Origin of the sequence: Pontibacter harenae (assembly GCF_020907245.1) — a bacterium.
GTDB lineage: Bacteria > Bacteroidota > Bacteroidia > Cytophagales > Hymenobacteraceae > Pontibacter > Pontibacter harenae.
The window spans coordinates 1-43,418 of sequence record NZ_JAJJWH010000037.1; the positions used below are offsets into that span (position 1 = coordinate 1).

The 43,418-nt window shown below is 42.4% G+C and carries 37 protein-coding genes and 1 tRNA gene; 18 read left to right on the forward strand and 20 right to left on the reverse strand.

Annotated features, from left to right (window positions below; all coding sequences use genetic code 11):
- Positions 1–289 precede the first annotated feature (289 nt).
- Positions 290–363 (reverse strand) — tRNA-Asp (locus LN893_RS15705).
- Positions 364–680: 317 nt separating this feature from the next.
- On the opposite strand from LN893_RS15705, the gene LN893_RS15710 reads away from it, so the two are divergent.
- From LN893_RS15710 to LN893_RS15730, 6 genes are all read left to right on the forward strand, one after another.
- Positions 681–1,631, forward strand: a complete 951-nt coding sequence (locus tag LN893_RS15710; protein ID WP_229971708.1) for an acetyl-CoA carboxylase carboxyltransferase subunit alpha — start codon at positions 681–683, stop codon at positions 1,629–1,631.
- A 178-nt stretch (positions 1,632–1,809) separates the two neighbouring features.
- Entirely contained in the window at positions 1,810–2,652 is an 843-nt protein-coding gene (locus LN893_RS15715) for an MBL fold metallo-hydrolase (protein ID WP_229971710.1), read from the forward strand.
- Positions 2,652–3,416 (forward strand): patatin-like phospholipase family protein, encoded by a 765-nt coding sequence (locus LN893_RS15720; RefSeq protein ID WP_229971712.1) that lies wholly within the window; start codon positions 2,652–2,654, stop codon positions 3,414–3,416. Before LN893_RS15715 ends, LN893_RS15720 begins: the two co-directional genes overlap by 1 nt.
- Positions 3,417–3,673: 257 nt before the next feature.
- Positions 3,674–3,916 (forward strand): hypothetical protein, encoded by a 243-nt coding sequence (locus LN893_RS15725; protein ID WP_229971714.1) that lies wholly within the window; start codon positions 3,674–3,676, stop codon positions 3,914–3,916.
- A 247-nt stretch (positions 3,917–4,163) separates the two neighbouring features.
- On the forward strand, positions 4,164–4,295 hold the full coding sequence (locus tag LN893_RS20590; RefSeq protein ID WP_255710086.1) for a hypothetical protein: 132 nt from the start codon (positions 4,164–4,166) through the stop codon (positions 4,293–4,295).
- Positions 4,296–4,364: 69 nt separating this feature from the next.
- Positions 4,365–4,916: a 1-acyl-sn-glycerol-3-phosphate acyltransferase gene (locus tag LN893_RS15730; protein WP_229971716.1), complete on the forward strand. Its 552-nt coding sequence runs from the start codon at positions 4,365–4,367 to the stop codon at positions 4,914–4,916.
- Positions 4,917–5,142: 226 nt separating this feature from the next.
- Here LN893_RS15730 and smc read toward each other — a convergent pair whose 3' ends face one another.
- On the reverse strand, positions 5,143–8,685 hold the full coding sequence (gene smc, locus LN893_RS15735) for a chromosome segregation protein SMC (protein WP_229971719.1): 3,543 nt from the start codon (positions 8,683–8,685) through the stop codon (positions 5,143–5,145).
- 142 nt (positions 8,686–8,827) lie between these two features.
- Here smc and LN893_RS15740 point away from each other — a divergent pair, with 142 nt between their 5' ends.
- Positions 8,828–9,364 carry a hypothetical protein gene (locus tag LN893_RS15740; RefSeq protein ID WP_229971721.1) on the forward strand — a complete coding sequence of 179 codons (537 nt, stop codon included), beginning with the start codon at positions 8,828–8,830 and terminating at the stop codon, positions 9,362–9,364.
- Between the two features lie 194 nt (positions 9,365–9,558).
- Here the strand turns inward: LN893_RS15740 and LN893_RS15745 are convergent, their stop codons facing one another.
- Positions 9,559–10,239, reverse strand: a complete 681-nt coding sequence (locus LN893_RS15745; protein ID WP_229971723.1) for a DUF4159 domain-containing protein — start codon at positions 10,237–10,239, stop codon at positions 9,559–9,561.
- Between the two features lie 27 nt (positions 10,240–10,266).
- Complete coding sequence (locus LN893_RS15750; RefSeq protein ID WP_229971725.1) at positions 10,267–10,983, reverse strand: 16S rRNA (uracil(1498)-N(3))-methyltransferase; 717 nt, start codon at positions 10,981–10,983, stop codon at positions 10,267–10,269.
- A gap of 359 nt (positions 10,984–11,342) precedes the next feature.
- Between LN893_RS15750 and LN893_RS15755 the strand changes: the two genes are divergently transcribed.
- Together LN893_RS15755 and LN893_RS15760 are read left to right on the forward strand one after the other, a co-directional pair.
- Positions 11,343–12,737 (forward strand): peptide MFS transporter, encoded by a 1,395-nt coding sequence (locus tag LN893_RS15755; protein WP_229971727.1) that lies wholly within the window; start codon positions 11,343–11,345, stop codon positions 12,735–12,737.
- A gap of 157 nt (positions 12,738–12,894) precedes the next feature.
- Positions 12,895–13,488, forward strand: a complete 594-nt coding sequence (locus LN893_RS15760; RefSeq protein WP_229971729.1) for a hypothetical protein — start codon at positions 12,895–12,897, stop codon at positions 13,486–13,488.
- A 202-nt stretch (positions 13,489–13,690) separates the two neighbouring features.
- Here LN893_RS15760 and groL read toward each other — a convergent pair whose 3' ends face one another.
- The 11 genes from groL to LN893_RS15815 all read right to left on the reverse strand — a co-directional run bounded on the left by groL (position 13,691) and on the right by LN893_RS15815 (position 26,011).
- Positions 13,691–15,325, reverse strand: a complete 1,635-nt coding sequence (groL, locus tag LN893_RS15765; protein ID WP_229971731.1) for a chaperonin GroEL — start codon at positions 15,323–15,325, stop codon at positions 13,691–13,693.
- Between the two features lie 42 nt (positions 15,326–15,367).
- On the reverse strand, positions 15,368–15,658 hold the full coding sequence (groES, locus tag LN893_RS15770) for a co-chaperone GroES (protein WP_229971733.1): 291 nt from the start codon (positions 15,656–15,658) through the stop codon (positions 15,368–15,370).
- 262 nt (positions 15,659–15,920) lie between these two features.
- The gene (gene secG / locus LN893_RS15775) at positions 15,921–16,310 is read right to left on the reverse strand and encodes a preprotein translocase subunit SecG (RefSeq protein ID WP_229971735.1); all 390 of its coding nucleotides are present in this window, start codon (positions 16,308–16,310) and stop codon (positions 15,921–15,923) included.
- Between the two features lies 1 nt (position 16,311).
- Positions 16,312–17,691 carry a DUF8458 domain-containing protein gene (locus LN893_RS15780; protein WP_229971737.1) on the reverse strand — a complete coding sequence of 460 codons (1,380 nt, stop codon included), beginning with the start codon at positions 17,689–17,691 and terminating at the stop codon, positions 16,312–16,314.
- Between the two features lie 34 nt (positions 17,692–17,725).
- On the reverse strand, positions 17,726–18,250 hold the full coding sequence (locus tag LN893_RS15785; protein WP_229971739.1) for an LptE family protein: 525 nt from the start codon (positions 18,248–18,250) through the stop codon (positions 17,726–17,728).
- Positions 18,234–19,514, reverse strand: coding sequence for a sigma-54 interaction domain-containing protein (locus tag LN893_RS15790; protein ID WP_229971741.1), 1,281 nt, complete (start codon positions 19,512–19,514; stop codon positions 18,234–18,236). Before LN893_RS15790 ends, LN893_RS15785 begins: the two co-directional genes overlap by 17 nt.
- Before the next feature lie 98 nt (positions 19,515–19,612).
- Positions 19,613–21,049 (reverse strand): tRNA (N6-isopentenyl adenosine(37)-C2)-methylthiotransferase MiaB, encoded by a 1,437-nt coding sequence (gene miaB, locus LN893_RS15795; RefSeq protein WP_229971743.1) that lies wholly within the window; start codon positions 21,047–21,049, stop codon positions 19,613–19,615.
- Positions 21,050–21,337: 288 nt separating this feature from the next.
- Positions 21,338–22,636 carry an anthranilate synthase component I family protein gene (locus LN893_RS15800; protein WP_229971746.1) on the reverse strand — a complete coding sequence of 433 codons (1,299 nt, stop codon included), beginning with the start codon at positions 22,634–22,636 and terminating at the stop codon, positions 21,338–21,340.
- Between the two features lie 3 nt (positions 22,637–22,639).
- Complete coding sequence (locus tag LN893_RS15805; RefSeq protein WP_229971747.1) at positions 22,640–24,124, reverse strand: tetratricopeptide repeat protein; 1,485 nt, start codon at positions 24,122–24,124, stop codon at positions 22,640–22,642.
- A 49-nt stretch (positions 24,125–24,173) separates the two neighbouring features.
- Positions 24,174–24,905, reverse strand: coding sequence for a zinc ribbon domain-containing protein (locus LN893_RS15810; protein WP_229971749.1), 732 nt, complete (start codon positions 24,903–24,905; stop codon positions 24,174–24,176).
- Positions 24,906–24,910: 5 nt separating this feature from the next.
- Positions 24,911–26,011, reverse strand: coding sequence for a Nif3-like dinuclear metal center hexameric protein (locus tag LN893_RS15815; RefSeq protein WP_229971751.1), 1,101 nt, complete (start codon positions 26,009–26,011; stop codon positions 24,911–24,913).
- Between the two features lie 72 nt (positions 26,012–26,083).
- Between LN893_RS15815 and lpxK the strand changes: the two genes are divergently transcribed.
- From lpxK to LN893_RS15830, 3 genes are all read left to right on the forward strand, one after another.
- Positions 26,084–27,145 carry a tetraacyldisaccharide 4'-kinase gene (gene lpxK, locus LN893_RS15820; RefSeq protein ID WP_229971752.1) on the forward strand — a complete coding sequence of 354 codons (1,062 nt, stop codon included), beginning with the start codon at positions 26,084–26,086 and terminating at the stop codon, positions 27,143–27,145.
- A 64-nt stretch (positions 27,146–27,209) separates the two neighbouring features.
- Entirely contained in the window at positions 27,210–29,210 is a 2,001-nt protein-coding gene (locus LN893_RS15825) for a putative porin (RefSeq protein WP_229971753.1), read from the forward strand.
- Positions 29,211–29,293: 83 nt separating this feature from the next.
- A complete protein-coding gene (locus LN893_RS15830) occupies positions 29,294–29,902 on the forward strand; it encodes a MiaE family protein (RefSeq protein ID WP_229971754.1) in 609 nt (202 codons plus the stop codon).
- A 73-nt stretch (positions 29,903–29,975) separates the two neighbouring features.
- Here LN893_RS15830 and LN893_RS15835 read toward each other — a convergent pair whose 3' ends face one another.
- Entirely contained in the window at positions 29,976–31,241 is a 1,266-nt protein-coding gene (locus LN893_RS15835; RefSeq protein ID WP_229971755.1) for an asparagine synthetase B, read from the reverse strand.
- A 126-nt stretch (positions 31,242–31,367) separates the two neighbouring features.
- On the opposite strand from LN893_RS15835, the gene LN893_RS15840 reads away from it, so the two are divergent.
- Positions 31,368–32,612 (forward strand): ABC transporter permease, encoded by a 1,245-nt coding sequence (locus tag LN893_RS15840; RefSeq protein WP_229971756.1) that lies wholly within the window; start codon positions 31,368–31,370, stop codon positions 32,610–32,612.
- Between the two features lie 90 nt (positions 32,613–32,702).
- On the opposite strand, the gene LN893_RS15845 is transcribed toward LN893_RS15840, so the two are convergent.
- From LN893_RS15845 to LN893_RS20800, 3 genes are all read right to left on the reverse strand, one after another.
- Entirely contained in the window at positions 32,703–33,323 is a 621-nt protein-coding gene (locus LN893_RS15845) for an OmpH/Skp family outer membrane protein (protein WP_229971757.1), read from the reverse strand.
- Positions 33,324–33,410: 87 nt separating this feature from the next.
- Positions 33,411–34,730 (reverse strand): tRNA (N(6)-L-threonylcarbamoyladenosine(37)-C(2))-methylthiotransferase MtaB, encoded by a 1,320-nt coding sequence (gene mtaB / locus LN893_RS15850; RefSeq protein ID WP_229971758.1) that lies wholly within the window; start codon positions 34,728–34,730, stop codon positions 33,411–33,413.
- Positions 34,731–34,896: 166 nt separating this feature from the next.
- Positions 34,897–36,735, reverse strand: coding sequence for an LTA synthase family protein (locus LN893_RS20800; protein ID WP_229971760.1), 1,839 nt, complete (start codon positions 36,733–36,735; stop codon positions 34,897–34,899).
- A 252-nt stretch (positions 36,736–36,987) separates the two neighbouring features.
- Between LN893_RS20800 and LN893_RS15860 the strand changes: the two genes are divergently transcribed.
- On the forward strand, positions 36,988–39,180 hold the full coding sequence (locus tag LN893_RS15860; RefSeq protein ID WP_229971762.1) for a glutamine synthetase III family protein: 2,193 nt from the start codon (positions 36,988–36,990) through the stop codon (positions 39,178–39,180).
- A gap of 78 nt (positions 39,181–39,258) precedes the next feature.
- Here the strand turns inward: LN893_RS15860 and LN893_RS15865 are convergent, their stop codons facing one another.
- Positions 39,259–39,639, reverse strand: a complete 381-nt coding sequence (locus tag LN893_RS15865) for a hypothetical protein (RefSeq protein ID WP_229971764.1) — start codon at positions 39,637–39,639, stop codon at positions 39,259–39,261.
- 392 nt (positions 39,640–40,031) lie between these two features.
- On the opposite strand from LN893_RS15865, the gene ispG reads away from it, so the two are divergent.
- The 4 genes from ispG (at position 40,032) to LN893_RS15885 (ending at position 43,304) form a co-directional block, all read left to right on the forward strand.
- On the forward strand, positions 40,032–42,005 hold the full coding sequence (gene ispG / locus LN893_RS15870) for a (E)-4-hydroxy-3-methylbut-2-enyl-diphosphate synthase (protein ID WP_229971766.1): 1,974 nt from the start codon (positions 40,032–40,034) through the stop codon (positions 42,003–42,005).
- Positions 42,006–42,111: 106 nt separating this feature from the next.
- Positions 42,112–42,276: a DUF6728 family protein gene (locus LN893_RS15875; RefSeq protein ID WP_229971768.1), complete on the forward strand. Its 165-nt coding sequence runs from the start codon at positions 42,112–42,114 to the stop codon at positions 42,274–42,276.
- Positions 42,277–42,285: 9 nt separating this feature from the next.
- Positions 42,286–42,642, forward strand: a complete 357-nt coding sequence (locus tag LN893_RS15880) for an MmcQ/YjbR family DNA-binding protein (RefSeq protein ID WP_229971770.1) — start codon at positions 42,286–42,288, stop codon at positions 42,640–42,642.
- 158 nt (positions 42,643–42,800) lie between these two features.
- Positions 42,801–43,304 carry a MarR family winged helix-turn-helix transcriptional regulator gene (locus LN893_RS15885; RefSeq protein ID WP_229971772.1) on the forward strand — a complete coding sequence of 168 codons (504 nt, stop codon included), beginning with the start codon at positions 42,801–42,803 and terminating at the stop codon, positions 43,302–43,304.
- Positions 43,305–43,418 lie beyond the last annotated feature (114 nt).

The following is a 43,418-nucleotide window of genomic DNA, read 5'->3' on the forward strand; positions in this document are numbered from 1 at the left end:
AACTCGCTTTGCAGAAAAGTTATGAAACAGGATAAGGCTTGTAGCTCGTACCTCTACTTTTATGCAGGTTCAGTACATATTATGCCACCAACTCTAAAGTGGGAAACACAAACAGAGGTGGCAGAATGCTCTCAGGCATGATAAAGTACGAGCTGCAAGCTCGCACCAGCGCTGGAACCAAACTCTATTCGTTTGCAGTGGCTTCTAATTTTTGCTAAAAGATGAGCCTATAGGAGGGAGAAACTGGATGTAAAACAAAAAAGCCTGAGATAAATATCTCAGGCTTTCGCGGTCTGGACGGGACTCGAACCCGCGACCTCCGCCGTGACAGGGCGGCATTCTAACCAACTGAACTACCAGACCAAAAATTTAATAAATCAGAGACTTTTTCTCTGTTGCGCTTACCGCAGTTTTACCTGCGGTCTGGACGGGACTCGAACCCGCGACCTCCGCCGNGTTTGTTTCTGTTTTCTCTAACTCTGTGTGTTAAAGTGATGCAAAGGTATGTGCTTAAATTTAATTCTGCAATACACAAGCATCTTTTTTCACCTATATTTTGATGCTTCATTTGTAAATGCTTCATTTACAATCTGATTAATTTTAAGTACTGCATATTTTTTTTTCTACAGTACATGCTTTTCCAGAAACTGTTAAATTTGTAGCCAAACCACCGATTAGATATGCTTTTAGATTTCGAACAGCCAATTGCTGCCTTAGAGGGCAAACTGCAGGAAATGAAAAATCTGGCCAATGAAAGCCAGGTAGATGTGTCGGAGGCAGTAAAGGCACTAGAGGAAAAAATAAAGAACCTGAAAAAGGAGACCTATGCTAACCTTACCCGTTGGCAGCGTGTGCAGCTATCTCGCCACCCGCAAAGGCCTTATACCTTAGACTACATTGAAAACATTGCTGAGAAGTTTGTTGAACTGCATGGCGATCGTACAGTAAGCGATGATAAAGCCATGGTTGGTGGCTTTGGTGAGATTGAAGGACGCAGCATCATGTTTATTGGTCAGCAGAAAGGTCGTAATACAAAACAGCGCCAGGTGCGCAATTTTGGTATGGCAAACCCAGAAGGTTACCGTAAGGCGCTTCGCCTGATGAAAATGGCTGACAAGTTCGGAAAACCCATTGTTACATTTATTGACACTCCAGGAGCTTTTCCAGGCTTAGAGGCAGAAGAACGAGGGCAGGGTGAAGCCATTGCCCGTAACCTTAAAGAAATGTTCATGCTGAAGGTCCCTGTTATCTGCATTATCATAGGAGAGGGAGCGTCAGGAGGAGCTTTGGGTATTGCCATTGGAGACCGTGTGATGATGCTGGAGAACACCTGGTATTCCGTTATTTCGCCTGAATCTTGCTCATCCATATTATGGCGCAGCTGGGACTACAAAGAACAGGCAGCGGAAGCATTAAAATTAACTGCAAAAGATATGTTGCAGAACAAACTGATTGATGGGATCATCAAAGAACCACTTGGTGGAGCGCACACAGAGCCTCAGAAAATGATGAGCATCATGAAAAAGGAAATCATTAAGCTACTAGACGAACTGGAAGGTATAGATGCCGAAGAGCGCATCATGCAGCGCATCGACAAGTTCTCTAACATGGGAGTCGTGCTTGAAAGTTAAAAAGTTATAAATTTAGAAAGTTACAAAGTGACGGGGGAGACAGTATAGCGCAGGCTTTGCTGTCTCTTTTCGTTTATCATTATAAGAAGCTTTGAAAAAGCTTAAACCCCAAACTTCAAATAAAGTATAACTCTCTAAATCTTTAACTCTTAAACTCTAAAATTCTCAAACTCAGAACATGCAGCTACACGTAATAGACACAGGATTTTTTAAATTAGACGGTGGGGCTATGTTTGGTGTAGTGCCGAAAGCGCTTTGGCAACGAACAAATCCCGCCGATGAGAATAATCTGTGCACGTGGGCCATGCGCTGTTTATTAGTAGAAGACGGAGATAGGCTGATCTTGATTGACAATGGCATTGGTGATAAGCAGGATGCAAAGTTTTTCAGCCACTATTACCTTCATGGCGATGCCACTTTGATTGGCTCGCTGCGTAAGGCAGGTTTTGCCCCTGAAGATATAACAGATGTTTTCCTGACTCACCTGCATTTTGATCATTGCGGCGGTGGTGTTAAGTACAAAAATAGTGACGGTGCACTTGAACTGGTATTCCCCAATGCTACCTATTGGTCTAATGCCGATCATTGGAAATGGGCCACGGAGCCTAATGCCAGAGAAAAGGCTTCTTTCTTAAAAGAAAATATTTTGCCGATGCAGGAGAGTGGGCATCTAAAATTTGTAGATCCGACAAAACCGTCGCCATTTCCGCAGTTTGATATATTTTATGCGGATGGCCATACAGATAAAATGATGGTGCCGCTTATTCCTTACAAAGGAAAAAAACTAGCTTATATGGCAGATTTGCTGCCTTCTGTGGGCCACATACCCTTGCCTTATGTAATGGGATATGACACGCGCCCCTTATTAACGCTTGAGGAAAAGGCAAAATTTTTGACTACGGCTGCCGATGATGAATATGTTCTTTTTCTGGAGCACGACGCAGCCAACGAATGTTGTACGCTACAACAGACAGAAAAAGGCGTGCGTTTAGCAGACACCTTTAGCCTTAGTGAACTCTAATGAGGTTAGGTTTAGCGCTTTCTGGAGGCGGTGCCAGGGGAATAGCACATTTGGGTGTATTGAAGGCACTAGGTGAGATTGGTATTGAAATAGACGTTATATCAGGAGTTAGTTCGGGTGCCATAGCTGGAGTGTTTTACGCTGCGGGTTATTCACCAGATGATATCCTGAAGCTTATAAAGGAGTTAAGTGTTTTCCAGATTTTGCGGCCAGCATTAGGAAAGCGAGGGCTACTTCATCTTGACGAGGTAGAAAAGTTATTTAACAAATATCTAGGTGCAAATCTGCTGTTCGAAGATCTTCGGATACCTGTTGTAGTAAATGCCACTGCCATGAACGAGGGTATAACGGTATACTTTTCATCAGGTAAAGTTATCAAACCTCTTCTTGCCACAACAGCTGTGCCCATCCTTTATAAACCTATTGCCTATGAGGGGAAGTTGCTAAACGATGGAGGCCTGCTTAACAACCTCCCTATTGACCCCATCCAGCACGATTGTGACGCTATCATAGGTGTGCATGTTAACCCTATAGATCACCAGGCAAACGTTACCACCCTCCGAGGGATGATCGAACGCACCGTTATGCTAGCTATCAACAACAATGTGAAGCTGCGTCTGCATTTATGCGATATATTATTAGAGCCTCAAGAACTGAAGGGATATCGCCTCACCAGTTTCCGAAAAGCAGACGAAATTTTTGATATTGGTTACCGCTACACATTGCAAATGAAAAAACACCTGCTCAAGTTAACAGAACGGTAAGGAGAGAAGAACTTAAGTAAAGGGACATAAGACTTTTTATTGAAGATGGAGCTGATTTTCAGCATATTTAAAAGCACGATGCGCTTGCCTCTAAGTAGAAATAATATTGTCTCCTTACTTACCACTTTTTAAACAGCTCATTTTTGTCGTTACTCTTTTTCATTGCCTAATTTCGGTTGTTACCTGTGTCTCTAGAAATAAAGGATAACATTCCGCTTGCGCCTTCACGTATGCTAAAGGAAAAATTTTATTTTTCTATGAAGTATATTTTTCTTGTTATATTACTTTTACCAACAATTCTTTTTGCACAGGAAAACACCAGTCATCTTATAAATGCCAAAGTAAAGCAGGGCTCCATTTTAGTAGGAGGTAACGTTAGTGGTTCTTTGTATAAGTACCGCGATGAAATCAGTTCTGCTGATGAAACATTTGAAGGCACAAACATAGTAGCTCTAGCTCGAGCCAAAGGAGGCTATTTTTTTTCCATGATTTTGCCGTAGGCTTAGATATTTCTTTAAGCCATGAAAGTAACAGAAACAGAACAGTAGAAGACTTATCTCCTAGAAGGGAAACCTATCTGCTTGCTGGGCCCTTTGCACGGTACTATTTAGACAATGGCATATTCGGAGAGGTTTCAGTGGGTTTAGGCTTACTAGACTTCTCTATGGGCTCTAACAGTAATTTATGGGAGACTTCTTTCGGTGTGGGCTATGCGCTTTTCATCAATGAAAAATTGCTATAGAACCGATGCTTAATTTTAGATATTACAGCGAAGTAAGCGGAGATGACAAATATTCTTCATTTGGACCTACGCTTGGTATTGGTGTACAGGCATACCTACTGCGTAAGAAGGCTAAAGTCATAAAAGTAGGTTTATAAACAGCAGAATTTATCTAATATTTCCTTTATTTTGCTGAAGCAAATTAACTCTTGATACAAGTCTGACTAATGCTCGGAAAAATTTTAGCAAAACTAATTTTTAAAGCTGCTGGCTGGAAGTTAGTAGGAAACTTAACACCAGAAAACCGCCGCTGCGTAATGACAGCTGCTCCTCACACTAGTAACTGGGACTTCATTTATGCCCGTGCTGCTTTTTATCTAATGGACGCTCCTATACGGTTTACGATCAAGAAGGAGTTTATGGGCTTTCCCTTTGGAGGACTTCTTAAAAAGATGGGTGCATTACCGATAGACCGTTCTAGGAATACAAAGATGGTAGATGCTATGGTTAGAATTTTTAAAGAACACCCTGAAGATATTTGTGTCATGGTGACTCCAGAGGGTACTAGAAAATACCAACCCAGGTGGCGCAAAGGATTCTACTACGTTGCTTTAGGAGCAGGCGTCCCTATCGTGCTTGGCTACCTTGACTATAAAAAGAAGGAGGCTGGTGTAGGCCCAACTATCTACCCAACAGGAGACGTAGAAGCTGACATCGAAAAAATTAAAGCCTTTTACCGTACTAAAACTGCCAAGTTCCCTGAGAACGGGGTGAGGTAAAGAAGTTTTTAAAAGAATTACGAATTACGAATTACGAATTACGAATTACGAATTACGAATTTTCAGCCTTAGATACTTTACACTAGCTTTAGCGATGTATCAATGGCTCAGGGAGTACCATAAAAATTGAGAGGCCGCAGCTATACTTGATAGCAGCGGCCTCTTTGTTTTATACTTTTTAAATTTCTAACTTTTTAACTCTCAAAACCTCTAACTCCTCAACTTTCTACGCAATTTGCCTTAAATCAACTGGTATCACTCTCGAAATACCAGCTTCAATCATAGTGATGCCATACATCACGTCGGTGGAGGCCATAGTGCGTTTGTTGTGCGTAACCACGATGAACTGCGAACCACTAGAGAAGGTGCGGATAATGTTGTTGAATTTGTCGATGTTGGCATCGTCCAACGGGGCATCCACCTCATCGAAAATACAGAACGGCGCTGGCTTGAGCAGGTATATAGCGAACAGCAAAGAAATAGCCGTTAACGTTTTCTCGCCACCAGAAAGCTGGTTGATCGTTAACGGACGCTTGCCTTTTGGTTGCGCCATAATTTCAATCTTAGAGTCCAGCGGGTTCTTCGGGTCAGAGATAACTAGATCGCAATTATCTTCGTCTGTGAACAGGCTGCGGAACACACGCTTGAAGTTGTCTTTTATCTGGTTGAAGGCATCCGTAAATTTCTCCTTAGCCACCGTATCAATTTCAATGATGGTGTCGATGAGTGAATTTTTGGCATTTACCAGGTCGTCGCGCTGCTCGGTGATGAACTTGTTGCGTTCTTCAATTTCTGTATAAGCCTCAGCGGCCATAGCATTAACAGGGCCCATTTTATCTAAAGCCGATTTAGCTTCAGCTATACGCTTCGACAATTCCTCGTTAGAAAGTTCAATTAAAAGCGGCTCGTTCTCCACAGGAGGGGCAGAGGCAAAATCCTCTTCAGAGATATTGAACTCAGCAGCCAAACGTTCCTGCACCGACACAAGCTTGATATGAATATCATTTTTTGTCTGCTGCATGCGCATGAGCAGTTCATCAGAGTTCTGGCGCTTACGCTGTAGCTCCCGTATTGTCTTTTCTTTCTCGTCCAAATCGCCGCGCAACGTGAAGTACTGCTTCTCAAAGTCCTCCAGCTCATAGCCAAACTCCTTACGAGCTTCGGTCATAGACTCCACTATAGCTTCGTGCTCTTCTATAAAAGTATTGGCTTGGGTAATTTCCTCATCAGCTTTAGTCAGTTCCTGCTTCAGTCCTTCGATGCGCTCCTGGTTTGTCTCAACTGTTTTCTGCTTATAGCTGATTTCCTGCTGTAAACTGGCGAAGCGGTTCTTGAGTTGGTGAAACTGTATGTTCTCCTGGTTATACCTACCCGAGATAACAGCAATCTGCTCCTGCTGCTGTTCTATTTGCGAAACATACACCTGCAATTCTTCTTCCAACCGTTTCAATTCCTTTTGGTCAGCTTCTGCCTGCGGCGATACTTCCAGGCTCTGCTCGCGCAGTTCCTGCAAACGCTCCTGCAGTTCTTCCTTCTTCTGGTCGAAGTTGCGCAGGTTTTGCTGGTGCTGCTCATGCTTGATGCGCACCGTCAATAAATCCTGCTGTTGCTTGGCTACTTCTTTCTCCAGTTGCTTTATAACATCTTTCTGAGATTCGGCTTTATAGTTGAGCAGGATCTGGTTTTGTGTATTGATGCGACTCTGCAGCAGATCTGCCTGGTGCGTCAGTTCTTCCACTTCTTTCTCCAACTGCTCCAGGTTCTGCTTACGGCCTAAGCGGTTTCCATCAAACAAACCAGTAGATCCACCTGATAAACTCAGCGGCTTTTTAATAGCCGATCCGTCCTTTAAGATGATGGTTCTGTAATCTTCGGAAGAAAAGTCCTCTTCGGTATCTTCGCTGATGTACACGTTGTTGAGCATGTACTTAAGAAGGCTACCATACTTTTTATCTGCTGAAACAACCTCATAGGCAGCTACTAATTTGCCATCATTAAAAGTGGCCGTCGGCTCCAGTTCCTCAATCTCGGAAAGTATGATAAAGTTCGCGCGGCCCTTATTTTCACGCTTCAATAAACCGATAGCATCTACAGCATCCTGCAGTGTATCAACCACAAAGAAGTTCATGTAAGGCTCGAGGTAACTCTCTATAAGTCCCTTGTAATCAGCTTTAGGTGCGATAATGTCGGAAAGGAGAGGGGCAGGCTTTTCCCAGCTGTCCGTCTGGCAAAGAAACTTGATGGCCTCTGGGAAACCTTCCATGTTCTCCATCAGCGATTTAGTCAGGTTGTATTGGTTTTGCTTCGAATCGAGTGTACGGTTCAGGTCTACCAACTGCTCTTTCAGAGCCTCTATATCGCCTTCCGTTTTCTCTATACCTTGCAGCAACGTTTCTTCTTTTGCCTGCAGGCGCACCATTTCATAAGTTTTTTCTTCTAAAATTTCTTGTGCCTCCTGTAGTTGCTCCTGCAAAATACGGCCGTCTTCATCGGCATTCAGTTGCTGCTGGTGCAGTCGCTCCAGCTCGGTATTAATACTTTGTATCTGCACCTGGCCAATCTCCAACGATTTGCTCAGCTGGAAAACGGCGTTCTGCTTTTCTTTCTGCTGTTGCGTCAGGTCCTGGAAAGCCTCCTGTAGCGTTTGCTTTTGCTCATTAGCCTCCTGCAGTTGCTCTTTCAGGTCGTTTACCTGTTCTTCGGCCTCTGCAAACTTGTCCTGTACTTCCACGAGCTCATCGCGCAGCTCTAGTATACTTTCCTGTGTGTGCTCCAGGTTAGCATTGTCCTGGCTGATTTGCTGGCGAAGCTGCTGTATGCGCTCCTTCAGGAACATGCTGCGCTCAGATTTCAGCTTGATGTCGTTCTCTAGTTGGCGCAGTTTCGCCGTCTGGATCTGCATCGTTTTCTGCATCTCACCCAACTGCACCTGTGCTAGGTTCAGTTCTTCCTTCTGGTCAGCTATAGCTTCTTCGGCTTCTGTAACGGCGGCAACATAGCTTTCTTTCAGGCTAGATTCCTGCTTTACGTCCTGCTCTAATCGTTCCAGTGAGTTCTGGTACTGCGATATATTCCGACGGGCATACTCCAAGCTGTGCTTCTTATACTCATCCTTTAAGTTGAAGTACTTAATAGCCTGTTTTGCCTGCCGTTCCAGGGTTTTCATATTCTTGCCGATCTCGAACAGCACATCTTCCACGCGCTCCAGGTCGGCATCGGTTTCTTCGAGTTTCTTCAGCGTCTGCTTTTTGCGCACACGGAATTTAGAGATACCAGCGGCTTCTTCAAACAGCAAACGACGAGAATTTTCCTTGTCGTTCAGAATCTCGTCCACCATCTTCAGCTCGATGATGGCGTAGCTGTCGGAGCCGATACCTGTATCCAGGAAAAGTTCGTTAATATCTTTGAGGCGACAAACAACACCGTTCAGCATATATTCGCTGTCTCCGTTGCGGTAGTATTTACGGGTAACCGTTACCTGTGAGTATTCTGTAGGCAGTACGCCTCGGTTGTTATCGAAGGTGATAGACACCTCCGCCATTTGTACTGGTTTTCGGGTTTTGGAGCCGTTAAAAATTACGTTCTCCATCTTATCGGAGCGGAGATTACGTGTTTTCTGCTCGCCTAACACCCAGCGGATGGCATCCACGATATTAGACTTGCCGCAACCGTTTGGCCCTACAATGCCCGTGATACCTTCATCGAAGTTGATAACCACGCGGTCACCAAAACTCTTAAATCCTTTGATCTCTAATTTTGAAACTTGCATTCAATTCTGCCGAAAAACCTCAAACTAAACTCAAAAATAAGCGAATTTCCGTTACCATAGCACAAGGAGCCTGTATAATTATGGATGATTGTTTATTAATCTAGCGCTATATTTTTCTATATTTGACTAAAGTCATGAAGCTATGGATGATTATAAAATCTTAATATATATACTACTGGCGGCTGGATCATACCTGATCACGAACTGGCGAAAGTTTTTTAAAGACGTGGACGGCCCTAGTCAGCCCAAGAAGTTTAGAGACCCGAACGCAGGCCCGATAAATAGACCGCAGCCGCAACAGCAGAACCCAACTGCTCCTGCTACTTCTTTTGAAGATATTCTGCGGGAGTTGCAGCCAAAGGTAGAGAAGGCAAAGGAACAAGGTAAAGAGATATACGAGAAGGCAAGAGAACCTCTCAGGCCAGAGCCAGTGGTGGTGGCTAAGTCTTATGATAATAAAACCTATGAAAAGCCAAAAGCCGCTCCCATTTCTTTAGAAGACCCAGCGTATAAACGTGAAGCAGCAAGAAGGAGACAGGAGTTCAAGCCATTAGTTATCCCTAAGCTACAGCCCCAGGCACAGTCACCAGTTCCGAATTACGCAAAGCTACTCCGCACCCCAGCTGGTGCACGCGAAGCCTTTGTACTATCCGAAATCCTGAACAGAAAACACTTTTAGAAGTTAGAGGGTTTGGGAATTTAAGAGTTAGAGAGTGTGAGTGAAATTTGATGTTAAAGATTTAGTAGGTTGTCATTTTTTTTGTTTCCAAGCCTATACATTCTCAATAGCAGCAAATTTTATGAGATAAATGAAACACAGCTAATGTGTATTATTTTACACACACAAACTCCCAAACCCTCTAACTCTTTAACTCAAAGATATTGTGTTAGTGCGTAAGCTAAAATGTTGGCTCCCATGCGTAGGGCTTGTAGCCTGATTGGTTCTGGGTCGTTATGGACTTCCTGGTCCTCCCAGCCGTTACCTAAGTCCGTTTCATAAGTATAAAAACAGACTAGTCTGCCTTCGTGTATGATTCCGAAGCCCTGCGGGGGCTTATTATCATGCTCGTGTACCTTAGGTAAACCGTGTGTGAAGCTATACTTCTGGTGGTAAATCGGGTGGTCGAAAGGGAGTTCTACAAACTCGTACTCTGGGAAAACCTTCTTCATTTCTTTCCTGATATACTGATCAAGGCCGTAGTTATCGTCGATGTGCAGAAAGCCACCACTTGTGAGGTAAGTGCGTAAGTTCTGTGCATCAGCATCAGAAAAAACAACGTTTCCATGCCCAGTCATGTGCACAAATGGGTAGCTCATTAACTCGCTGCTACCCACTTCTACCACATCAGCCTCTGGAGCAATATTCATGTTTAAGTTCTGATTACAGAACCTAATCAGGTTAGGTAGCGAAGTTTTATTCGCATACCAATCACCCCCGCCACTGTACTTTAGCTTACCTACCTTAAAGTTATACTTTTGAGAAAAGGCTGTGGTGCATAGCAGGATAGCCAACAGGATCAAGGTATAGCGGCTTCGGTTTCTGAAATCTAACATCTATAATCTATTATCTAAGGTCTAAAACTATAACGGCGTAAATACGTCATGAAGTACATGGAGCGTATGGCAGGCAACCAGTGCAGCTGTTTCTGTACGAAGCCTGCTTTGGCCCAATGTTACTGGTTTTATCCCTGCCTCGTAAGCCAGTTTTATCTCATGCTCAGAAAAGTCTCCCTCGGGACCGATTAATACACAATGTGGTTGGCCAGGTTTATAGTAGTCCTTTATACTTTTAGTTGCATCTTCTTCTAAATGAGCTATAAAAGTGTTTTCTGGTATGCAACGTTGTACAAACTTATGAAAGGGCGTCAGTTCATGCAGTAACGGAAGATAACCTTTCTGAGACTGCTTCATAGCACTAATCGCAATTTTTTGGATTCTGTCTAAACGCATTTGTCTACGCTCAGAGTGCTCACAGAGCAGAAAAGTGATTTCGTTTACACCTATTTCTACGGCCTTTTCTACAAACCACTCAATGCGGTCCATATTCTTGGTCGGAGCTACTGCAATGTGGGTGGAATAAGGTAATTTGCCATACTCCAGCTGCTTATCAATAAGCTGCAACTTACACCTTTTAGGATGCGCATCCTGAATAATAGAAGTATACATACCGCCGACACCATCTATCAGATAAACAGTGTCTCCTTGTTGTAGACGTAATACCTTCGTGCAATGCTTGGATTCATCTTCGCTCAAGGTGTAAAAGTCAGAAGTTATGTCAGGAGTATAGAAAAGGTGCATTGTTGTAGTTTGACTGTATTAAAAATTAAATCTAAGATTTCCTCTTATGAATAGAAAGCTATTCTTTTAATCGTAATCAATATTACTGGTATTGGCTCAATATTGTTAGTGTATATAATGACAGTTCAGTTTTGCTACTTAAGTACAACTGTAATACATAAATGCGCTCATTTTTAGTTTAAAGTCACTGTGACAATATTATAGAAATAATTACATAACATGGCTTATTTGTATTAGAAGGTAGAGTACGACAGATAGGATGTAGGGCAAGCGAATTATTTGTTGAAGTGCCCACAAACCGATATATTTACTTTCTTTGTATGAATACACAATTTTAAAACAACCAACTTTTATCTTCTATGTCTTCAAAAGACCACCCTATCTCAGACCAGGTCAGTAAGCACAATATTCCGTATGGTGATACCCCGCTGAATGTAGAAACAAAGCACCCTAAAGCTCTTTATTTGCTTTTCTTCACGGAAATGTGGGAGCGATTTAGTTATTACGGAATGAGGGCCCTTCTTATGTTGTACCTTATATCAGAAGTTCCTGCTGGGGGCCTTGGCTGGACTTCAGGTGAAGCTGGAGATTTGTATGGGCTTTACACAGGTATGGTTTACATTACACCTCTTTTAGGTGGTTATCTGGCTGATAAATTTTTAGGCTTCAGATCAGCAGTACTTATAGGTGGTGTTCTAATGGCTTTAGGTCATGGAGCTTTAGCAATCGAAGCTTTACCTTTCTTTTATACTGGACTAGGACTTTTAGTTATTGGGAATGGTTTCTTCAAACCGAACATATCATCTATGGTTGGCCAGTTATATCCAGACGGAAGCACATTGAAAGACTCTGGTTATACTATTTTTTATATGGGTATCAACCTAGGAGCATTTTTAGGAGCTTTAATTTGCGGTTGGTTAGGTGAAACAATAGGATGGCACTGGGGCTTTGGAGCAGCTGGTGTAGGTATGGTTATCGGTCTTATTGTCTTTTACTTCGGGCAGGGTATGCTTGGTACTATAGGTTTAAAGCCTGCACCAAAAGATAAATCTGCTACAGCTACGCCTTCTGAGCCTCTTACCAAGGTAGAGCGTGACCGACTGTCAGTAGTAATAGTGCTTTCTTTTTTCTCTATTCTTTTCTGGCTAGCATTTGAGCAGGCTGGTTCTTCCATGAACATCTTTGCTTACAGATTTACGGATCGTACTATTGAAGCTTTCAATTTTGAAGTTCCTGCTACCTGGTTTCAATCTGTTAACTCATTCTTTATTTTTACACTAGCACCTTTATTTTCCATGCTGTGGGTAGGTCTAGGTAAAAGAAACATGAACCCTGCAGGACCATACAAATTTGCCATTGGCTTGATGTTGCTTGCTGCTGGTTTTGCCGTTTTAGTTATTGGCTCTTTGTCTATTCCTAAAGGAGCTGAAAGTGCAGGTGTAAGTATGTTATGGTTGGTTTTGGCTTACCTGCTACACACAATGGGTGAGCTTTGTTTATCTCCTGTTGGCTTATCCTTCGTGAATAAATTATCTCCACTGCGCTTAGTAGGTATTATGTTTGGTGTTTGGTTTGCAGCGTCGGCTATAGGTAATTATGTTGGCGGTGCTTTGGCAGGTATGATAGACGAAATGGCACGAACTCAATCTATGTCAAATTTCTTCTTGATCTTTGTTGGTATAGCCGCTGCATCATCAATTATTCTTTTCCTATTTTCACGCAAGCTGGTTAAGTTAATGCACGGAATACATTAAATGTTAGTTTAATACCATTTAAAAAGCCTCTGTAAGTTTTACAGAGGCTTTTTTTGTTTGTTTAATACAAAAGGTGCAAATTGAGCAAAAATTGTATTTAATGTATAAGATAGAATTCTAATTTACACTATGCAAATAGCTTTACACCTTTTAGCCAATGTTCCTTTTAAAAAAATCATTTAAGTTCAGCTTAGCCTGTGTTGCTTTGCTGTGTGCTAGTTCCTGCGAAATAATCAAGCCAGTTGAAGACGCTATCATCACCGATTCCTCTATAGTTTACACCATAAAAAAAGGAACTCATTATTCCTCCCATAATAACCTAAAGCAAGTAAACACTTCGTTCATGCAGTTCGAAGTAACCTTTGATAGTTCTGCAGTTTATACTACTACAGATCCTTTAAATCAAGGCGACTTAAACAAATTATACGGTTTTGCTGATTGCAGTAGCCTGCACCAAATGAACAGTGCCAGATTTGGATGGCGATGGTTTGAAAACAGACTTGAACTACATGCCTATACCTACAACAACAGCAGCCGTCGTTCAGAATTTATAACCTCAGTGGAAATAGAAAAGCCGTATACCTATGAGATTGAGGTTAAAGACAAGGAATACGTTTTTAGGTTAGATAATCAAGAGGTTACGTTGCCAAGGCATTGCTCGGGCACAGCGGCAGGTTACCAGCTTTACCCATACTTCGGAGGCGATGAAGTTGCTCCACACGATATTACCATCCGCATAAAAGAACTGTAGCCTTTCGTTATGCATTACTCGATGTTCGTTCATCGACAAAAAAGCAGTTAATTGTTCTTTAGTAATCGCTTACCCTGTACTAATGTAAGCGTCCGCTTGTGCTACAAGTATTATAGCAAAGACGCAGATAACCATTAATAAACAACGAAAAAACCCTGCGCCATTTCTAGCGCAGGGTTTTCTTTATAACTATGGGAGTTGATTACATCATGCCGCCCATACCGCCCATGCCACCTGGCATTGCTGGAGCACCTTTTTCTTCTTCTGGATCTTCAGAAACTACACACTCTGTAGTTAACAGAAGGCCAGCGATAGAAGCAGCGTTCTCTAAAGCAAGGCGAGTAACCTTAGTTGGGTCGATAATACCTGCTGCGAACATGTTCTCATACTTGTCGTCGCGGGCGTTGTAGCCATAATCAGCTTTGCCTTCACGAACAGCTTGTACTACTACAGAACCTTCGCCACCTGCGTTAGAGATGATAGTTCTAAGCGGAGCCTCCAGAGCAGTTCTGATGATTTGCACACCAGTTTTTTCGTCAGCGTTGTACGTATCAATGTTTTCAAGGGCATCAATTGCACGGATTAGAGCAACACCACCACCAGCTACGATACCTTCTTCAACAGCAGCTCTTGTAGCATGTAAAGCATCATCTACACGGTCTTTCTTCTCTTTCATCTCAACTTCAGTAGAAGCACCGATGTAAAGGATAGCAACACCGCCAGAAAGCTTCGCTAAACGCTCCTGCAGTTTTTCTTTGTCGTAGTCAGATGTAGTAGTTTCCATCTGCGCCTTAATCTGGTTAACGCGTGCCACGATGTCATCTTTAGTACCAGCACCATTTACAAGCGTAGTGTTGTCTTTGTCGATGATCACTTTCTCAGCCTGACCTAAGTACTCAAGCGTTGCGTTCTCCAGTTTGTAACCTCTTTCTTCAGAAATTACAGTACCGCCAGTTAAGATAGCGATATCTTCCAGCATAGCTTTTCTTCTGTCGCCAAAGCCAGGAGCTTTAACAGCAGCGATTTTAAGCGAGCCACGAAGCTTGTTAACAACCAGTGTAGCAAGCGCTTCACCGTCTACATCTTCAGCAATAATTACAAGTCCTCTACCTGTCTGAACTACTTGCTCCAATACAGGAAGCAGTTCTTTCATAGTAGAAACTTTCTTGTCGTAGATCAGGATGTAAGGATTGTCGAAGTCAGCTTCCATTTTCTCCGCGTTTGTAACGAAGTATGGAGAAAGGTAACCACGGTCGAACTGCATACCTTCTACAGTCTTTACCTCTGTTTCAGTACCTTTAGCTTCCTCAACAGTAATTACACCGTCTTTACCAACTTTATCCATGGCATCGGCAATCATTTTACCGATCTCTGGGTCGTTGTTAGCAGAGATAGTACCTACCTGTGCGATTTCAGAAGAGTTCTCAATTTTCTTAGACTGCGTACGCAGGTTTGCTACAACTGCCTCAACAGCTTTGTCTACACCGCGCTTTAGGTCCATTGGGTTAGCACCAGCAGCTACGTTTTTAATGCCAGCTGTATAAATAGCCTGAGCCAATACAGTTGCAGTAGTAGTACCGTCACCAGCCTGGTCAGCAGTTTTAGAGGCAACCTCTTTTACCAGCTGAGCACCCATGTTTTCGATAGGGTCTTTCAGTTCGATTTCTTTCGCAACCGAAACACCGTCTTTCGTAATAGTAGGAGCACCGAATTTTTTATCGATGATCACGTTACGGCCTTTAGGGCCTAAAGTAACTTTAACAGCATTAGCCAGTTTGTCGACGCCAGCTTTAATCTTAGTGCGTGCGTCGGCATCAAATGTGATGTTCTTAGCCATAGTATATTTCTTTCTGATTAAGTTTTAAAATTGATTAGAGGATTAAAGTACTGCCAGAATATCTGACTCGCGCATGATCAGGTAGTCGCCACCGTCTACAGAGATCTCTGTACCTGCGTACTTGCCATACAACACCTGGTCGCCTACTTTTACCTGAGGCTTCATCAGTGAGCCTTGATCAGATACTTTGCCCTCGCCAACGGCTACTACCTCACCACGCTGTGGTTTTTCTTTAGCAGTGTCAGGAATGATGATACCAGACTTAGTTTTTTCTTCTGCTGCAGCTGGAGCTACAATTACTCTGTCTGCTAATGGTTTAATGCTGATTGACATAGTTTGTTAATTAATTAGGTTTATGGTTAATGTTGAACTTGAAACCATATTAGTAATAGCACTTCTTGTGCCAAGCCTCAGAAACTGCCACTTTAAGCCATTATTTCAGCAAAAAGAGCTTTTTAACCTGCCACTTTTGTCAGATTCTGCCATATAAATGGAACTTTTTCTAATTTTTTGTCAGCACTGACAGGCACAAAACAAAAAAGCCGACATTAATGTCGGCTTTTCGTATACGTGAGATTTTATGTTACAGCTAAGCTTACTGCTGATTTGCTGTATCAATCATTTCTGGAATATCTCCTGCACCAGGTATAGCAGCTGTAGTATCTGTGGCACCAGGAAAAGCTCCTGGAGCAGCTGGCAACTGTGACTGACGAGCACGCTCTTCGTTTACACTTCTAACACCAGCTTCAGAGCCTGTGTTATCAACCATCATATGAGTAGCAAGTGTAACTACAACAAGTGCAATCGCAAAGCCCCAAGTCAGTTTCTCTAAAAGGTCGCCTGTGCGTTTTACACCCATTAACTGGCTGGCACCACCGCCGCCAAACTGGCCAGAAAGGCCACCTCCCTTAGGGTTCTGTGCTAGCACAACTAAAACAAGGAGTACGCAAATAAAGATGATGATACTGATTAGGGCGATATACATTTTAAATTATGTTTTGTAACTTTTCTATCTGTTCGGCAAAGTAACTCTTTTTTTCTGGATTTTTCAAAATCAGCTGTTCATATATTTTGATAGCTTTTTTTGCTTTGCCTTGATTAATGAAAATGGTGGCAAGGCTTTCGGAGGCAATGCCTTTCTTTATTTTGGAACTCTTCAGCGATAGATCTTCCTGTGGCTCTGACTTAAACTTGACGTTTGCCATACTTTTCAGCCGTGGGTTCAGCTTCAGGAATTGATCGATGATGTTTGTTTGCTGTGTTATGATCTTATTGCTCTCCTCAACAGTCTTCTCTAATTCATGGGTTTTGCTGTACTCTAATATCAATTCTGGATGAAAACTTTGCGGTCGGGGACGTGTATATTCATCTTTTAACTGCAACACTTCTCCCATTCGGCTGGAACCCATCCAATAACCTAAAGCATCTGCCACATACAATCGATCAATTTCATCAGAACTATAGTTTACTTCAGCATCTTCAGGTAAAGTAGAGAAAGCTTCCTTTTCTTCGGACGCGTAAATATCGTCCGCTAAGTCAACAACCTCTGTTTCTGCTAGAGTCAACTTATCAGCAGAATCATCACTCGCTTCTATTTGAGAGGTGTGTTCTACAGCTGTTTCAGTTACATTAACTTCATCCTCATTAGAAGAAAAAGCAAGTTCATTTTCAGAAGAAGATGCTGCTATAGCTTCCTCATCAGAGTTGTCGGTGTAGTTGGCTAGCAGGTCGGTAGAGGAGGAGCTTAAGCTATTGATAGTTAAAAGCATAGCCAGCTCAGAGTCAAACGAAGCTTCATCTGCTTGTGGTGCTTCTACCTCTTCCAGTTCAAATACTGTCGTCACTACTTCTTCAGCTTCATACTTTTCTTCTACAGTCTCTTCCGCTGTTACTTCTTCGTCATCGACAGAGATTTCCTCCGTCGTAACTTCAGCAGCATTTACTTCTGCTGTTATAGTTTCTTTTGTTACGTTAAGGTGTTCTTGTGGGTCAGACGCTACTATATCTTGTGCTTCCTCTGTAGGTGTTTTTGCTTCTACTTCTTCTGTAGGAGCTGGTAAAAACACAGGTTGCTCTGCTTCATCTGCCAGGTTAGTTTCCTCAACAGCTTGCTCTTCAAAAACAGGCTCTAGCGGTGCAGCATATATTGTTTTTTTCAATAATTGCCTATCGGTGGCATAAGCAGATGCTCTACGTAATCTTTGTGTAGAAAGCATGCTTCCTTTATCGTATGCTGATTTGGCTAAAAGTAAATGGGCGGTTTGGCAATATGGGAAAGCAGCGGCAACTTTTTCCAGTTCATCTGTTTGCTGGTCAGTTATGCTCGATACTTTTTTTATCAGTTCTAAAAAGGCTGATTTATTCATGCTTTGGCTAACGTTCTTCTGCTCCCTATACAAATTACCAGTTGGCAACCGTTTTGTTAAAAATTTCTGTGTTCAGGCGTTCAGACAGTTCGTCTATAGTGGCTGTAGGAATTTGAGTTATATCTACATTTTGGGCAAAGTCCTGAGAAATAGTGAACAACTGATCAAAATTTTCATCTGGATTCTTTGCGTTCACAAATCTAACTTGTACACCCATTGTAAGCCTGTTTAGGCCAGCCACGTCAAAGTTTCCTTCTCTTTGCACAGCAGCTGGTGTAATGGTAAAGCTAACAATCTGCCCTTCCAATTGCAAGTCGCCATCACTCTGGAGCATGGTTAAATTCGTGTTTCTTCGGTAGAAGTTCTTAAGGTTGTTCGTTACAATCTGGGTGAGGTTGGAGGGGCCTTCACCAGAACTGTTTTCCAGGTTTTGAATAGATATGGTTTTAATATCTGCCGCAAGACTCACGCCAGATAAGGAGTAACTGATACAGCTACTGCAGCATGTGAGCAGCAGCAGGGTATAGGCTACTAAGTTAAATTTAATCTTCGATGTCATACTGCTTTAACTTGCGATAAAGGGTGCGTTCAGAGATACCTAAATCCTGAGCGGCATACTTACGTTTATTATGGTGCTTTTTGAGGGCCTTTAGAATCATCTCTTTCTCTTTGTCTTCTAAAGAAAGACTTTCTTCTTCGGTTTCGTGCGTAATGTCTTCTACTTTATGCTCCTCATCTTGATATTCGTGGTGGTGCGGCTGCTTTACTGGCAAGTAAAACGATGGCGCCGGCTTTACATCCTGTGGTTGATACTCCCGAGGGTTGAAAGACTCTATATTCTCAAAAAGATGACTATGTTCTTTTAGCAGGTCTTCGTCGTTTTGCTGGTGAGCAAGCATCTCAAATACTAGTTTCTTCAGTTCAGACATATCCCTACGCATATCGAACAACACCTTGTAGAGCAGATCTCGTTCCGAGAATGATTGAGAAGAATTACTTTCTTTATTTAAAAGCGCTGGGAGTATACTATTTTGCTCTTGTGGCAGGTACTGGCGTAACTTGTCTGCATCAATTACCCGATCATACTCCAGCACAGAAATCTGTTCTGCAATGTTCTTTAGCTGGCGAATGTTGCCAGGAAAGCGGAATTCCAACAGCAGTTGTACAGCCTCTGGCGTTAATGTGATTGGTTTTACTTTGTATTTTTCTGCAAAATCTGCCGCAAACTTACGGAAAAGCAAATGCACATCTTCACCACGCTCCCGAAGCGGTGGCACCGTAATAGGCACCGTATTTAACCTATAGTATAGGTCTTCTCGGAACTGCCCTTTTTCTACCGCATTAATCAAGTTAACGTTTGTGGCAGCTACCACACGTACATCTGTTTTCTGAACTTTAGAAGAACCTACCTTAATAAACTCCCCGTTTTCGAGCACACGCAACAGGCGAGCCTGTGTGCCCAACGGCATTTCACCTATTTCATCTAAAAAAATAGTACCTCCGTCTGTTACCTCAAAATAGCCTTTGCGGGTATCGGTAGCGCCTGTAAAAGAGCCCTTCTCATGTCCAAAAAGCTCCGAATCTATGGTGCCTTCTGGTATAGCGCCACAGTTTATGGCAATAAACTGCCCATGCTTGCGCGGGCTGAGTTGGTGTATAATTTTGGAGAAAGATTCTTTACCACTACCACTTTCGCCTGTAATAAGAACCGTCATGTCGGTAGGAGCCACCTGCACCGCCACTTGTATGGCATGGTTTAGCAACGAGGAGTTTCCGATTATGCCGAAACGCTGCTTTATACTTTGAATATCGATGTTAGCCATAAACTAATTTGCTAATGAGGTAATGTGCTAATGTGTTGGATGTAGAGTGCTAACTTGCAATACCAATTAGCACATAAACAAATTAATTTTTTAGCACATTAATCCACTGCTTCTCCGAACAAGGTGCCTACGCTGCAGTCGTGAACGAAAACGTTTACATAGTCGCCTTTCTTGTAGTGCTTTTTATCGAAGATGACAACTTTGTTCTGATCGTTGCGGCCACTCAATTGCTCATCCGATTTTTTAGAGAAGTTCTCTACCAACACCCTGTGCACCTTGCCGATGTCGCGCTTATTGCGGTTTAACGAAGTTTCGCGCTGTTTCTGTATAATTTCATCCAAACGACGCTTTTTAACTTCTAGCGGGATATCGTCTTCTAACTTACGGGCAGCCAGAGTGCCTGGGCGCTCAGAATAGAAGAACATATAAGAGTAGTCGTACTGCACGTAGTCCATCAGCGACAACGTATCCTGGTGTTCTTCCTCAGTTTCAGTACAAAAACCCGCAATCATGTCTGATGAAATACCGCAATCTTCACCTAAAATATTTCTGATCGCATCAACACGATTGATATACCACTCACGGTCGTATGTACGGTTCATTAGCTCCAACACTCTGGAATTGCCGCTCTGCGCTGGAAGGTGTATGTATTTACAGATGTTGTCGTACTTTTTCATGGTATAAAGCACTTCATCCGTAATATCTTTTGGGTGAGAAGTAGAGAAACGTACACGCAAATCAGTGCTAAGAAGAGCTACCATTTCTAACAACTGCGCAAAGTTCACTTTATCTGTTCCGTCCTCAGATGCCCACTTATAGGAGTCAACGTTCTGACCTAGCAATGTTACTTCTTTATACCCTTGTGCCACCAAAGCTTCAGCTTCGCGCACTATAGAATGAGCATCGCGGCTACGCTCACGGCCTCGCGTAAACGGCACCACACAGAAAGAGCACATGTTATCGCAGCCTCTCATAATTGAGATAAAAGCACTAACACCGTTGCTGTTCAAACGGATAGGGTTAATGTCAGCGTAAGTTTCTTCGCGGCTGAGCAGTACGTTTACAGCTTTCTGGCCACCGTCTACTTCATTGATCAGGTTTGGAAGGTCGCGGTAAGCGTCAGGACCAACCACCAGGTCCACAATCTTTTCTTCATCCAGCAACGTCTTTTTCAGACGTTCCGCCATACAGCCTAACACGCCTACTACCATGCCTGGATTTTTTTTCTTGTGGTAGTTAATTTGGCCTAAGCGGTTGCGCACTGTCTGTTCCGCCTTCTCACGAATTGAACAGGTATTCAGGAAAACTACATCGGCATCTGCTATGTCAGAAGTGGTGTCAAAACCCTGCTCGAACATAATAGACGACACAATTTCGCTATCGGAGAAGTTCATGGCACAGCCATAGCTCTCGATATACAATTTGCGCGATTTGCCCGTGTTTGTCTCTTTTGTTACATGTGTGTCGCAGGCAGCGGCTGCAGCTTGTTCAGGTGTGCGGTTATCTATAAAATCTAAATCTACTATTGGCTCCATACTAATACGCTTTCAGAGTGCAAATATACTATAAACTATCGTAAAGTGTGACAGAATGACAGACGCAAGCTTGAATTATGAATTAAAAATTATGAATTAAGAATGGCAGAAATAGGCTCGAATTCTGCAGAACAAACCGAAGCACTTAATATTTCCTTTTTATCAGTTGACTTTTAGTTAATTATGAATGACCGCAATGTATTAACAGGACTAATAGTATAGCTTTATGTGAATCTTACTTATTCATAATTTATGATTCAACATTTATAATTGCTGCAGGCGCAGCGTTCAGCCTTGGCCAAGTACTTTCAAAATTGCCTTCGCCTTCAGAAAACATTCCTGGTATTCCTGTTCAGGAGTAGAGTCATAGGTGATGGCGCTACCTACCATAAAAGAGAGGTAGCCGTTGCTAGCATTGTACTGTATACTTCGGATGACGACATTGAAGTCGAAGTTTTGATCTGCCGTGACATACCCAAAAGCACCTGAATACAAGCCTCGCTTTGTCGTCTCCAACTCCTCAATTAGCTGCATTGCACTTATTTTGGGTGCGCCTGTCATGCTGCCCATTGGGAAAGATTCTTTTAAGGCATCAACTAAATTCTTTTCAGGATGAAGTTCTCCTGTGACCGTTGAGATCATCTGCGACACCTGCTGAAATCCGTAGATGCCGAACATTTCCTCCACCTGCACAGTTCCGACACTACAAGAGCGGCTTAAATCATTTCGCACCAGGTCTACGATCATCATGTTTTCAGCCAGTTCCTTTTCATCGTGGCGGAGTTGCTGCTGTAGCTCTTGGTCCTCTGCTGGTGTGGCACCGCGTTTTATAGTTCCTTTTATGGGCTGAGAGATTAGTTTCTGTCCATCCTTTTTAAGATAACGTTCAGGTGAGGCACACAACAAATATTTATCCTGCAACTTAAGGTAACCAGAGAAAGGTGTAGGTGATGCGGCATTTAAAGCCAGGTACAGGGGGAGAGGCTGCAATTGCACGTCTTCGGCAAAGAACTCGATGCAGTAATTTAGCTCGTATACATCGCCTTCCAGAATATGCTGCTTTATCTTGTTAACCTGGTTTATATACTCATCCTGGGCGACACGTTGCTGTACCTTTAGCTGTAGCGGCAGGAGTGGAGCAGGTGCAGCTGTAGCCAGAATTGTGGCAATTATTGTCTCAATGTTTCTTTCTGAACTATAAAGAATTAACTTATCCTCTTTAAAGTAAATATAAACTTCAGGCTGAAAGAAAAAGAGCAGTGGAAACTGCAAGCCATCATGGTTATCGCTGTGCAGTTTTTCAACCTGGTTTTTCAGGTCGTAAGAGAGAAAGCCACACCACAAGCCAGACTGCTTCGCTAACTGTTGCCGCAGGCTGGCAAAAGCATCCGCTTCATCTAATTGTATCGCAGCGCCTGTGGTGCTTGAAACAGCCAGCAAATGCTCAAAACCATTGTAGAGGTAAGGTATCTCATTAGAAGTATAATATGCCACAAGCTCTTGCTTGTCTGCCCAGGCTAAAGCCTTTTGCCTGAACTCTTCCAGAGAGATAGGCAGATCTGCCACTGATATGGTATGGGTAAACATAACTTACAGAGTAGATAGGGCTAATTTTGCTTTTGCATCGATGCTATTTTTATACGCATGGCCCTTAAAGCTTTTCGCTTTATCAAAATAAGCCTTTGCCATACTTGGTTGCTTACTTTGCTGGTAAAGATATCCTAACTGTAGTGCTGCATTAGGTGCGAAATATAAATCTGTTGCTTCACAGGCTTTTATGGTTTTCTGATAGAAGAAAATGGCTAAGGGTTTATTATTCAATCCATGGTAGATGCGGGCTTTGCGGTAAAGATATTCTGCATTTAAAGCAGATGATAACTCATCAGTGTTATCTATGTTGTTAAGCACCTGCAGGGCCTTTTTGTAATATCCGCCATCATAACGGAGACGCGCAACCAGTAAGGCATTATGAAACTGCTCCTTCCGCTCAATGAATCTGGAGGCATACTTATCTTCTTCTGTTTCGGCAATGCCAATAGGTGCTATATTATTGTAGTACCACTTGGCTTGTGGCTGAAGGTTGTTTAGTTTATAAGCCAGGAAGAGCTTATAATATGCTGATTTCAGATAATGCTCCCCTTGATGCTGCTCCAAAAAAATCTTGTTGGCTTCTATAGATTTGCTGTAGTCGCCTTTATACAAGTATAGATCGGCAGCCATGTGGTGGAGGTACGGAAAAGATAAGTAGCCTTTGCCTTTGGGCCTTTGACTGAACTGTTGCAGTGCCTGATCACTGTGTTTCGTTTTTTTAAGCAGGTGGATGTATACGAAAGAGAAAAGCAGATTATCAGGTTGCTCGCTTACCAACTGATGTACTGCTTTAAGAGCAGCAGGTGTATTTTTCTCTTCGTCGAGCATGTGCTGCGTGAGAGCGTACAGCAGTTGAGCCTCTTTTTGGGCAGGATTTTGTTGGGTCGCAACGGATTTTAGGTTTGCAACGCCAGCAGAAACACTGCCTTTCATCCCGATAATGTTGAAGAACCATTTATAGTTGTCGGGAACAGAGCCAATAAGGATTTGCATCAGTCCGTAAGACTTTTTATTGGGGAGGAATTGAGGGTACGTTTCTGCATTTGCTTTTAGTTGTAGATAAGCTTTTCTGAAATCCCAAGCAGCAGATAACTTATTGCCAGTTGTAAGTTTACTTACACCTAGCTGCATCCTTACTTCAGCCTTACTATAGTCCACCCACTCCGACTTTTCTTTTAGGGCCTCTAACTGTGACAGCCGATCTTCCTGTGCGTTTATCAGTTTGTCATACACGCTTTTGTCCTGCTGAACACATATTCTCAGAAAATCACTGTAATTGGCTACCAGTAGGGCTACGGCATTAATAGTTTCATTCTTTGACTCCTGTTGTACTAGCTGGCTCGCATTAATTACTTTAAGCTTTAGCAGCTCAGTTTGTGCTTTAGCCAACGTAGGAGTAAAAGTAGAATTAGCGAAAGCTATGCTGTTGTAACCCGAAAAGAACAAAAGCCAGAGCAATAAAAAAAAAGGATGGTGTTTAGCCATCCTTTTCGGTGTTATGTATAAGCGACAAACGCTCATGTTATACTTCTACTTAAAATACGCGCTGCTCTACACCCGCCAGGATACGGCCACAGTGCTCGCAAACTATTACTTTCTTTTGAGCTGCAATATCTGCTTGGCGCTGAGGAGGCACAGTATTAAAGCAACCGCCACAGGCATCACGCTTTACAGCTACAACAGCCAAACCATTGCGTACATTTTTGCGGATACGGCTATAGGCGCTCAATAATCTGTCCTCAATCTGAGAAGCGGCAGAATCGCGCTCTTTTTCAAGTCCAGTTTCTTCTTCTTCGCTTTCAGAAACGATTTGGTTAAGCTCCTTTTTCTTGTTTTCAAGATCTTTGCGGCGCTCATCCAGACGGCTTTTAGTGCCCTCTATCTCGTTCTTTTTCTGCTCAATCTGGTAATGAGCTTCTTTGATTTTCTTTTCAGCGATCTGAATTTCCAGCTTCTGAAGTTCAATCTCTTTTGTGATGGCGTCATATTCGCGGTTGTTGCGAACATTCTCCTGCTGATCCTCATACTTTTTGATAAGGCTTTCAGCATCTTTGATGGCTTGCTTGCGCTGAGCGATAGATTCATTGAGACCTGCTACCTCATCGTCGAATTTACGAACCCTTACTTCATAGCCCTCAATTTCATCTTCTAGGTCCTGAACCTCTTCGGGCAAGTCACCCCTTACGCGTCTAATTTCATCAAGCTGCGAATCGATGCTTTGAAGCTTTAACAGTGCTTCTAGTTTGCTGGCTACAGTACTTTCCATGTATATTAAAAGGTGTATCTGATAGGGTTTGTGTTTACTTCCGATAAATAGACTGCAAAATTAGCAAAGTTTTTTGAAATTAACTCATAAAAAATCTCCTTTGTGTATACTTCGCTTTCATAATGCCCAATATCGGCAATTAAAAGTTGCCCCTCGGCATCAAAAAACTCATGATATTTTATATCTCCCGTCACTAGTGCATCAGCACCTTGCCTCATGGCATCTTTTATAAGGAAACTACCAGCACCTCCGCAAACAGCAACTTTTTTAATGCTATTAGAAGATAGCGGTGTATATTTAATCACCTGTAGCTGCATCTTTTCTTTCAGATATTGCAGAAAATCTGTCTCCGTCATATTTTCCGAAAGATCTCCTATCATGCCTATGCCTACTTCCTGATTTGTGTTTTCTAGAGCATAAAGGCAGTGCGCAACTTCTTCGTAAGGATGAGCTTTTTTTAGTGCTGCCATGATGTTGTGCTGCAGGTAAGCAGGGAAGATAAGCTCGACACGATTTTCCTGAACCTGCTCATGCTTTCCAGACTTACCTATAGTCGGATTAGCCTTATCGGAAGGAGAGAAGCGCCCTGTGCCCTCCACTTGAAAGCTACAGTTACTGTATTCACCAATATTTCCAGCACCCGCCTGATGCAGCGCCTGTAGCACTTGTTCAGTGTTTTCAACTGGGACAAAAGTAACCAGTTGCATGAGTGTCTGTGGCTTGTTTACCAGTATGCGCTGGTGCTGCAAATTCAGTTTATCGGCTATTTTTGTGTTTACACCATATAGTACGTTATCCAGATTTGTATGGGAAGCATAGATTGCGACATTGTTCTGAATAGCTTTTATGATAGTGCGTTCTACATAGTTACGACCTGTTAGTTGCTTTAACCCTTTAAATATAACCGGGTGATGCGCTACAATAAGGTTGCAGCCTTTTGCGAGTGCTTCTTCAATTACTTCTTCTGTGCAATCCAGTGCTAGCAACACGCCTGTTACCTGGTCTTGCGCATTTCCTGTTTGTAAGCCCGCGTTATCGTAGCTTTCTTGGTAGCGAAGCGGTGCCAGGTTTTCCAACACGCGTGTTACCTCCTGTATAGTGGCCATAGTTTCTTTCTTTGAAGTTTCTTTTAGCGTTGAAACGTTAAAATTAGCTAATTTTGTCATAGAGACTACATCATGTTCAAATATCTGAAACACCTGCTCTGGCCTTTTTCGATCTTGTACGGTGGCATAACTGCTATGCGCAATAAACTATACGATCAGCAGGTTTTGCCTTCGCATCGTTTTGAGATTCCTGTTTTGGCAGTGGGTAACCTCACCGTAGGAGGCACAGGCAAAACGCCTCATGTAGAGTATCTGCTTCGTTTGCTGAAATCATACAAGGTAGCAACCCTAAGCCGAGGCTATAAGCGTCAATCAAAAGGTTTTGTGTTGGCAGGCGCTGGTACCACTGCTGCCGCCTTGGGCGACGAACCCTTTCAGTACCACCTTGACTTTCCAGAAGTAGCTGTTGGCGTGTCGGAAGACAGGGTAAAGGGGGTGCAGCAGTTACAGCGGGAGGTGCCAAGTATAGAAGTTGTTCTTTTAGACGATGCCATGCAGCACCGCCCCATACAGCCATCCTTCAATATTCTTCTGTCAGATTATAACCGCCCTTTTTACAATGATTTCATCATGCCAGTAGGTTTGTTGAGGGAGTCTAAAGAAGGAGCTAAGCGTGCCGATGTTGTTCTTGTAAGCAAGTGCCCAACAGGTTTGACTGATGAGGCAAAGAACACCATAAAGCAGCGTATAAAGAATTTTACCAATCCTGCTACCCCTGTCTTTTTCAGTTCTTTTAAGTATGGTGTTCCTGTTTCTATTGGTATGCGCCATACTATATCCAAAAAAATAGTGTTATTAACAGGTATTGCTAATGCAGCGCCACTTATCCAGTATTTAGATAAGGAAGGCTATAATATACTAGAGCATGTGGCGTATGCCGACCATTACTACTATACAGCCCAGGATGTTCTGAAACTAAAGAAGTTGCTGCAGCAGGATAAACTAGCGCATGCTTCTGTGCTAACGACACGAAAAGATGCCGTTAAACTGCAGGATAAGGTGCTGCATGAACTTACACAGCAACTGCCAATATTTTATATACCTATAGAGGTCGAACTTTTGGAGGGAAAAGATCAATTTGATGCGATGGTTCTGGCGCATGTACAGGCTAAGCTTCAGCGGCCAATAAGTTAGTCTTTAGTATAAATCCTGTGTAGCAAAGCACATCCATGTGTCGGAAAATCACTAGTTTTGCATCGTGAAAAGAAAATTGTTTACCATAGCTCTCCTATTACTGGGTATAATTTTTACGCAGGCATCTGTAGCACAAAGAAGGCCAGTAGGTAATAACACGATACCTGTTCAGCAAGGGCCTGACACCACTCGCGTAACGCCAAGAAATGGAAGCATTCTGGATGATTCAACGAAAGCTATTTACGGCCCTAACACAACCTTGCAACTATTTGAGCAGGATGTTTTAAGAGGTCGCTATGTGGAGCAGCGTGTCGATACGAGCATCAATAAGATGCAGAATGAGCGCTTCTGGTATAACGACACCACTTTCTACCAGCATTTAGGGAATATAGGTACAGCTGCTAAACCTATTTTTTACGAACTGCCTCTAAAGATCGGGGCCAGGTATGGTAAATATGTATTTGATCGTTACGCTTATAACCCCTTCAACTTAAACTACTACGACACCCGTTCTCCCTATTCACACTTGAGCTATATACAGGGGCAGCGTGGAGAGCAATTATTTGAAGTTATATATGCTCGGAATATAAAGCCAAACTGGAATATAGGGGTGGCATATCAACTAATGGGAGCCGATAAACAGTTTGGTGCGATTGACCGCAGGCAGAACGGTTTAATTGATAACCAGGCGGTAAAGGCATTTACACATTATCAATCTCCCAACAAACGCTACGACCTTTTTGCAAATTACACATTTCAGAAGCACGAGCAGATTGAACTGGGAGGGGTGAGGCCCAGAGCGACAGATTATAGTGCAAATGGCGAGGTGATCACAGATAGCTTGTTCCGATACCAAAATGATCAGTCGTTCCTGATGCAGGCAGCTAGCGAAGAAAGCAGAAACCACTATCATGCGCTGCAAATTTTTAAACTCGCTGGCGAGGACCTGAAACTGTACCATCAACTAGATGTGCATCGGCAGCAAAATGATTTTCAGGATTCAAACATCCAGACTGTGGGTGACACGGCTATTTTGTTCTACCCAGATACGCTTTATAGTCCTCAGTTTACAGATGATCGTACTTTTTACCGCGAAGTTGAAAATGTTTTCGGAGTTACGGGCAACAATAAGCTATCATTCTACAAGGCTTACATTAAACATAGAAATGCTGCCATAACCTATCGTGTTTTTGATACAGAAGCCGCAACAGCCACTACACCTGCAAGCACAACAGAACTTAAACTAGAAAATAACGAGTCGCAGTTATTTGTGGGGGGGCAGTTAAGGTTACATTACCAGGAGTTGGTAGAAGTGGTTTTAGATGGAGAGTTTCAACTGTCTACAGATTATCGGGTTAATGGCTTAGCACGATTCAAAGGACTATATGGCTCTCTAGCCCGTGTTTTACGATCGCCTTCGTTTATTGAGCAACGCATGATGAGTAACCATTTTGTTTGGGACAATGACTTTAGCAGCAGCGTTACAGACAAGATAGAGGCAGGTTACGCAGGCAAAATTGGCACAAGACAATACATAAAACTAAGAGCAGAATATACGAATATAAAGCGTCATATCTTCTTTAACCAGCAGGCGGTAGCTGATCAGTTAGTGGGGAATCAGCGATTTTACGGAGTTAAACTAGATCATAAAATACGCTTTGGTTCTATTCACTTCGATAATTTCATCGCTTACACAAACACTGACAATGCGGAGACTATTCGAATACCAGAGTGGCTAGTAGATTCTAAATTATACTTTGAGGGAGACATTTTCAGGAATGCTTTGTTCGGACAGTTTGGGGTGCATGCCTATGTGCCTTCGGGTTATTTTGCTGATGCCTACATGCCAGTAACACAACAGTTTTATCTTCAGGATGAGATAAAACTAAGAACATACCCTGTGATAGATGTATTTGTAACAGCCGATATAAAGAACCTGAACCTGTTCCTTAAAATGGCCAACGTTACAGACGAACTGTTAGCCCCAGGGTATTTTGCTACCCCTTACTTTCCAGGCATGCGCCGCAGCTTTATTTTTGGAATCAAATGGATGTTCTTTGATTAATCTTGGAGAAGAAGCTCAAGTATTCATATAGCTTGTGGTTTCCTATTAGCATCATTGAACATCTGTCGTGAATTTAGAAGAATATGTCCACAAACCAGCCAACTAAAACCATACTTCGCTTAGAACTGCCTACAGACCCAAGGTGGGTGAATATTGCTGAGAAAAATATTGAAGAGATTCTGGTTGACCATGCTTACTGCGAACAAAAGGCAGCCACTTCGGCTATCTCGTTAATTGTTAAATATCCAGATAAAACTCGTCTGGTAGAGGAGATGACAGATTTGGTGGCAGAGGAGTGGAGCCACTTTGAGCGTGTGCTAGAACAGCTTAAAAAGAGAGGCTATGGTTTAGGACGCAATCGACCAGATGAATATGTGGTAGAACTTACCAAACATATCCGTAAAGGCGACAAACGCGAAAGACAGCTCATGGATCACCTTCTGATCAATGCCTTGATAGAAGCGAGAAGCTGTGAACGTTTTAAGCTTCTCTGGAAAAACATTCAGGACGAAGAGCTGCAGAAGTTCTACTATGAACTTATGGTATCAGAAGCTGGCCACTATGTAAGCTTTGTTAAACTTGCCAAAGAATACATGCCAATTGATGTAGTAGACGCAAGACTGAAAGAACTATTGGCCATAGAAGCCGAGATTATCAGAAACCTGACACCACGCGCAAACCGCATGCATTAAATTTATTCTGATGTGAAGATTTGGAGATGTAAAAATTTCAAATCTTCACATCTCCAAATCTAAAACTTATCTATCAAGTTTTCTGTTTCTTCTTTTTAGCAGCTGGGAAAAGAATATTGTTTAGAATCAGTCGATATCCTGGGGAGTTTGGGTGTAGTGCCAAATCAGTAGGATCTTCTCCCACCAAATGCTGATAGTCTTCGGGATCGTGTCCACTGTAGAAGGTCCAGGTGCCACGGGCGTAGGTGCCGTGCATGTAGCGAATCTCACCTAGTTCTTTATTTTCACCCATTATAATTACATCAGGCTTGACCATGCTCTTACGGAAAGCCGTTGTTTGGCCCATAAAGCCTTTTATTGTTTTTGCGTGGTTTTGCGTCAGCATGGTAGGGATGGGGTCCCACTTTGCAGAAAAGGTGAACAGCTGGAAATAATCGTTTGCCTCTGTAACAGGACGTTCGGTAGGCTGTACGTCAATGTTAGAGTATTCATACTCCAAGGGGTTAAGGACCAGCTTGAAATCCTGAAAAGCGAAAGTTTTGCTATAGTCCAATTTTGACTGTGCTTTTGGATCAGCACCATCTCCATCATACATCTGTTCAATAAAATCTACACCCTCGGCTGCCAGCGCAATGTCATAGGTATCGGTTGCAGAGCACATGGCAAACAGGAAGCCTCCACCAGCACAAAAGTTCTTGATTTTGTTAACGACAGCCAGTTTTAGTTGCGAGACTTTGCTGAAGCCATGTTGCTTGGCAGAAGCCTCCGCTTCACGTTGTTGCTCCTGGTACCAAGGGTAGTGTCTGTAGCTGTAATAGAATTTGCCGTACTGGCCCGTAAAGTCCTCGTGGTGCAGGTGTAGCCAGTCATATTTGGGCAAATCTCCTTTCATGATCTCTTCATCATAAATAATATCATAAGGAATTTCAGCATAAGTCAGCACCAACGTTACCGCATCGTCCCAAGGCATTTTAGATTTAGGAGAGTACACCGCTATTTTAGGTACCTTTTCCAGTTTCATAATATCCATGTTAGCCTCAGGCGAAGCAATCTCTTGCAGAATACCGTTGTATTGCGCATCAGAAACTACATTGTAGCTAATGCCTCTTACAATAAGCTCGTTTTCTAGCTGCGGTGCATGTTGAAAAGCAAAGCTCCCGCCTCTATAGTTTAAAAGCCAATCAACTGAGACATCTTTTGAAAGCACCCAATAAGCAATTCCATAAGATTTCAGATGTTCTTTCTGAGTTTCGTCCATCGGAACAAGCACCATAGAAGCAAAGCTTTTAAAGGTTACCAGCAGAACGAACAACAGGAGCAAAAATGAACGGTACAACATCAAATTCCTTATTTACAATATAAACAAATGTATTAAATCTATTCTTTAATAGGAAAATGATTACTTTAGTCTCAAACTTCCCAATATTCTTCCTAACGTAAAACCTGAAAAAGCGCATACATATAGATGAACCTTATTGAAAATATACTCGAAGGCTTGCGAGCCATCAAGGGTAATTTGCTTCGTACGGTGCTAACAGGCCTGATCATCTCCATCGGTATTATGTCGCTGGTTGGCATTTTAACGGCTGTGGACAGTATGAAACACTCGCTTACCCAGACATTTTCTTCCCTGGGAGCCAATTCTTTCGATATACGCAGAAAGGGAATGAATAACAGGGGAAGTGTTGGAGGAAGAACTGAAAAAGTTTATCCTCAGATAAGTTACCTGCAGGCACGCACATACAAAGAACGTATGGAAGAAACCGCCGCTGTCAGTATCTCGGCGTATGTTTCGGGTGCAACGGTGGTAAAAAGTGCTACTGATAAAACAAACCCAAACATTAATATTATAGCAGGAGATGAGCATTATTTACAAAATCAGAACCTGAACCTGGTGCGTGGTCGTGGCTTTTCAAATTTCGATTTAGAAAAAGGAACAAACGTGGCTATTATCGGAAGCGAGATAAAAGAAAACCTTTTTCCTAAAGCCGAAGTAATCGGCCAGCATATTACCTTTCTAGGGCGCAGGTTCTTAATTGTAGGCCAACTTGAAAAAAAGGGCAGTAGCATGGGAGGTAACAGTGGTGATAGAACCATTATTATTCCACTAGAAACTGGCCGACACATTCCTATGGTAGGCGGTGCTGCCCTCAATTACAATATTAAAACTGCCATTGCTACGCCTGAGGCGCTGGATTATGTAATGGGTGAAGCAACAGGCATCATGCGCAACATTCGCCAAGACCCTTTAGGCCAGCCAGATTCCTTCGAAATAAGACGAAGCGATTCTTTGCTCGAGCGCTTGAATGAGATATCGGGTGCTATGAAGGCAGGAGGTTTCATTATTGGCTTTATAACCTTATTAGGCGCCTCGGTTGGCCTGATGAATATTATGATGGTATCTGTGAACGAGCGCACAAGGGAAATTGGCGTACGAAAGGCTTTAGGTGCCACAGCTATTCAAATTAGGCAGCAGTTTCTGATAGAAGCCGTAGTCATTTGTATTTTAGGTGGCTTGGTTGGTGTGATATTAGGAGTGGTGATGGGTAACGGAATTGCCTCTATGATTGGTGAAGGGGGCTTTATTGTTCCATGGCTGTGGGTAGTTGTAGGTTTAAGTATTTGCGTAATTGTAGGCGTCATTTCTGGTTACTATCCTGCTTTCAAAGCTTCTAAGCTAGACCCGATAGAGTCACTAAGATATGAGTAGAAATACAGTACTCTACAAGAGTATGATAAAACTAAAAGCCCTCTGCTACATATGATAGCAGAGGGCTTTTAGTTTTATGAATATTGGTGATTACTTTTTCTTTGTTGTAGTAGCAGTTTCTTCCTGATCTGCTTGGTATTGCTGGTTAAGGCCTTGTACAACATCTGTCGTAATGTCTAAAGTACTGTCGCCGTAAAGAATGGCGCTGTTACCTCTGGTATAGGTGAGAACCATTTTGTAGCCTCTTTCCTTGCTAAGCTGTTGCAGATAAGCTTCTACCTTGTCGTAAATCTTTTTCATTTCTTCAGACTCTTCAGAAACAAGGCTGTTACCTGCTTCCTGGTTCTGAGCTTGCAGCTGTTGCTGCTTTTGCGCCAGGCGCTGCTCCGTAGAAGCGCGTTGCTCCATCGTCATGTTTTGGGCAGACTGCTGATATCTGGTAACTTCTTTTTCAAAAGCCTGCGCCTTAGCTCTTAAGTCTTTTTCAGCCTGTTCAGACCTGCCTTGCAAACGGGTGCGCACTTGCTTAAAGTACTCGTAGTTAGCTAGTAAAGAGTCAGAATTAACATAAACAATGTTATTGTTTACAGCCAAAGAATCGGTAGCAGCTGAATTATTGGAAGATAAAGTGGCATCAGGCTGCTGATCGTTGGTACAGGCAGCTGCAAATGCAGCCAAAGCTAAGCCTAAAGCTAGATTAGTTAATTTCACAGGTACAATTAATGTTTAAGAAGTTAATAATACATTTATAATCTGAAATATAAGGTTATTTACCTTATAAAAGAACATAGTGGGGTTCTAATGCTGTAAAATTTCCTGATATGTCTCTTCTGCCTCGGCTAAGCCATTGCTGTTGATACCCGTCAGTCTTACATGCTTCGTCTCATTCACCAGTACAGGGTCATACTTCACCGCAACACGCACATAGTTCTCTGTCCAGCCTTCCATGATGCCGTCCTTCACATCGTCTTCAAAAAGCACACGAAACTCACGCCCCATGTTTTGCTCGTAAAAATGGCGCTTCTTTTTCTCAGATAAAATGCGCAGCATATCAGCTCGGCGATTTCGCTCTTTATTACTTACTTTTCCAGACATCTCTGGCGCCAACGTATTATCACGTTCAGAATAAGGAAATACGTGCAGGTAACTTACATCAAGGTTATTGAGGAACTCATAGGTTTCCAGAAAATCTTCTTCCGTTTCTCCAGGAAAACCAACGATAACATCTACACCAATGCAGCAGTGTGGCATCAGTGCTTTGATTTTATCTACACGGTCAGCGTAGAGCTCACGCTGGTAGCGCCTACGCATCAGTTTAAGTATCTTATTCGATCCTGATTGTAGTGGCACATGGAAGTGAGGCATAAAGCGGCTGCTCTGCGCCACAAACTCTATGATTTCATCTTTAAGTAAATTGGGTTCGACAGATGAAATTCTAAAGCGATTAATACCTTCTATTTTATCAAGTTCCTGCACCAATTCGTAAAAAGATTCAACCCTTTTCCCGTTCTGCAAACCAAAATCACCTGTGTTTACACCTGTCAGCACTATTTCTTTTACACCAGACGCAGCAATCTCTTCAGCCGACGCTACAACGTTAGCTATACTGTCGGAACGGCTATTGCCACGCGCCATAGGTATGGTGCAGAAAGAGCAGGAGTAGTCGCAGCCGTCTTGCACCTTAAGGAAGGTGCGGGTACGGTCGCCGAAAGAGTAGGAGTTATGGAAAGTGTTCGCTTCGGAAATAGGACTGGCAAAAACTTCTGCTTTATCCTTTTTCTCAAACGTTTCCAGTATATCTACCAACTGAAACTTTTCGGCAGCGCCCAACACGGCATCTACACCAGGTATTTCGCTTATTTCTTTCGGCTTTAACTGCGCGTAGCAGCCAACTATGGTAATAAAGGCATTAGGAGAGTGCTTAAGCGCCTCCTTTACAATCTTCCTGCATTTTTTGTCTGCATTATCAGTTACAGAGCAGGTATTGATCACATATATATCTGGCTTTTCGGTAAACTCCACTTTCTCAAAACCACGCTCCTGGAAAATTCTTCCAATGGTGCTGGTTTCGGAGTAATTGAGCTTACAGCCTAAAGTGTAAAACGCTACTTTTTTCATAATCAGGCTGCAAAGGTAAGAAAAATATGCCTTATTCCTGCAATGGATAAGGTAATTATACCTGGGCTAAGACCCTGAAGCATAAAATCTTAAAGAGAAGCAGATAAAAAGTGATATTCCAAAATACTATGGAAGAAAGCTAGACATGGCGATTCAAACCAATCAATCATTTCTTCAAGAAGTCTTCGAAAGAGAATTGCATATAAGCTTTACCAATTTCAATTTGCTCTTGCGAAACACCTTCATCTTTGGTTATAGGCTTCTTGGCTACATTATCGAAAGTAAGTTTTCCTGCTGGAGTTATAAAGCCGAAGCCATCGTTGAATACATAAAAGGCAAACGGATTAGGAGAATGCGCCAGTAAATCTCTGCCCCACTTAAACTCTTCGTTTGGAAAGTTTAGTTGCGAGAGTAGCGTAGTGGCAATATCAGTTTGAGAACCCAGCACATCTACTGTTAAACCGTTTGCTGCTAATGCACCTCCTGTCATTGCAAATGGTATTCTGAATTTGCTGGGAACATGGTTTGGGTCACTTCCTGGAGCGGGATGCCCATGATCGGCCACTATAACCACTAAGGTATTATCCCACCACGTCTGCTGCTTTGCAGCATTCAGAAAACGGCCCAGTGCCCAGTCAGTATAATAAACACTGTTTCTAAATAAAGCATCTGTGTCATCACCAGGAAATTTGGCGGCTATTGGAATTTCAAAAGGCTCGTGACTACTTAGGGTATAAACAGTACTAAAGAAAGGCCTTTTTTCGTTCTTTAAATCCTGCAGAACTCGGTCGAAAACCACATGGTCATGCGCTCCCCATTTAGAGTTATAGCTGGAAGCAGGAAAATCATCTTTATCAATAAGTCTGTCGTAGCCGCCATTAAGCAAGTAGGACTTTATGTTGGCGAACTCAAGCTCACCTCCATAGTAGTAGCTGGTGCTATAATTTTGTTCCTCAAATACCTTACTTAGGTGCGGCAGCTTCTGAGTTTTATGAGGTGTTTTGATGATGGAGGTAATGGTTTGAACAGGATAGCCACTCAGTAATGCCACCATGCCCTTTTCGCTACGGTCGCCGCTGGCATACATATTAGTGAAATTTATACCCGTTGCGGCTATACTATCTAAATTAGGAGTAACACCTATTTCACCACCCAAGCTTCCGACAAATTTAGCCGTGTAACTTTCAAGTATAATAAAGAGCACGTTTGGCTTTGTGCCTTTCACCAGCGCAACAGTTGAATCGGAGGGGGTAGCATAAAGAGCCTTTACCTTTTCTTCTGCCTCCTGCAGGGGCATGTACTGGTAAAAGTTCTTATTCTGCTTATTATATTTTAGCAGGGCATGCATCAGGTTCCAGGGCATGTTTAAACTTGCATGATTGGCAAAGGGCTCTTCCGAAAAGTAGGCAACGCTTTGGTTTATCGGAATCTGTTGCCAGCCTCCCCTCATCGGCAAAATCAACACAATTAGAAATATGATGGTGAGCGCAGTTACAACCCAGCTGCGCTTTGTGCTAATAACATGCTTTTGTTTGAAGAGGTAGTTATACAAGAAGATAAAGATAACTGCATGTTCAGCAGCTATAAACAACAAGAGGAAAATAGCTGCAGCAGCAGCGGATGCAGCCATTTCGGCAGGCGTGTTAAGATATTGTAGTGGCGTTGCATCTAATCTAAATCCCCAGAAAGAGTATAGTTCCAGATCAGCTGCCAGCATAATTGAAATTAAAACTATAAAGACATAGGTATAGGCACGGATGAAATAAGCTGCATTAAACCGTAACCACCACGACGAAACAACCACAGCGAGAAAAGGAAGCAGGCACAGGTAGGCTGTGAAAGACATATCAAGCTGGAATCCATACACAAAAGTAAATGCAATATCAGAAGCTGATAAATGCTGCGTACGGTTGTAGTGGTACAACAGAAATATAATGCGGGAAACTGCAAAGAACAGTAGCCAGAACAAGAAGTATAGCGGGTGGAAGCGCAGTGTTTTTTTCACAATGCAAATATAGTTGTCTTAGCTTCTTTAGCTATTACCCTAAGAATATGTGTTTATCAAGGAAGGGAGTATTTAGAATAGGGTAATTAGTTTAATTTATATATATTTTGAATCGAAAGCCTAGTTTGTGAAAGCATAAATGAATAAAATTGGTAGTTTTGTTAGAAAATCATCAAAAAAAGAACACCCTTATGTTGCAGATAGTCTTTTAGTCTATATATTTGCTATCACTAAACTGAACCTCACACAAAAATGGCAACACTTCGTTTTAAAGCGCTTGATTTAGTTAATCAGCGTAAACCGATTGAAGTTTCTTTATCATCACGAAAGATTTCTGACTACTATGGCGAGAATACCTTTGGCTTTTCAGCCATGCGTGCTACCATGTCGTCTGATAACTTTAAAAAACTACGCAAAGCAGTTGATGCGGGCGAAAAAGTAGACCGCAACCTGGCAGATGCAGTAGCTTCGGCTATGAGAACATGGGCTATGAGCAAGGGTGCTACGCATTACACCCACTGGTTCCAGCCTTTAACAGGTGCTACCGCCGAAAAGCATGACTCTTTCTTTGATCTCACTGGTGATGGCGAAGCAATTGAAAGCTTTAAAGGTAATGCACTGGTACAACAAGAGCCAGATGCTTCGTCTTTCCCGAACGGCGGTATACGTAATACATTCGAAGCACGAGGTTACACAGCTTGGGATCCATCTTCACCAGCATTCCTAATTGAAAACGCGGGTACAAAGACGCTTTGTATTCCTACCATATTTGTTTCTTACACTGGTGAGGCCCTAGACTACAAAACTCCTTTGCTGAAGTCGTTGAACGTATTGAACCATGCTGCTGTGCCAGTTTGCCAATACTTCGACAAAGACGTTTCAAAGGTAAATACTACACTTGGCATTGAGCAGGAATACTTTTTAGTAGACCGTGCCCTTTTTGATGCTCGTCCTGACTTGGTGCTTGCAGGCCGTACAGTTTTCGGACATTCTCCTGCAAAAGGCCAGCAGTTAGAAGACCATTACTTTGGTTCTATTCCTAGCCGTGCGCACGCCTTTATGGTTGACTTTGAGAAGACTGCCCTCACTTTAGGCATTCCTTTGAGAACACGCCATAACGAAGTTGCTCCAAATCAGTTTGAGTGTGCTCCAACGTTTGAGGACGCTAACCTGGCTGTTGACCACAACCAGATTCTGATGGATATTATGGACAAAGTAGCTGAGCGCCATAACCTGAAGGTTCTTTTACATGAGAAACCATTTGCTGGTGTTAACGGTAGCGGCAAGCACAATAACTGGGCAATGAGCACCAACACTGGTGTTAACCTGCTTTCTCCTGGCAAAAAGCCAAAAGAAAACCTACAATTCCTTACTTTCTTTATCAATACAATTGCAGCCGTACATAAGCATGCAGACTTATTGAGAGCAAGTATAGCTTCTGCCAGCAACGATCACCGTTTAGGTGCAAACGAAGCGCCTCCAGCCATCATGTCTGTTTTTGTGGGCCAGCAGCTTACAGCAGTACTAGATGAACTGGAGCGCACTGCTAAGGTTCCGATGGAAAAAGGTGATAACATGTACCTGAAGTTAGGTATAGACAAGATCCCGGAAATCCTTCGCGACAACACTGACCGTAATCGTACGTCTCCGTTTGCTTTTACGGGAAATAAATTTGAGTTCCGTGCAGTAGGTTCATCTGCAAACACTTCTTCTCCAATGACGGCTTTGAACACTATTGTGGCTGACCAATTGGTAGAGTTCCGTAAGGCAGTAGATAAGCTGATTGAGAAAGACGGCATGAAAAAGGAGATTGCTATCATACAGGTACTTCGCGAACTTGTGGTACAATCTAAGTCTGTTCGTTTTGAAGGTAACGGTTACTCTGATGAGTGGGCAGAAGAAGCTGAAAAACGCGGTTTATCAAATGTAAAATCGACTCCATTAGCATTAGATGTTTTTCATCGTGAAAATGTTAAGGAATTATTCACAAAACATAGTATATTTACAGAAGTAGAGCTTAATGCAAGACACGAGATTCTTCTGGAAGAATATATCAAGAAGATTCAGATTGAGTCGCGTGTAATGGGTGATTTGGCCGTAAACCATGTTATACCTACAGCAGTTGCTTACCAAAATAAACTTATTACCAACATCCGTGGTTTAAAAGAACTGGGATTAGAGGATGAGCTTACCCAGACAACTTTAGATTCAATCAAAAAGATGTCACGCCACATAAATGCTATTCAGAAAAATGTGGATGAGATGATTGAAGCGCGGAAAGTTGCAAATAAGATTGAAGACGCACGTGAACGTGCCATAGCTTACGAAGAAAAAGTAAAAAGCTACTTCGATACTATCCGTTACAGCGTAGATAAGCTTGAACTGATGGTTGCTGACGAAGATTGGCCACTTATAAAGTATCGTGAGCTATTGTTTAGACGTTAAAATGATTAATAGTTAGACTTATATTAGAAAAAAACACCTCTTTGGGGTGTTTTTTTCTTTATAGGCATTTTTTAAAAATTAAGCTGCTTCGATTCTTCTCCTATATTTGGAACGGATTTCGGCTGCAGTTTTCACTAGTACAAATGGCAGCAGTACCATTACCAGCCCAACAGCTATAATTTTACGTAGTCCCAACCGCATCATTATGTTAGATAGCACCTTGCTCCGCAGTTCTTTCAACAGAATCTGCCCCGTTTTGGTCATAGGCTTTCCATGTAAAAAGTCATCTACTGCCTGCCAGTTACCTTTTTCAATTTGTTGTTTTATAAAAGAGAGTATTGTATCACTAGTAACAAGTACAGCCTGGCTAATTTGTTCTTGCCTAAGTTTGCCCCATAACTGAATTTCATGAAAATTGGTCGGCATTTTTTCTGGTAATATTAGTTTCGTTCTGTTCATAATCATCAATTTAACAGCAGAGTTATATTGCTTTTCAGTAAGCTATAGTTAAAGCAATAGTTTTGTCTGAAAACCTTCTGCTTCTATATCTTTAACGAGTACATCAGTTACTTTGCTGTTTTACGCCTCAACATAAATTATACCTAATTACTTAATTGTTAGCTTAGAAGCCACTGGTAGCAAAGAGCTAATCTTTCCTTTCAGTTTACGACCTATACATCAGAAAACTGCTATCGCATTACTTGTAAGAATGTTGTAAATTTACCTTCAAGTTAATAGATAAGTTTTTTAATAATCTATACTTACACCTACGTACCTGCGTCAGATTGAACAAAGGCAACGCTAGATTAGTTAAAGCAACGAAGCCCAAACAGCTAAAGCATAAGCTTTTTATGAATAAAACATATTGCCCTAGCCTTACCGAATATAAGCGCAGAGAAACTATTGTCGTAAATATTGGCGACATGCCCATGGGCGGCAACTATCCGATTCGGGTTCAGTCGATGACGACAGTAGATACGATGGATACTGTGGGCTCTGTAGAGCAGTGCATCAGAATGATTGAAGCAGGCTGTGAGTACATTCGCATTACGGCCCCAAGTATAAAAGAGGCTGAAAACCTGCGCAACATCAGAGATGAATTGCGCAAGCGAGGTTACAATACCCCCTTGATTGCCGATATTCACTTTACTCCGAATGCCGCAGAAGTAGCAGCACGAATCGTAGAAAAGGTGCGTGTAAACCCTGGTAATTACGCCGACAAGAAAAAGTTTGAGGTTATTGAGTACAATGATGTAACCTATCAGGCGGAACTGGACCGAATTCGGGAGCGTTTTGTGCCATTGGTTCGAATTTGCAAAGAGCATGGCACTGCGATGCGTATCGGCACAAATCATGGTTCTCTTTCTGACCGCATTCTGAGCCGCTACGGCGATACGCCACTTGGCATGGTAGAAAGTGCATTAGAGTTTCTGCGCATTTGTGAAGATGAACAATATTATAATATTGTTATCTCCATGAAAGCGTCTAACACGCAAGTGATGGTGCAGGCATACCGTTTGTTAGTGCAAAAACTAGAGGAGGAAGGACTGAAGCCATACCCGCTGCACCTAGGTGTGACAGAGGCTGGCGAGGCAGAAGATGGAAGAATAAAATCTGCTGTAGGTATTGGTACTTTGCTAGAAGATGGCCTAGGCGATACCGTTCGCGTTTCTTTAACAGAGGCACCTGAGGCAGAAGCACCAGTAGCTAAAGCACTGATTGACCGCTACACGCATCGTGCCGAAAAAGCAACACCGCTGAAGCCGATTTGTAATGTCCCAATTGATCCCTTCCAATATCAACGCCGCGAAACAATAGAAGTTGAAAATTTGGGAGGGCTTAATGTACCGCGTGTTGTAGCAGATTTAAGTCGGTTAACAGATGTACAATATGCTGACCTGAAAAGTATTGGCCACCTGTACTCAATGCTGCTCGATAAGTTCAATATGAATGACTTAGGTGCAGACTTTATTTACACTGGTGAAAACCCAATCAGCTTTATGCTGCCTAATGGGTTGAAGGAAATAGTAAACTACAATACATGGCTTGTTTCTGAGCAGCGCGAAAACCTTTTGCCTTTGTTAAATGCTGAGCAATACCTTAAAAGTGTAGAGCGACATGCAAAGCAAAATTTTGTGCTGGCAACTTTATCTGATCTTACAAATGAATTATTGGAACGCCTGAAGCTTGATGCTACAGCTGTACTGATGCTTCAGACCCAGAATGAGCATGCCATGCCTGAGCTTCGTAAGTGCTTCTTCCGCCTGATGAACCAGGAGGTACAGAACCCATGCATTATTACCAGAGCATACGGAGAGCTTACAGCTGATGAGGTACAGCTTTATGCGGCTACCGATGTGGGCGGCCTGCTGATAGATGGCCTGGGTGACGGCGTGATGTTAGGAACAGCTTTACAACCCGAACAAGACAAGCCAGAATTGCTGCAAACAATAGAAAAGCTCAATAGCCTTAGTTTTGGTATATTGCAGGCAGCTCGTACGCGTATGAGCAAAACAGAATACATCAGTTGTCCAAGCTGTGGCCGTACACTTTTCGACCTGCAGGAAACTACTGCCATGATCCGTAAACGCACTGACCATCTGAAAGGCGTTAAAATAGGTATCATGGGTTGTATTGTGAATGGGCCAGGCGAGATGGCTGATGCGGACTATGGCTATGTAGGCGTAGGCAAAGACAAAATTGCCTTGTACAGGGGGCAATCAGTGGTTAAAAAGGCTGTGCCTGCCGACCGTGCAGTTGATGAATTAATAGAACTGATTCGGGAAGATGACAAATGGATCGAGCCTGTTAAACTAGAGGAGTAAAAGGCTCATATTTAAATCTTTTGCTATCTTTATTTGTTATGAAGAAGTAAGGTGGGTGTTACTTTTAGTATACGATGCCTTACATAAACTACAAATTGTATATATTATGAAGGGACTATTCAACCTATCAGAAGTAGCAACTTACTTTTTCCGCAAAAAGGATCCAAACCGCAAGACAAACTTTAACCTGCGCGCTATGCATAAGATAAACAAGATCTCTATACTTATGTTTTTGGCTGGCATTGTATACTTTATCATCAAGCATTGGTAATGCTTTGTTATGAACATAGAGGACTTCAGAGAGCATTGTTTGGCAAAGGCTGGTACTACCGAAGAACTTCCTTTTGATGAGGATACTCTGGTATTTAAAGTCTTAGGTAAAATGTATGCTCTCTGTAGTCTTTCTCAATATGAAAAGGGCATATCTTTAAAATGTGATCCAGAACAGGCCCTCTCGCTAAGGGAGCGGTACCCACAGGTGCAGCCTGGTTATCACATGAACAAAAAGCATTGGAACACCATATTGCCTGAGGCTGGATTGCCCGATCAGCTCCTGCTCCAATGGATTGACAGTTCATATAATTTAGTTTTAAATAAGCTTCCCAAGTATTTAAAAGAACAAATATTGCCTTTTTAGAGTAAAATATCCTCGCGCCACTATCTTTCGCTTCTGTTTAATTTGTTTTTTTGCTGTAACAGAGGGTAAATATGAAAACAAACTTGCATTTTAGAGCATTGAAAGCAGTGAAGTCTGTTTTTATTATATTTTACTACTCTCACTCCAACTAAATATATATGATGATAGAGAATGAAATGGGAATACCTGCATTCCGAAACGAATGGCAAAAAGCAAGTATTGGTATTGTGTTTACGTACGGGCTTTTGTACAACGGCTACGAAAAATTTTTTAAGAAGCACGGGCTTACCTCTCAGCAGTATAATATTTTGCGCATCTTAAATGATAAACATCCTGAACCAGTTTCAACATCTTATCTAAGAGAGATGATGCTGGATAAAATGTCGGATGCTTCACGACTTGTGAACCGGCTGAGCAGTAAAGGCCTTGTGGATGTTTCGCAGAATCCTTCGGATAAGCGCTTGGTGAACATAGTTCTTTCTGATAAAGGAGTTCGCACCTGTCAGCAGGTTTTGCAAGACATACACAATCTTGACGCTTATTTAAAGGGAATCTCTGAGGACGAAGCAAAGCAGTTGACCGACTTATTATTTAAGGTCAGAGAGTCGATAAGAGATGTTGAAGAAACAAATGCACAGAAGGAATCACAAAGAAATAAGTAAGCCTATAGAAAAAATATACTCTGTATTTTAAGTCCTCTGCCAGCAATGGTAGAGGACGTTAGCATAGTACTTAGGAGGCTGTAAAACAAACTGTGTCAAAGGATTAGGAGTATT

What these genes read in the sequence shown, in the direction of transcription:
- LN893_RS15710 (WP_229971708.1), top strand. Translation starts at nt 681, where the DNA reads ATGCTTTTAGATTTCGAACAGCCAATTGCTGCCTTAGAGGGCAAACTG.
- LN893_RS15715 (WP_229971710.1), top strand. Translation starts at nt 1,810, where the DNA reads ATGCAGCTACACGTAATAGACACAGGATTTTTTAAATTAGACGGTGGG.
- LN893_RS15720 (WP_229971712.1), top strand. Translation starts at nt 2,652, where the DNA reads ATGAGGTTAGGTTTAGCGCTTTCTGGAGGCGGTGCCAGGGGAATAGCA.
- LN893_RS15725 (WP_229971714.1), top strand. Translation starts at nt 3,674, where the DNA reads ATGAAGTATATTTTTCTTGTTATATTACTTTTACCAACAATTCTTTTT.
- LN893_RS20590 (WP_255710086.1), top strand. Translation starts at nt 4,164, where the DNA reads ATGCTTAATTTTAGATATTACAGCGAAGTAAGCGGAGATGACAAATAT.
- LN893_RS15730 (WP_229971716.1), top strand. Translation starts at nt 4,365, where the DNA reads ATGCTCGGAAAAATTTTAGCAAAACTAATTTTTAAAGCTGCTGGCTGG.
- smc (WP_229971719.1), bottom strand. Translation starts at nt 8,685, where the DNA reads ATGCAAGTTTCAAAATTAGAGATCAAAGGATTTAAGAGTTTTGGTGAC.
- LN893_RS15740 (WP_229971721.1), top strand. Translation starts at nt 8,828, where the DNA reads ATGGATGATTATAAAATCTTAATATATATACTACTGGCGGCTGGATCA.
- LN893_RS15745 (WP_229971723.1), bottom strand. Translation starts at nt 10,239, where the DNA reads ATGTTAGATTTCAGAAACCGAAGCCGCTATACCTTGATCCTGTTGGCT.
- LN893_RS15750 (WP_229971725.1), bottom strand. Translation starts at nt 10,983, where the DNA reads ATGCACCTTTTCTATACTCCTGACATAACTTCTGACTTTTACACCTTG.
- LN893_RS15755 (WP_229971727.1), top strand. Translation starts at nt 11,343, where the DNA reads ATGTCTTCAAAAGACCACCCTATCTCAGACCAGGTCAGTAAGCACAAT.
- LN893_RS15760 (WP_229971729.1), top strand. Translation starts at nt 12,895, where the DNA reads ATGTTCCTTTTAAAAAAATCATTTAAGTTCAGCTTAGCCTGTGTTGCT.
- groL (WP_229971731.1), bottom strand. Translation starts at nt 15,325, where the DNA reads ATGGCTAAGAACATCACATTTGATGCCGACGCACGCACTAAGATTAAA.
- groES (WP_229971733.1), bottom strand. Translation starts at nt 15,658, where the DNA reads ATGTCAATCAGCATTAAACCATTAGCAGACAGAGTAATTGTAGCTCCA.
- secG (WP_229971735.1), bottom strand. Translation starts at nt 16,310, where the DNA reads ATGTATATCGCCCTAATCAGTATCATCATCTTTATTTGCGTACTCCTT.
- LN893_RS15780 (WP_229971737.1), bottom strand. Translation starts at nt 17,691, where the DNA reads ATGAATAAATCAGCCTTTTTAGAACTGATAAAAAAAGTATCGAGCATA.
- LN893_RS15785 (WP_229971739.1), bottom strand. Translation starts at nt 18,250, where the DNA reads ATGACATCGAAGATTAAATTTAACTTAGTAGCCTATACCCTGCTGCTG.
- LN893_RS15790 (WP_229971741.1), bottom strand. Translation starts at nt 19,514, where the DNA reads ATGGCTAACATCGATATTCAAAGTATAAAGCAGCGTTTCGGCATAATC.
- miaB (WP_229971743.1), bottom strand. Translation starts at nt 21,049, where the DNA reads ATGGAGCCAATAGTAGATTTAGATTTTATAGATAACCGCACACCTGAA.
- LN893_RS15800 (WP_229971746.1), bottom strand. Translation starts at nt 22,636, where the DNA reads ATGTTTACCCATACCATATCAGTGGCAGATCTGCCTATCTCTCTGGAA.
- LN893_RS15805 (WP_229971747.1), bottom strand. Translation starts at nt 24,124, where the DNA reads ATGGCTAAACACCATCCTTTTTTTTTATTGCTCTGGCTTTTGTTCTTT.
- LN893_RS15810 (WP_229971749.1), bottom strand. Translation starts at nt 24,905, where the DNA reads ATGGAAAGTACTGTAGCCAGCAAACTAGAAGCACTGTTAAAGCTTCAA.
- LN893_RS15815 (WP_229971751.1), bottom strand. Translation starts at nt 26,011, where the DNA reads ATGGCCACTATACAGGAGGTAACACGCGTGTTGGAAAACCTGGCACCG.
- lpxK (WP_229971752.1), top strand. Translation starts at nt 26,084, where the DNA reads ATGTTCAAATATCTGAAACACCTGCTCTGGCCTTTTTCGATCTTGTAC.
- LN893_RS15830 (WP_229971754.1), top strand. Translation starts at nt 29,294, where the DNA reads ATGTCCACAAACCAGCCAACTAAAACCATACTTCGCTTAGAACTGCCT.
- LN893_RS15835 (WP_229971755.1), bottom strand. Translation starts at nt 31,241, where the DNA reads ATGTTGTACCGTTCATTTTTGCTCCTGTTGTTCGTTCTGCTGGTAACC.
- LN893_RS15840 (WP_229971756.1), top strand. Translation starts at nt 31,368, where the DNA reads ATGAACCTTATTGAAAATATACTCGAAGGCTTGCGAGCCATCAAGGGT.
- mtaB (WP_229971758.1), bottom strand. Translation starts at nt 34,730, where the DNA reads ATGAAAAAAGTAGCGTTTTACACTTTAGGCTGTAAGCTCAATTACTCC.
- LN893_RS15860 (WP_229971762.1), top strand. Translation starts at nt 36,988, where the DNA reads ATGGCAACACTTCGTTTTAAAGCGCTTGATTTAGTTAATCAGCGTAAA.
- LN893_RS15865 (WP_229971764.1), bottom strand. Translation starts at nt 39,639, where the DNA reads ATGAACAGAACGAAACTAATATTACCAGAAAAAATGCCGACCAATTTT.
- ispG (WP_229971766.1), top strand. Translation starts at nt 40,032, where the DNA reads ATGAATAAAACATATTGCCCTAGCCTTACCGAATATAAGCGCAGAGAA.
- LN893_RS15875 (WP_229971768.1), top strand. Translation starts at nt 42,112, where the DNA reads ATGAAGGGACTATTCAACCTATCAGAAGTAGCAACTTACTTTTTCCGC.
- LN893_RS15880 (WP_229971770.1), top strand. Translation starts at nt 42,286, where the DNA reads ATGAACATAGAGGACTTCAGAGAGCATTGTTTGGCAAAGGCTGGTACT.
- LN893_RS15885 (WP_229971772.1), top strand. Translation starts at nt 42,801, where the DNA reads ATGATGATAGAGAATGAAATGGGAATACCTGCATTCCGAAACGAATGG.